45 protein-coding genes and 1 pseudogene (2 of these 46 only partly in view) are annotated in these 57,671 nt (G+C 71.5%); 25 read left to right on the top strand and 21 right to left on the bottom strand.

Annotated elements, in window-relative coordinates:
- Window positions 1-240, top strand: partial view of a hypothetical protein gene (locus AB0D18_RS24770; protein WP_362422433.1) — the 3' portion only. 3 nt of this gene lie to the left of the window's left edge; the window shows 240 of its 243 coding nt (coding positions 4-243); its start codon lies off the left edge, out of view; its stop codon occupies window positions 238-240.
- Between the two features lie 9 nt (window positions 241-249).
- Here the strand turns inward: AB0D18_RS24770 and AB0D18_RS24765 are convergent, their stop codons facing one another.
- Window positions 250-1,617, bottom strand: a complete 1,368-nt coding sequence (locus tag AB0D18_RS24765) for an MFS transporter (RefSeq protein WP_362422430.1) — start codon at window positions 1,615-1,617, stop codon at window positions 250-252.
- A 347-nt stretch (window positions 1,618-1,964) separates the two neighbouring features.
- Entirely contained in the window at window positions 1,965-2,573 is a 609-nt protein-coding gene (locus AB0D18_RS24760; protein WP_362422428.1) for a hypothetical protein, read from the bottom strand.
- A 95-nt stretch (window positions 2,574-2,668) separates the two neighbouring features.
- Between AB0D18_RS24760 and npdG the strand changes: the two genes are divergently transcribed.
- Window positions 2,669-3,439 carry an NADPH-dependent F420 reductase gene (gene npdG, locus AB0D18_RS24755; RefSeq protein WP_362422425.1) on the top strand — a complete coding sequence of 257 codons (771 nt, stop codon included), beginning with the start codon at window positions 2,669-2,671 and terminating at the stop codon, window positions 3,437-3,439.
- A gap of 12 nt (window positions 3,440-3,451) precedes the next feature.
- Window positions 3,452-3,712 carry a hypothetical protein gene (locus AB0D18_RS24750; RefSeq protein ID WP_362422422.1) on the top strand — a complete coding sequence of 87 codons (261 nt, stop codon included), beginning with the start codon at window positions 3,452-3,454 and terminating at the stop codon, window positions 3,710-3,712.
- Here the strand turns inward: AB0D18_RS24750 and AB0D18_RS24745 are convergent.
- Window positions 3,709-4,515 carry a site-2 protease family protein gene (locus AB0D18_RS24745; RefSeq protein WP_362422419.1) on the bottom strand — a complete coding sequence of 269 codons (807 nt, stop codon included), beginning with the start codon at window positions 4,513-4,515 and terminating at the stop codon, window positions 3,709-3,711. The genes AB0D18_RS24750 and AB0D18_RS24745 overlap by 4 nt on opposite strands.
- A gap of 328 nt (window positions 4,516-4,843) precedes the next feature.
- Here AB0D18_RS24745 and AB0D18_RS24740 point away from each other — a divergent pair, with 328 nt between their 5' ends.
- Entirely contained in the window at window positions 4,844-8,290 is a 3,447-nt protein-coding gene (locus AB0D18_RS24740; protein ID WP_362422416.1) for a BTAD domain-containing putative transcriptional regulator, read from the top strand.
- 83 nt (window positions 8,291-8,373) lie between these two features.
- On the opposite strand, the gene AB0D18_RS24735 is transcribed toward AB0D18_RS24740, so the two are convergent.
- The 3 genes from AB0D18_RS24735 to panB form a co-directional block, all read right to left on the bottom strand.
- A complete protein-coding gene (locus tag AB0D18_RS24735) occupies window positions 8,374-9,231 on the bottom strand; it encodes an ABC transporter permease (RefSeq protein WP_362422414.1) in 858 nt (285 codons plus the stop codon).
- Window positions 9,228-10,280 carry an ATP-binding cassette domain-containing protein gene (locus AB0D18_RS24730; protein ID WP_362422411.1) on the bottom strand — a complete coding sequence of 351 codons (1,053 nt, stop codon included), beginning with the start codon at window positions 10,278-10,280 and terminating at the stop codon, window positions 9,228-9,230. Before AB0D18_RS24730 ends, AB0D18_RS24735 begins: the two co-directional genes overlap by 4 nt.
- 190 nt (window positions 10,281-10,470) lie before the next feature.
- Entirely contained in the window at window positions 10,471-11,343 is an 873-nt protein-coding gene (gene panB, locus AB0D18_RS24725) for a 3-methyl-2-oxobutanoate hydroxymethyltransferase (RefSeq protein ID WP_362422408.1), read from the bottom strand.
- Window positions 11,344-11,668: 325 nt separating this feature from the next.
- On the opposite strand from panB, the gene AB0D18_RS24720 reads away from it, so the two are divergent.
- Window positions 11,669-12,823 carry an endonuclease/exonuclease/phosphatase family protein gene (locus AB0D18_RS24720; protein WP_362422405.1) on the top strand — a complete coding sequence of 385 codons (1,155 nt, stop codon included), beginning with the start codon at window positions 11,669-11,671 and terminating at the stop codon, window positions 12,821-12,823.
- Between the two features lie 18 nt (window positions 12,824-12,841).
- On the opposite strand, the gene AB0D18_RS24715 is transcribed toward AB0D18_RS24720, so the two are convergent.
- The 4 genes from AB0D18_RS24715 to AB0D18_RS24700 form a co-directional block, all read right to left on the bottom strand.
- A complete protein-coding gene (locus tag AB0D18_RS24715) occupies window positions 12,842-14,599 on the bottom strand; it encodes an NAD+ synthase (protein ID WP_362422403.1) in 1,758 nt (585 codons plus the stop codon).
- Between the two features lie 101 nt (window positions 14,600-14,700).
- Window positions 14,701-15,687, bottom strand: coding sequence for a DUF4190 domain-containing protein (locus AB0D18_RS24710; RefSeq protein ID WP_362422400.1), 987 nt, complete (start codon window positions 15,685-15,687; stop codon window positions 14,701-14,703).
- Window positions 15,688-15,841: 154 nt separating this feature from the next.
- Window positions 15,842-17,485, bottom strand: coding sequence for a multicopper oxidase family protein (locus AB0D18_RS24705; protein WP_362422397.1), 1,644 nt, complete (start codon window positions 17,483-17,485; stop codon window positions 15,842-15,844).
- A 92-nt stretch (window positions 17,486-17,577) separates the two neighbouring features.
- Window positions 17,578-18,009: a DUF6153 family protein gene (locus tag AB0D18_RS24700; RefSeq protein WP_362422537.1), complete on the bottom strand. Its 432-nt coding sequence runs from the start codon at window positions 18,007-18,009 to the stop codon at window positions 17,578-17,580.
- 87 nt (window positions 18,010-18,096) lie between these two features.
- On the opposite strand from AB0D18_RS24700, the gene AB0D18_RS24695 reads away from it, so the two are divergent.
- The 3 genes from AB0D18_RS24695 to AB0D18_RS24685 are packed head-to-tail and all read left to right on the top strand — an operon-like array spanning window position 18,097 to window position 20,203.
- Entirely contained in the window at window positions 18,097-18,813 is a 717-nt protein-coding gene (locus AB0D18_RS24695; protein ID WP_362422394.1) for a DUF998 domain-containing protein, read from the top strand.
- A 5-nt stretch (window positions 18,814-18,818) separates the two neighbouring features.
- Window positions 18,819-19,745, top strand: a complete 927-nt coding sequence (locus tag AB0D18_RS24690) for an alpha/beta hydrolase (RefSeq protein ID WP_362422534.1) — start codon at window positions 18,819-18,821, stop codon at window positions 19,743-19,745.
- Window positions 19,746-19,783: 38 nt separating this feature from the next.
- On the top strand, window positions 19,784-20,203 hold the full coding sequence (locus tag AB0D18_RS24685; RefSeq protein WP_362422391.1) for a DUF5990 family protein: 420 nt from the start codon (window positions 19,784-19,786) through the stop codon (window positions 20,201-20,203).
- 286 nt (window positions 20,204-20,489) lie between these two features.
- Here AB0D18_RS24685 and AB0D18_RS24680 read toward each other — a convergent pair whose 3' ends face one another.
- From AB0D18_RS24680 to AB0D18_RS24670, 3 genes are all read right to left on the bottom strand, one after another.
- On the bottom strand, window positions 20,490-21,173 hold the full coding sequence (locus AB0D18_RS24680; protein WP_362422389.1) for a DUF305 domain-containing protein: 684 nt from the start codon (window positions 21,171-21,173) through the stop codon (window positions 20,490-20,492).
- The gene (locus tag AB0D18_RS24675; RefSeq protein WP_362422386.1) at window positions 21,170-21,856 is read right to left on the bottom strand and encodes a DUF3105 domain-containing protein; all 687 of its coding nucleotides are present in this window, start codon (window positions 21,854-21,856) and stop codon (window positions 21,170-21,172) included. The genes AB0D18_RS24680 and AB0D18_RS24675 overlap by 4 nt, the downstream gene beginning before the upstream one ends.
- Window positions 21,857-21,935: 79 nt before the next feature.
- Complete coding sequence (locus AB0D18_RS24670; protein WP_362422383.1) at window positions 21,936-22,358, bottom strand: hypothetical protein; 423 nt, start codon at window positions 22,356-22,358, stop codon at window positions 21,936-21,938.
- Between the two features lie 103 nt (window positions 22,359-22,461).
- Between AB0D18_RS24670 and AB0D18_RS24665 the strand changes: the two genes are divergently transcribed.
- The 4 genes from AB0D18_RS24665 to AB0D18_RS24650 all read left to right on the top strand — a co-directional run bounded on the left by AB0D18_RS24665 (window position 22,462) and on the right by AB0D18_RS24650 (window position 25,466).
- The gene (locus tag AB0D18_RS24665) at window positions 22,462-22,611 is read left to right on the top strand and encodes a hypothetical protein (RefSeq protein WP_362422381.1); all 150 of its coding nucleotides are present in this window, start codon (window positions 22,462-22,464) and stop codon (window positions 22,609-22,611) included.
- Window positions 22,612-22,751: 140 nt separating this feature from the next.
- Entirely contained in the window at window positions 22,752-24,113 is a 1,362-nt protein-coding gene (gene glnA / locus AB0D18_RS24660; RefSeq protein ID WP_362422378.1) for a type I glutamate--ammonia ligase, read from the top strand.
- A 93-nt stretch (window positions 24,114-24,206) separates the two neighbouring features.
- On the top strand, window positions 24,207-24,944 hold the full coding sequence (locus tag AB0D18_RS24655) for a class I SAM-dependent methyltransferase (RefSeq protein ID WP_362422375.1): 738 nt from the start codon (window positions 24,207-24,209) through the stop codon (window positions 24,942-24,944).
- A gap of 9 nt (window positions 24,945-24,953) precedes the next feature.
- Window positions 24,954-25,466: a DinB family protein gene (locus tag AB0D18_RS24650; protein WP_362422372.1), complete on the top strand. Its 513-nt coding sequence runs from the start codon at window positions 24,954-24,956 to the stop codon at window positions 25,464-25,466.
- 435 nt (window positions 25,467-25,901) lie between these two features.
- Here the strand turns inward: AB0D18_RS24650 and AB0D18_RS24645 are convergent, their stop codons facing one another.
- The 4 genes from AB0D18_RS24645 to AB0D18_RS24630 form a co-directional block, all read right to left on the bottom strand.
- The gene (locus AB0D18_RS24645; protein ID WP_362422369.1) at window positions 25,902-28,892 is read right to left on the bottom strand and encodes a bifunctional [glutamine synthetase] adenylyltransferase/[glutamine synthetase]-adenylyl-L-tyrosine phosphorylase; all 2,991 of its coding nucleotides are present in this window, start codon (window positions 28,890-28,892) and stop codon (window positions 25,902-25,904) included.
- A gap of 275 nt (window positions 28,893-29,167) precedes the next feature.
- Window positions 29,168-30,064 (bottom strand): phosphatase PAP2 family protein, encoded by an 897-nt coding sequence (locus AB0D18_RS24640; RefSeq protein ID WP_362422366.1) that lies wholly within the window; start codon window positions 30,062-30,064, stop codon window positions 29,168-29,170.
- 74 nt (window positions 30,065-30,138) lie between these two features.
- Window positions 30,139-31,158 (bottom strand): LacI family DNA-binding transcriptional regulator, encoded by a 1,020-nt coding sequence (locus AB0D18_RS24635; protein WP_362422363.1) that lies wholly within the window; start codon window positions 31,156-31,158, stop codon window positions 30,139-30,141.
- 23 nt (window positions 31,159-31,181) lie between these two features.
- Window positions 31,182-32,891 (bottom strand): glycoside hydrolase family 13 protein, encoded by a 1,710-nt coding sequence (locus AB0D18_RS24630; protein WP_362422360.1) that lies wholly within the window; start codon window positions 32,889-32,891, stop codon window positions 31,182-31,184.
- Window positions 32,892-33,203: 312 nt separating this feature from the next.
- Between AB0D18_RS24630 and AB0D18_RS24625 the strand changes: the two genes are divergently transcribed.
- The 5 genes from AB0D18_RS24625 (at window position 33,204) to AB0D18_RS24605 (ending at window position 39,159) form a co-directional block, all read left to right on the top strand.
- Entirely contained in the window at window positions 33,204-34,481 is a 1,278-nt protein-coding gene (locus AB0D18_RS24625) for an extracellular solute-binding protein (RefSeq protein WP_362422357.1), read from the top strand.
- A gap of 6 nt (window positions 34,482-34,487) precedes the next feature.
- The gene (locus tag AB0D18_RS24620; protein ID WP_362422354.1) at window positions 34,488-35,516 is read left to right on the top strand and encodes a sugar ABC transporter permease; all 1,029 of its coding nucleotides are present in this window, start codon (window positions 34,488-34,490) and stop codon (window positions 35,514-35,516) included.
- Window positions 35,510-36,385: a carbohydrate ABC transporter permease gene (locus AB0D18_RS24615; protein ID WP_362422531.1), complete on the top strand. Its 876-nt coding sequence runs from the start codon at window positions 35,510-35,512 to the stop codon at window positions 36,383-36,385. The genes AB0D18_RS24620 and AB0D18_RS24615 overlap by 7 nt, the downstream gene beginning before the upstream one ends.
- A 69-nt stretch (window positions 36,386-36,454) precedes the next feature.
- A complete protein-coding gene (locus AB0D18_RS24610) occupies window positions 36,455-38,122 on the top strand; it encodes a glycoside hydrolase family 13 protein (RefSeq protein WP_362422351.1) in 1,668 nt (555 codons plus the stop codon).
- Window positions 38,107-39,159, top strand: a complete 1,053-nt coding sequence (locus AB0D18_RS24605; protein ID WP_362422528.1) for a LacI family DNA-binding transcriptional regulator — start codon at window positions 38,107-38,109, stop codon at window positions 39,157-39,159. The genes AB0D18_RS24610 and AB0D18_RS24605 overlap by 16 nt, the downstream gene beginning before the upstream one ends.
- Before the next feature lie 348 nt (window positions 39,160-39,507).
- Here the strand turns inward: AB0D18_RS24605 and AB0D18_RS24600 are convergent, their stop codons facing one another.
- Window positions 39,508-40,326 carry a class I SAM-dependent methyltransferase gene (locus AB0D18_RS24600; protein ID WP_362422348.1) on the bottom strand — a complete coding sequence of 273 codons (819 nt, stop codon included), beginning with the start codon at window positions 40,324-40,326 and terminating at the stop codon, window positions 39,508-39,510.
- Between the two features lie 275 nt (window positions 40,327-40,601).
- Here AB0D18_RS24600 and AB0D18_RS24595 point away from each other — a divergent pair.
- From AB0D18_RS24595 to AB0D18_RS24565, 7 genes and pseudogenes are all read left to right on the top strand, one after another.
- A pseudogene (locus AB0D18_RS24595) lies at window positions 40,602-41,993 on the top strand (alpha-amylase family protein); the annotation flags it as partial.
- Window positions 41,994-42,350: 357 nt separating this feature from the next.
- A complete protein-coding gene (pulA, locus tag AB0D18_RS24590; protein WP_362422525.1) occupies window positions 42,351-47,630 on the top strand; it encodes a pullulanase-type alpha-1,6-glucosidase in 5,280 nt (1,759 codons plus the stop codon).
- Window positions 47,631-47,813: 183 nt separating this feature from the next.
- On the top strand, window positions 47,814-49,958 hold the full coding sequence (locus tag AB0D18_RS24585) for an NB-ARC domain-containing protein (protein WP_362422345.1): 2,145 nt from the start codon (window positions 47,814-47,816) through the stop codon (window positions 49,956-49,958).
- Between the two features lie 430 nt (window positions 49,959-50,388).
- Window positions 50,389-52,278, top strand: a complete 1,890-nt coding sequence (locus AB0D18_RS24580; RefSeq protein WP_362422522.1) for a hypothetical protein — start codon at window positions 50,389-50,391, stop codon at window positions 52,276-52,278.
- A gap of 112 nt (window positions 52,279-52,390) precedes the next feature.
- Complete coding sequence (locus AB0D18_RS24575; RefSeq protein ID WP_362422342.1) at window positions 52,391-53,305, top strand: metal-dependent hydrolase; 915 nt, start codon at window positions 52,391-52,393, stop codon at window positions 53,303-53,305.
- A gap of 3 nt (window positions 53,306-53,308) precedes the next feature.
- Entirely contained in the window at window positions 53,309-54,394 is a 1,086-nt protein-coding gene (locus AB0D18_RS24570; protein WP_362422339.1) for a PDR/VanB family oxidoreductase, read from the top strand.
- An 84-nt stretch (window positions 54,395-54,478) separates the two neighbouring features.
- Window positions 54,479-55,207 carry a TetR/AcrR family transcriptional regulator gene (locus AB0D18_RS24565; RefSeq protein WP_362422336.1) on the top strand — a complete coding sequence of 243 codons (729 nt, stop codon included), beginning with the start codon at window positions 54,479-54,481 and terminating at the stop codon, window positions 55,205-55,207.
- 17 nt (window positions 55,208-55,224) lie between these two features.
- On the opposite strand, the gene AB0D18_RS24560 is transcribed toward AB0D18_RS24565, so the two are convergent.
- Window positions 55,225-55,941: a DUF4230 domain-containing protein gene (locus tag AB0D18_RS24560; RefSeq protein WP_362422334.1), complete on the bottom strand. Its 717-nt coding sequence runs from the start codon at window positions 55,939-55,941 to the stop codon at window positions 55,225-55,227.
- A 54-nt stretch (window positions 55,942-55,995) separates the two neighbouring features.
- Here AB0D18_RS24560 and AB0D18_RS24555 point away from each other — a divergent pair, with 54 nt between their 5' ends.
- Window positions 55,996-56,529, top strand: a complete 534-nt coding sequence (locus AB0D18_RS24555; RefSeq protein WP_362422331.1) for a GNAT family N-acetyltransferase — start codon at window positions 55,996-55,998, stop codon at window positions 56,527-56,529.
- Here the strand turns inward: AB0D18_RS24555 and AB0D18_RS24550 are convergent.
- Together AB0D18_RS24550 and AB0D18_RS24545 are read right to left on the bottom strand one after the other, a co-directional pair.
- Complete coding sequence (locus tag AB0D18_RS24550) at window positions 56,516-57,334, bottom strand: tyrosine-protein phosphatase (RefSeq protein WP_362422328.1); 819 nt, start codon at window positions 57,332-57,334, stop codon at window positions 56,516-56,518. The genes AB0D18_RS24555 and AB0D18_RS24550 overlap by 14 nt on opposite strands.
- A 57-nt stretch (window positions 57,335-57,391) precedes the next feature.
- Window positions 57,392-57,671, bottom strand: the end of a protein-coding gene (locus AB0D18_RS24545) for a rhomboid-like protein (RefSeq protein WP_362422325.1). Its footprint extends 311 nt past the window's final position; the window shows 280 of its 591 coding nt (coding positions 312-591); the start codon falls outside the window, past its right edge; it ends in the stop codon at window positions 57,392-57,394.

Below are 57,671 nucleotides of genomic sequence, written 5' to 3'. Positions count from 1 at the left end.
GCCCTGTTCAAACGACGTACCACCGGCAAGCCCGGCGAGTGGTTCTACTGCCTGGAGCACAAAACCGTCGAGGAGGGCCCGCAGTGCCCCTCGAAGGACCGCTTCGGGCCGTACGCCACCCAGCAGGAGGCGCAGCACGCCATGGAGACGGCGCGGGAGCGCAACCTGGAGTGGGAGAACGACCCGAAGTGGCACGACAAGGGGTCCCAGCAGGGCGGACAGGAGGAGGGCGGGGCCTGACCCCGGCCGTTACGCCGCCGTACGGGCAGGCTCTGCGGCTTGCCCCGGGGCCTGCCCTGCGGCCTGCTCAGCGGCCTGTCCTGCGGCCTGTCCGGCGACCGGCTCCGCGTCCCGCTCCCGCTGGGCCCGGCGGCGTACCGCGTCCGCGTCCGTCTCCGAGTCGTACGACATCAGCTTGGGCAGTACGGCGGCCAGCAGGCCCACCGCGACGACGCACGCCGCGCCACCGCTCCACACCGCGCCCCGTACGCCCGTCCAGCCCGCCACCGCACCGGAGCGGACCTGGCCGAGCTGCGGGCCGCAGCTGTAGGACAGGATCTCGATGCCGGCGAGCCGCCCGCGCAGCTCCTCGGGGATGGTCTGGTTCCAGATGGTGGAGCGGCCGAGCCCGCTGAGCATGTCGCCGGCGCCCGCGAAGGCGATGCAGAGCAGCACCAGCCAGATGTTGCTGCTCCAGCCGGCGGCGGTCATGGCAAGACCCCAGCCGGTCGCCCCGAGGACCACCAGCCGCCCGTGCCGCCGCACCTTGGACGCCCAGCCGCTGGTCAGCCCGACCACACACGCGCCGAGCGGCATCGCCGCATACATGAGGCCGAGCGACCACTCGGCGTCCAGGTCCTTCGCGAGGAAGGGGAAGATCGCGTTCGGGAACGCGAAGAACATCGCGGCCAGGTCGATCCCGTACGTACCGAGCAGCACCGGCTTGCTCCACGCGTAACGGGCACCCTCCGCTATGCCGCGCAGCGACGGCTTCTGCGCGTCGCGCGAGGGCGGGGCGGGGGAGAGCCGCAGACACATCACGACGGAGGCGGCGAACCCGGCGACGGTGACGGCGTACGCGGTCGGCGTGCCCGCCGACGCCACGACGAGCCCGGCGAGCGAGGGGCCGGCGATCGCCCCGACCTGCCAGCGCAGCGCGTTCAGGGCAGCGGCGGCGGTCAGCTGGTCGTGCGGCACGATCCGGGCCATGAGGGAGTCCAGAGCCGGGCGCTGGAGCCCGGCGAGGGCGGCCACCCCGGCGGCGACGACGTACAACGGCCAGAGCATGGGCTCCGGGAGGAGCGCGTTGACCAGCAGGACCACGGCCAGCACGCCGAGCCCGGCCTCCGTCAGCAGGATGATCCGCTTCCGGTCGACGGCGTCGGCGAGCGCCCCTCCGTACAGCCCGAACACGATCAGCGGCACCAGCTCCACAGCCCCGATCGCGCCGACGGCCAGCGGGGAATCGGTGAGGTGCGCGATCTGCAGCGGCAGCGCGACGAGAGCCATCGAACTGCCGAAGAACGCGACCAGCCCCTGCACCCACAGCAGCCGGAAGTCGGCGGAGGAGCGCCAGGGGGAGAGATCGGGAAGGAGGGAGGAGAGCTTTCGTGCCACGAGGGGTCATGGTGCGGCGGGATGGGTGGCGCAGGCAACTTGTTTTCGGGGCCCCGCTGCCCAAGAGGGCCGGCGGGCCAAGGGGGCCGGCGGGCCAAGGGGGTTTAGGGGCTAAGGCGGTTTGGGGCGAGGGGCAATCTTTTGGGGGCGCGGGGCCGTGTTGATATGCGGCTCCGCCGCGTGGGCGCGACCAGCCACGACGCACCCGCACGACGACCCTCTCAGCCCGTCGGCAGCCCGTAGGCAGCCCGGCCCGCCCGGCGTTGGAGGGCGCACGGACGCAGTCCGCGGACGGGGCGCAGCCCCGGGCCCCGGGCCCCACCGGCGCCGGCTGCGGCCCCAAACCCCTACCACCGCTCCGGCGGCGGCGCCGTCAGCCGCTCCGCGAGGCGGGACACCCGGTCCCGGAACCGCTTCCCGCCCCGTGGCCCCGGCACCGAATTCTCCCCGGCCGCCGCACTCACCAGGTGCTGGACCGTGTCCAGGTCCACCTCCCCGGCCGGCGGAACCGCGAGCAGCTCATGCGCCAGAGAGGCCAGTTCGGCCCCCTCGCCCTCCCCGGAGAGGGCCAGCACCGTGGCCCCCGCCCGGCGCACCCCGTCCACCCGCTCCAGCAGTCCCGGCTCCGCCGCCCCGGGCGCCACCACCAACAGCGTCTCCCCGCGCCCGGCCGCCTCCAGCCTGCCCAGGCCCACCGAAAGGTGCGCGGGGTCGTGCCGGCCCACCTCGTGCCGTACGAGGGTGGGGGCCAGCGCGGGCAGGCCCGACCACGCCGCCTCGTCCAGCAGGTGGGCGGCGAGGTGCCACGGCTCGTACCGCTCCGTACCGACCAGCAGCAGCCCGCTGCCCTGCGGCACCACCGAGCTGCGCAGCACCCCGGCGAACCGCCGCGTCGCGCCCAGCCACTCCGTACCGGCCAGGACTTCCCGCAGCAGTGCGACCCTCACGGCATCCATGGGCGGGATCCTCCCGTGCGCGGCGCGACGGTGTCCGCGGGTCCGGGTCCGGCTCACCCGGACGGGGCTGGCGTACCTGCAAGTAGGGTCGGGCCATGACTTCCACCACAGACTCCACCTCCCGGCCCGCAGCGGAGAAGAAGCCGGTCAAGGACCCCTGGGACCTGCCCGACGTCTCCGGTCTCGTCGTCGGCGTCCTCGGCGGCACAGGCGACCAGGGCCGCGGACTCGCCTACCGGCTGGCACGGGCCGGCCAGAAGGTGATCATCGGCTCGCGCGCCGCCGAGCGCGCCCAGACCGCCGCAGGCGAGCTGGGCCTCGGCGTCGAGGGCGCGGACAACGCCGAGTGCGCGCGCCGCAGCGACGTCGTGATCGTGGCCGTGCCGTGGGACGGGCACGCCAAGACCCTCGAATCGCTGCGCGAGGACCTCGCGGGCAAGCTCGTGATCGACTGCGTGAACCCGCTCGGCTTTGACAAGAAGGGTGCGTACGCGCTGAAGCCGGAGGAGGGCAGCGCCGCCGAGCAGGCCGCCGCGCTCCTCCCGGACTCGCGCGTCACGGCCGCCTTCCACCACCTCTCCGCGGTCCTGCTCCAGGACCCGGCGATCGAGGAGATCGACACCGACGTGATGGTGCTGGGCGAGGTGCGTGCCGACACCGACCTGGTGCAGGCGCTCGCCGCCCGCATCCCCGGCATGCGCGGCGTCTTCGCGGGCCGGCTGCGCAACGCCCACCAGGTGGAGTCGCTGGTCGCCAACCTGATCTCGGTGAACCGCCGCTACAAGGCGCACGCGGGCCTGCGCGTGACCGACGTACAGGACGAAGCGCGAACCGACGTACAGGACGAAGCGCGAACCGACGTATAAGGCGATCCGGGCATGGGGGACACTGGACGGGCAGCATCCGCAGCACCCGCAGTCCCCCCGTTGATCGGACAGGAGCCGTCCCCCATGCCCCGCCTCGCTCTGTACGCCCTGGTCGTCTGCGTTCTGTCGGTCGCCGCGGCCGTGGTCTCCTTCGCTGCGGGCAACCTGCTTGGCATCGTGTGGATCCTGCTGGCGGGCGTCTCGTCGAACATGACCTGGTACTACCTGCGCAAGGCGAAGGTGGAGAAGGAAGCAGCTGCGGCCTCCGTCTAGGAGGTGGGACAGGCCGGCGTCGCGTCGCCCCAGATCCGCGTCCAGAACTGGAACAGGTCACGCCCGCAGTACGCCTCCACCTCGTTCACACCGAGCCCGCCCGTGAGCGCGTAGATCACGTCAAAGAACACCCGGTTGACCTCCGGCACCCACAGCAGCGCGAAGACGAACAGCAGCCCGAAGGGCGCGAACGGCTCGATCTGCCGCCGGAGTTTGTACGAGAGCCAGGGCTCGATCACGCCGTACCCGTCGAGCCCCGGCACCGGCAGGAAGTTCAGGAGCGCCGCCGACACCTGGAGCAGGGCCAGGAAGGCCAGCGCGAAGCGGAAGGCGAGCGGGACGCCGTCCAGGGCGTCCAGCCAGAACGGCGCCGTGCAGACGACGGCGAACAGTACGTTCGTCAGCGGTCCTGCGGCGGAGATCAGGCTGTGCTTCCAGCGGCCCTGGATACGGCCCCGCTCGATGAAGACGGCGCCGCCGGGCAGGCCGATGCCGCCCAGGATCACGAACACGATCGGCAGCACGATGCTGAGCAGGGCGTGCGTGTACTTGAGCGGATTGAGGGTCAGATAGCCCTTCGCGCCGATGGTGATGTCGCCGCTGTGCAGGGCGGTGCGGGCGTGCGCGTACTCGTGCAGGCAGAGGGAGACGATCCAGGCGGACGTCACGAACAGGAACACGGCGATGCCGGGGGAGGCCGCGAAGCCGGTCCAGACGGCCCATCCCGTGACCGCCATGACGGCGACGATGCCGAGGAAGACCGGGCTGACCCGGCGATCCTTGCGGCTGATGGCGGTGGTCATGGGGGCGGCTCCTGGGAGTGGGCGGACGCGGGGATGCGGGGTACCGGGTGCGGGGTACGGGGTGTGGGCTTCCGGCGGCCTCGACCGTACCGGTGTTACGAGACCAACGTCCGGCACCGGCACAGAGGTTCCGGGGCAGATTGAATGCCTAGCCTCCTTGGGCAGTGGGGCATTGTGCGGGTGCGTCGTGGCTGGTCGCGCAGTTCCCCGCGCCCCTAAAAGACTGCCCCTTACCCGCAAGCCGGCCTTGGGCAGCGGGGCTGCCCCCCACGCGGAGCGCAACCGCTCCCGACCACACACGCTCGTCCCCGCCAGCGACAATGTCTGCGTGCGCTATCAGATCCTCGGCCCCGCCCGAGCCCTCCAGGACGACGGCACTCCCGTGCCCCTCGGCGGTACCCGCCTGCGTGCGACCCTGACCGCGCTCGCGCTGCGACCCGGCCGGCACGTTCCGGTGGCCGTGCTCGTCGGCGACGTGTGGGGTGACGCGGACACCCCGCCCGCCGACGCCCCCGCCGCCGTCCAGGCCCTGATCGCCCGGCTGCGCCGCAGCATCGGCCGGGAAGCGGTCACCTCCGTCGACGGCGGTTACGCACTCGCCGCCGACCCCGACGACGTCGACCTGTACCGGTTCGAACGCCTCACCACCGAAGGCACCCGCGCCCTCGCCGAGGCCGACCCGACGAAGGCCGTCGCCCTCCTCGACGACGCGCTCTCCCTCTGGCAGAGCGGCCCCGCCCTCGCCGACCTGCCGGAGCACGCCGCCGACTCGGCCCGCTGGGCGGCCCGCCGGCTCGACGCCCGGCGCGCCCGCCTCGCGGCCTCCCTCGCGCTGGGCCGCGCACAGGAAGTACTCCCCGAACTGGTCGCACTCTGCGAGGCCCACCCTCTCGACGAACCCCTCCAGGCCCTGCGCCTGCGCGCCCTGCACGCGGCGGGCCGCACGGCGGAGGCACTGGACGCGTACGAGGACGTACGCAAGGACCTCGCCGACCGCCTCGGCGTCGACCCGTCCACCGAACTCCGCACGCTGCACGCGGAGTTGCTGGAACCGGCCGAGGTGCCCGCCGTCAAGAACGCGCCCGTGCGGGCCGAGGGCCCCCGACCGCCCACCCCCTCCGCACCTCCCGCTCCGCCCGGCGGCAACCTCCGCGCCCGCCTCACCTCCTTCGTCGGCCGGGAGGCCGACATCGGCGCGATCCGGGGCGATCTCGCGCGGGCACGCCTGGTGACGCTGCTGGGCCCCGGCGGCGCGGGCAAGACGCGCCTCTCGCAGGAGGCGGCGGAGGCGGCGGAGATGCCAGAGACGCCCAAGACGCCAGAGACTGCCGGTGTACGCACCGTCGCCCCCGGCCCCGCCGCGTCCCCCTGGCCCGACGGCGTCTGGATGGTCGAACTCGCGCCCGTCGACGACCCGGACGCCGTCCCCGACGCCGTCCTCAACGCACTCGGTGCCCGCCAGACCGTCCTGCGCGGCGCCGGCGCCGAAAGCATCCGGGCCGCCGACCGACACGCCGACGACCCCCTCGTGCGGCTCACCGAGCACTGCTCCCGCCGCCGGATGCTGCTCCTGCTGGACAACTGCGAGCACTTGGTGGACGCAGCCGCCCGCCTCGCCGAGCACCTCCTCGCCCACTGTCCGGGCCTGACCGTCCTGGCCACCAGCCGCGAACCCCTCGGCGTGCCGGGGGAGTGGGTCCGCCCGGTCGACCCGCTGCCGCCGCACGTCGCGCTGCGGCTGTTCGGCGACCGCGGGGCCGCCGCCCGGCCCGGGTTCCGTATCGACGACGACCCGGACGCCGCCGCCGAGATCTGCCGCCGCCTCGACGGGCTGCCGCTCGCCATCGAGCTCGCTGCGGCCCGGCTGCGGATGCTCACCCCCCGACAGATCGCCGACCGGCTCGACGACCGGTTCCGGCTGCTCACCGGCGGCGCCAGGACCGTACTGCCGAGGCAGCAGACGCTGCGGGCGGTCGTCGACTGGTCGTGGGAGCTCCTCGACGAGGAAGAGCGGCGCGTGCTGTGCGCGCTGTCGGTCTTCGCGGGCGGCTGCGACCTCGCGGCGGCCGAGGCCGTCTGCGGGCCCGACGCGTTCGACCTGCTGGGCTCGCTCGTCGACAAGTCCCTCGTCGTCGCCGCACCGTCGCAGGGCGACGGCGGGATGCGCTACCACCTGCTGGAGACCGTCGCCGAATACGCCGCCGAGCGGCTGGAAGAGTCCGGGGCGCGGGCCGGGGCCGAGCGCCGCCACCTCGTCCACTACCGCGAACTCGCCCGCACCACCGACCCGTTGCTCCGCAGTCACGCCCAGCAGCGCTCGGTCGCCCTGATCCAGGGCGAGTACGAGAACCTGCGCACCGCGCTGCGGCACGCCGCCGCGACCGACGAGCACGAGGTGCTGTGCCTGGTGCACTCCCTCGCCTGGTACTGGCAGATGCGCGACCTGCGCACGGACTCCCGGCACTGGGCCGGCGCCGCCATGGAGCTGAGCCCCGACCCGTTCGCGGTGGACGCCCCGATCGTCGAGGCCGAACCGCTGTACGAGCGGTGCACGGACGCCCCGCCGCCGATGTCCCCCGCGCTCCTCCAGGAGGCCAGACGCGGTGTCCGGCTGATCCACATGGCCAACATGGACCACGACCACGACGCCTGGGCCACGCCCGAGTCCATCGCCTGGCTGAGCCGCGTCGTCGCCACGTACCGGCCGGGCCTCCCGCAGACCTGCCGCCAGCCGGGGTCGCTGTGGTTCTTCGCCGCCATCCTGACCGGCAGCAGCGTGTCCTTCCTGTACGAAGTACTCAACGTCACCGCGCGGGTCTGCCGCGAGCTGGGGTACGAGTGGGACCTGGCATTCACCCTCCAGCTGCGCGCCAACCTCATGGCCAACCTCAGCGCCCAGGCAAGTGCGGCCCAGCGGGACGCCGAGGAGAGCCTGGAGATCTTCGTCAGGCTCGGCGACGCCTGGGGCTGCGCCGAAGCGCTCTCCGCGCGCGGAGAGGCCTACGAGCGGTGCGGTGAGTACGCGGCCGCCGCCGAGGCCTACCGGGCCGCCACGGAGTACGCCGAGAAGTCCGAGGCCCACTCCCAGACCGCGGTGCTGCGCGCCCGGCTGGCCGGGGTGCTCATCGAGAGGGGGGAGGGGGACGTCGCGGAGGCGATTCTGCGGGACATCCTCGCCGACCGGGACCTGGCGGGGTACGAGGGATATCCGGCGGCCCGCCTGATCCTGTCGACGTGGCTGGGGCGCACCGGCCGCCCTGTCGAGGCGCGGGAGCAACTGGAATTCCTGCGCGGTGAGTTCGCGAGCGGCAACCTGGGGCTCTTCGACGGGATCGCGCTGGGGCTGCTGGCCTGGGTGAGCAACCTGGAGGGCAAGTTCGAGGAGTCCCTCGAACTCACCGTACGAGCCCTGGAGAGGTCCGGGGACGCGGTGGCACGGATGATCGCCCCGCAGACCATCGCCGTGCACCTGATGGGCGGCGCCGCCTCCCTGGTCGGCCTCGCCACCCGCGAGGACGCCGCGGACGGCTCCCTGGCCGTGGACGGTGCCCGGCTGCTCGGGGCGTACGCGGCGCTGCTGCCCGAGGGCCACTACTCGGACCCGCAGGAGGTCGGCATCCGCGATCACACCGAGCGGACGGCTCGCTCCGTGCTCGGCGACGCCGCGTACCGGGCGGCGTACGCCGAGGGCGCCCGCCTCTCCGAGGAGCAGGCGGGCGCCCTCGTACGCACTCGACGCGATCAGTACCGGACGGCAGGGGTGGGCGAGGACTGAACCTCACGCTTTCTTCACCTCAGGCCCTCTCAACCTCAGGCTTTCTCAACCTCAGGCTTTCTCGACCTCGGGCTTTCTCGACCTCAGGTCTTCTTGCGGAACTTGGAGATCGCCAGCGGCGCCGTCACCGCGGTGATCACCACGGCCCAGCCCAGCACCATCCATACGTCGCGCATCTCCAGGTTGCCCAGGAACAGACCGCGCGAGGCGTCCGCCAGGTTGGACAGCGGGTTGTAGTCGGTGAAGGTCTGCAGCCAGCCGGGCATCGTCTCCGGCTTGGCGAAGATCGACGAGCCGAACTGGAGCGGCATCAGCACGATCATCGCGATTCCCTGTACGGCCTGCGCCGTCTTCACGGAGAGCCCGATCAGGATGAAGATCCACATCAGCGAGGCGCCGAAGGCCAGCGACAGGCCGACGGCTGCCAGCACGTGCAGCGGCGAGGTCGCGACCGTCAGGCCGAGGATGAACCCGACGATCAGCAGGATCGTGAAGGCGACCAGCATCCGGCCGATCTCGGTGACGATCTTCGCGATGAGGACCGAGGAACGGGCGATCGGCATCGTCCGGAACCGGTCCATGACCCCCTTCTGGAAGTCCTCGTTGATGCCGGTGCCCACCGCCATCGACACGTTGAGGCCCATCATGGCCATCAGGCCGGGCACCAGATAGCTGACGTAGGCGTCCTGGTTGCCCTTGCCCGCCATCGCGCCGCCGAAGACGAACGTGAACAGCAGGGTGAAGATGATCGGCATGAACAGGACGTCGAACATCGACTCGGGGTCCTGCTTGATCTGGAGCATGTTGCGCCGGGCGAGGGCACCGATGTGCCGCAGGTTGGCGCGCAGGCCGATCCGGCCCTCATTGCCGTCGACGACGACGGCCGGCCGGGGCGGCTGCTGCTGCCCGGGTTCCTGCTTCGTCAGGGTGGCCGTGCTCATGCCGCTACCTCTTCCTTCGCGTCGCTGAGCTCGTCGCTGAGCGCGTCACTCTCGCTGCTCTTCTCGCCCGTGATCGCCAGGAACACCTCGTCCAGGCTGGGCAGGTCCGTGCCGATGCCGGCGATCGCGAAACCGCGCGACCCCAACAGGCCGATCACCGCGGTCAGTTGCTCGTCGCTGAGGATCGGCACGTACAGCAGGCCCTCCTCGGCGACCGTCGTGACGCCCCCGATGCCGTCCAGGCCCGCCTCGCGCAACGTGCCTGCCATGGCCTGGAGCTGGGCCGGGTCGCTGGGGCGGATCTGCAGTGTCCGTCCGCCGACCCTGGCCTTCAGCTCGTCGACCTTGCCCTCCGCGACGACCTTCCCCCGGTCGATGACGGTCAGCTCGCTCGCCAGCTGCTCGGCCTCCTCCATGTACTGCGTGGTGAGCAGGACGGTGACGCCCTCGCCGACCATCCGCTGCACCTCCGCCCACACCTCGTTCCGGGTGCGGGGGTCGAGGCCGGTGGTCGGCTCGTCCAGGTAGAGCACTGCGGGCTGCCCGATCATCGAGGCCGCCAGGTCGAGCCGGCGGCGCATACCGCCGGAGTACTGCGCGGCGGGCTTCTTCGCCGCCTCGGTGAGCGAGAACCGCTCCAGGAGGTCGTCGGAGCGCTTGCGGGCGTCCTTGCGGGACAGGTCGAGCAGCCGCCCGATCATGTAGAGGTTCTCCCAGCCGGAGAGCTTCTCGTCGACCGATGCGTACTGGCCGGTCAGGCCTATCGTGCGGCGCAGCTGGCGGGGCTGGCGGACCACGTCGTACCCGGCGACCGTCGCCGTGCCGGCGTCCGGCTGGACCAGGGTGGACAGGCACCGTACGAGCGTGGTCTTGCCCGCACCGTTGGGCCCGAGGACACCGAGCACGGTGCCCTCGCGGACGTCCAGGTCGATGCCGTCGAGGGCCTTGGTCCCGCCGTAGTGCTTGACCAGGCCGCGTACTTCGATGGCGTGGGTGGTGCTGCCGGTGCGGACGCTGCCGCCGTCCGGTTTCTTGTCGTATCGCGTCATGTCCGCCATTGGAGCAGCCCCCACTGACAATCAGCCGACAGACCCTTCCAGCCACCGACAGATCACCGACACGCGCCCCGCGCCCCCTGCCCCCGAGCCTCCTTGGGCAGCGGGGCCGCCCCCGGGGGCGGAACGGGTGGGCAAGGGGGCGGCCCCCACGCGGAGCCGCACCCCTCCCTACCGCCCACGCCTAGTGGAAGGTGTGCTCCTCCCGCGGGAACGACCCCCCCGCGACCTCGTCCGCGAAGGCCCGCGCCGCGTCCCCCAACGTCTGCCGCACATTCGCATACTGCTTCGTGAACCGCGGCACCTTCCCCCCCGTCAGACCGACCATGTCCGTGTAGACGAGCACCTGCGCATCCGTGTCCGCCCCCGCGCCGATCCCGATCGTCGGGATGGACAGGCTGCGGGTGACCTCCGCGGCCAGCTCCGCCGGCACCAGCTCCAGGACCAGCGCGAACGCACCCGCGTCCTGCGCCGCCTTCGCGTCCCGCAGCAGCCGGTGGGCCGCTTCGTCGCCGCGCCCCTGTACGCGGTAGCCGAGCGTGTTCACCGACTGCGGGGTGAGGCCGAGGTGCGACATCACGGGAATGCCGGAGGCCACCAGGAGTTCGGTCTGCGGCAGCGACCGCTCGCCGCCCTCCAGCTTGACCGCGCCGACGCCCGATTCCTTGATCAGGCGGGTGGCGTTGCGCAGGGCCTGGACGGGGCCCTCCTGGTACGAGCCGAACGGGAGGTCCGCGACGACCATCGCACGCGTGGTGCCCCGTACGACGGCGGCCGACAGGAAGGCCATCTCGTCCATCGTGACCGGCACGGTCGTCTCGTAACCGAGGTGGCAGTTGCCCATCGAGTCGCCGACGAGCAGCACCGGCACCCCGGCCTCGTCGAACACGGACGCCGTCATCGCGTCGTACGCGGTGAGCATGGGCCACTTCTCGCCGCGCTCCTTGGCGGCGGCGATCTGGTGGACGGTGATCCGACGCGTGCCGGTGCCCCCGTAGAGGGCCTTGGGGTCGGCGGTACGAGGGGGTGCAGCGTTTTGGGCAGCCTGAAGCGTCATGGCTGGTACAGCTCCTTCGTCATCTCGAAGCGCCCTTACGGCGTCTCCGGACCGCATCCATCGTAGGCACCCCTGGCCCCCGTCCGGAAGTGGGCCGCGTCGACACCCTTCCCACCTGCGTCTTTGTGCGCGTTTCGTCACAGTGGGCGAGTGCGGCCGCCGGACCGGAACCCCCGGCGGGTGCCCGGTCGTCCTCCTCGCCGTACGACCGCCCCGGATGGCGGCGGAGATGCGTACCGGTCATCGCCTAGGGTCAAGGGCGGGTCGGGGGCCGTACGGGCAAGGCAGCAGCAAGGCAGCAGCAAAGGCAAGTGAGGACAGCTCAATGGCGCAGGCGTACAGGCCGGACACCGGAAACGACGGCCCGGAGGCCGAGCCCTCCAGGACCGGTTCCGGGGCCACTGCCAGAGCCGCCGGCACCGTCGGTGGAGCCGATGCCGCGGGTGGTGCCGATGCCGCGGCCGGTACCGACACCCGCACCGACACCGGCACCGGCACCCGCACCCGCACCGGCTCCCGCTGGCGCGGGGCGGCCGGCGGCAGCTGGCGCGGCGACCGTCGCATCTGGCGCCGGGGCATCTTCCTCGCGGTCCTCGCCGTCCTGGTCGCCCTCGTGATGATCTTCCACGCGGAGATCCCCAACACCGTCGGCAACCTCGGCAGCCTCACCGAGACGTTCCTGCCCTGGCTCGGCCTCGCGGTTCCGCTGCTGCTGGTCCTGGCCCTGCTGCGCCGCTCGGCGCTCGCCCTGGTCGCGCTGATCCTCCCGGCAGCCGTGTGGCTCAACCTCTTCGGCGGGCTCTACACCGACAAGTCGACACCCGGCGGAGATCTCACCGTCGCCACCCACAACGTCAACGCCGAGAACAGCGACCCCGAGGGCACCGTCCGCGTCCTCGCCGCATCCGGTGCGGACGTCGTCGCCCTGGAGGAGATCGCGGGCGACAACCTCGCCGGCTACGAGAAGGCCATGCGCGGCACGTACAAGTACCACACCGTGCAGGGCACCGTCGGGCTGTGGAGCAAGTACCCGATGACCGACACCCGCAAGGTCGACATCAAGCTCGGCTGGGCGCGCGCGCTGCGCGCCACGGTGGCCGCGCCGAAGGGCGACGTCGCGGTGTACGTGGCCCACATGCCGTCCGTACGGGTCAAGCTCAATGCGGGCTTCACCGCAGGTCAGCGCGATGACAGCGCCGACGCGCTGGGCGAGGCCATCGCCCGCGAGCCGGTGCGCCGGGTGGTCCTGCTCGGTGACCTCAACGGCACCATGAACGACCGCGCCCTCAACGGCATCACCGCCCAGATGCGCTCCACGCAGGGCGCGGCGGGCGACGGGTTCGGCTTCAGCTGGCCGGCCGCGTTCCCGATGGCGCGCATCGACCAGATCATGGTCAGGGGCGTGGAACCGGTGTCCTCGTGGACGCTGCCGCAGACGGCGAGCGACCATCTGCCGATCGCGGCACGGGTCAAGTTCTAGCCGTACGAACTCAACGGATCAACCCGCCGACTCCCGCCACCTGTTGGTGATCGGCAGCCTGCGGTCCTTGCCGAAGCCCTTCGGGGAGATCTTGGTGCCCGGCGGGTACTGGCGGCGCTTGTACTCCGCCGTGTCCACCATCCGCAGCGTCTTCGCGACCAGCGCGCGGTCGAAGCCCTCGGCCACGATCGCCTCCAGCCCCTGGTCCCGGTCGACGTACAGCTCCAGGATCCGGTCGAGGACGTCGTAGTCGGGGAGCGAATCGGTGTCGACCTGGCCGGGGCGCAACTCGGCGCTCGGCGGCTTGGCGATCGAGTTCTCCGGGATCGGCGGGGTCTGGCCGCGTTCCTCGGCGGCCTTGTTGCGCCAGCGGGCGAGCTCGAAGATCCACGTCTTGTAGACGTCCTTGATGGGGCCGTACGCGCCGACGGAGTCGCCGTAGAGCGTTGAGTAGCCCACCGCCAGCTCGGACTTGTTGCCCGGGGCGAGGACGATGTGGCCCTCCTGGTTGGAGAGCGCCATCAGGGTGGTGCCGCGCAACCGGGACTGGAGGTTCTCCTCGGCGAGACCGGTCAGGCCGAGGGCCTCCATGTACGCGTCGAACATCGGGCCGATGGCGACGGTCCGGTAGTTCAGTCCGGTACGGCGGGCCAGTTCGGCGGCGTCGTCCTTGGAGTGGTCCGAGCTGTACTTGGACGGCATGGACACGCCGTACACGTTCTGCGCGCCGACCGCGTCGCAGGCGATGGCGGCGACGAGGGCGGAGTCGATGCCGCCGGACAGCCCGATCAGGACCGAGCGGAAACCGTTCTTCGCGGCGTACGCGCGCAGCCCGACGACCAGCGCGGTGTAGATCTCCTCGGTGTCCTCCAGGCGCGCCGAGTAGCCGCCGGTCAGCTCGGCGTCGTACGCCGGGAGCGGTTCGGCGCTCAGCACCACGCGGTCGACGTGCAGGCCGTCGTCGACCATTCCGGTGACCGGGTCGTCGCTCGCGGCGGGCAGCTCCAGATCGAGCAGCATGCTGCCCTCGCTGAACTGCGGGGCGCGCGCGATGACTTCGCCGTCCTTGTCGCAGACGATCGAGTCGCCGTCGTAGACGAGCTCGTCCTGGCCGCCGGTCATCGCGACGTACGCGGTCGTGCAGCCGGCCTCCCGGGCGCGCGAGCGCACCAGGTCGAGGCGGGTGTCGTCCTTGTGCACCTCGTACGGGGAGGCGTTGACGGACAGCAGCAGCCCGGCCCCGGCGGTACGGGCGGCGGGGACGCGGCCGCCGTCCTGCCAGAGGTCCTCGCAGATGGCGAGCGCGACGTCCACGCCGTGCACCCGGATCACGGGCAGCGAGTCGCCCGGCACGAAGTACCGGAACTCGTCGAAGACGCCGTAGTTGGGCAGATGGTGCTTGGCGAAGGAGAGCGCCACCCGGCCGCCGTACAGTACGGCGGCGGCGTCCTGCGGGGCGCCCGCGGGCTGGCCGTAGCGGGTCTTGGCCTTCGCCGCCCGGTCGAGGTAACCGACGACGACCGGGATGTCCCCGAAACCCTCCTCGCCGAGCCGCACGGCGAGCGCGCGCAAGGCGTCACGGGAGGCGTCGACGAAGGACGACCGCAGCGCCAGGTCCTCGACGGGGTAGCCGGTCAGCGCCATCTCGGGGAACGCGATCAGATGCGCCCCCTGCTCGGCGGCGTGCCGGGTCCAGTGGACAATCGCCTCGGCGTTCCCGGCGAGATCGCCGACCGTCGAGTCGATCTGATTCAGAGCGAGACGTAGTTGAGGCACGCCCGCCAGTCTAATCGTCTACTTGACGCGATGCCCTGGCGGACGGCTCGTGCTGCGTGGGGCTACTTGGTGGGGCTGCCTGGTGCGGCTGCCTGGTGGGGCTACTTGGTGGGGCCGGACCAGGTCAGGTCTTCGAAGTGGGCGACGTCCGGGGTGAAGATGACCTCCAGCGAGCCGGTCGCCCCGGCCGGCATGGCGTAGGCGGTCTTGCCCACCTTCGTCTTGCCCGGTCCGACCTTGCCGCTGATGATCTGCTGCCGGCTGCTCGCGTCGATCACGAGTTCCGCGTCGTTGCCCTCCGCGTCGGTCGCCTGGGGGAGGGCCGTCTTGAAGTCGACCGGCGCGGAGCTGCCGTTGACCACCGTCACGACGACCTGGAGTGCCTTCTTGCCCTTGGTCTCGACCGAGACGGTGTAGTCGTCGAAGGCGTACGGGAGCGGCTTCGCGACGGTGACCTTGAGCCCGTTCGGGTAGGTGTACGTCTCGCCGAACTTCAGGTGCCTGGCCTTCTCCGCCGCTGCCTCGTCGGCCGCCTTCCGCGACTGGGCGTCGTCGGCCTTGCGGCTCTCCGACGCCTCCACCTGGAGTATGCGGTCGTACTCGTCGACACCGGTCTTGAACAAAGTAACGGTGAGGACGCCTCCGAGGATCGTCAGCACCATGCCGACCGCGCCCAGGGCCAGGCCGCTCCAGGCCAGGCCCTGGTTGTTGGCGACGCCCTTCTTGATGTGTCCGAGGGCGACGAAGCCGAAGATCACGGCCAGCAGGCACGGCAGCCAGCTCAGCCAGAACAGGAAGACCGTGAAGCTGAGCAGGAGGCCGAAGATGCCGAGCACCAGGGCGGCGATGCCCATGCCGTTGCGCGGGGCCTCGGGCTGCGGGCCGTAGCCGTACGGGGGCGTCGGGCCGTATCCGTAACCCTGTCCGGGCGCGTACGGAGCGGCCGGCGGGCCGTCGATCATGGTCTGCTGCCCGGGCTGTCCGGGCTGCCCGAACTGCTCGGACTGCCCAGGTGCGGCCGGTTCCTGGGCGTCCCTCTGGGGCGGGGCCCACGGGTTCGGCTCGTGCGGAGAGGGCGGCTGGGTCATGCGGGGGTCCTCGGAGTCCGGTGGGCGAGTGCGAATACGGGTTCGACTTCGCGGGCTCCGAGGACCCTAACAGCGCCTTCACCCTTTGCTTACATCTCTTCGCGGGCCGCCGGGGCGGGGCGCTCGGCCCCGCCCCGGCGGCGTTCGCGCCCGGTCAGCGCCGGTAGCCCAGGACCGTCATCATTCCGGCCTCCGAGTGGTAGACGTTGTGGCAGTGGATCATCCACAGGCCCGGGTTGTCGGCGTCGAAGTCCACCGTCAGCCGCCCGTTGGGCAGGACGACCGCGGTGTCCTTGCGGGCGCCTCCCGCGGAGTTCGCCAGGGCGAAGGTGTGGCCGTGCAGGTGCAGCGGGTGCCACATCGCCGTCGCGTTGGTGAAGTCGAGACGGACCCGCTCGCCCGCCTTCACCGCGTGCCGCTGGTCGGGGGTGTACGGCTTCCCGTCGAAGGCCCAGTCGTACTTCGCCATCCCGCCGGTGAGCCGGATCCGGATCGTACGGTCCGGCTTCCGGGACGGCAGTGCCACGGACCCGGCCGCCGCCAGCTTGTCGGCCGTCAGCAGCTTTCCGGTCAGTTCCCTCGGCCGTACGGAGGCGGAGGGCGCGCCGCCGCCCCCGGTGCGCAGCAGTGCGAGGGCCGCGGCCTTCTTGCCCTCGGCGACCGCCGTCAGCGGGAACACCCCGTCCCCTGCGGTGACCAGCACGTCGTACCGCTCGCCCATGCCCAGCAGCAGCGCGTCCGTCGTGGCGTGCTCGACCGGGAAGCCGTCCGTGTGCGTGACCGTCATCCGGTGGCCGCCGAGCGCGACCCGGAAGGCGGTGTCCCCGCCCGCGTTGATCAGGCGGATCCGGATGCGGTCGCCCGGCTTCGCGCGGTACGTCGAAGGGGCCGCCGGCGTACGGCCGTTGACCAGGTAGTGCGGGTACGCCACATCACCCGCGTCGGCGCCCAGGAGGTCGCTGGTGGCGCCCATCAGCATGCGGGAGGGACCGCCGCCGGCGGGCGGAGTCGTCGCGGCAGGCTTGTCCGGTGCGGGCATCGAGTGCCCCTCGTGGCCACCTCCGCCACCGCCACTGCCGTGGTCCATGGCGCCCATGCCCTTGCTGAGTTCGGCGAGCACCGCGTCCGGGGTGGAGCCGTCCACGCCGTCCACCCAGTCGTCCAGGACGACGACCCATTCCTTGTCGTACTTCAGCGGCTCCTTCGGGTCCTCCACGATCAGCGGCGCGTACAGCCCGCGGTCCTGCTGCACGCCCGAGTGCGGGTGGAACCAGTACGTCCCCGGGTGGGGCACCGCGAAGCGGTAGGCGAAGTCGGCGCCGGGCCTGATCTCCTGCTGGGTGAGACCGGGGACGCCGTCCATGTCGTTGCGCAGGGCGAGGCCGTGCCAGTGCAGGGAGGTGGGGGCCGGGAGGTGGTTGGCGAGGGTCAGGGCGAGGGTGTCGCCCGCGGTGACCCGCACCTCCTTGCCGGGCAGGGCGTCGCCGTACGCCCACGACTTGACCGTCGTACCGCCCCCGAGGTCGAGGGTGGTGGGCGTGGCGGTGAGCTTCACGGAGCGGACCGGGCCGCGGGCCCCACGGGCGGCCTCGGCGGTGGCGACCTCCCTGTCGTACGGAGCGACGAAGCCCTTGGGGGCGGCGGGGGAGGGCGACGGCGCGGAGCCGCCGTGGTCCATTCCCGCGTGACCGGACGAGCCGGCACTGGAGTCGGAACCGGAGCAGGCGGCCAGGAGCCCGGTGGAGGCGGCGGCGATTCCCGCGCCGAGGAGGGTGCGGCGCGTGTGGTGCGTACGCATGACGGAGTACCTCGTGTGTCTGTCGGTGTTCTCTGCGTTCTCTGGGTCGAAGGCGGAGCCGTTTCCGGTACGGGGAAACGGCGGGCCCGCTCCTAGATCCGCAGAACCGACAACCTGGCGAGAACAGCCTTGCGTGGCGGCGGCCGGGGCCACAGCGCACGCAGCAGCACACCGCCCCCGGGCGGAGCGGCCCACGCGAACGGACGGCTCGTCAGCAACCGGGCCCCGAGCAGGGCGACGCCCCAGGCGGTGAGCACGGCGAGACAGACCGACATCGGGTCCATGCCGTGCAGGGGGCCTTGGGGGGAGGAGAGGGCGGGGGTGGGGTCGGAAGCCGTCGTTCCGGGGGCGGTGTGCAGTGCGTGAGGTGCCGTCATCGGCGCGCTGATGCTGACGGATCCGGTGTCGCGCCCGCCGTGCTCCCCGGAGGGATGGCCGAGCGTGTGCATCGTGACGATGCCGAGCAGGAGCGCCGCGAACAGCAGCAGCCGGCCGCCCCACGCACCCCCCACGCTCGTCGACATCATGCCCGCACCCTACCCCCGCCGGGTATCCCCCTCGGGGAGGGGTGGGGTTCCGAATGAGCACTTCGAACTAGCATCTATCCCACTATGTCCACATTCGATGTGCCGACTGGTCCTGACCGTGGCCCCGACCGTTCCGACTCCTCCCGCCCCGTCTCCCTCCTCCTCGGGCTCGGCGCCGCCGCGTACACCGCGTGGGTGCTCGAAGTGCTCGTATGGACGGGCCTGGACCCCATCAATACGTACGTGAGCGAACTGGCCGCCGCCGACCAGCCGTTGGGCGGCGTCTTCCGCGCCACCGACCTGGCGGCGGGCACCCTGCTTCTCCTGGGCGCGCTGTGGGCCCTGGTCCGTACTCCGCGCCGCCCCTGGCTGCTGGCCGGCTGGGCGGGGCTCGTCCTGTTCGGCGGGGCGACCGTCGCGGACTCGCGGCTGCCGCTGAGCTGTGCGCCCACCGTCGACCCGGAGTGCGCCGCGCGGGAGACCGCGGGGCTCGTCCCCGCCACCCACACGGCACACGCGTGGAGCAGCAGCCTCGCCGTACTGGGCGCGCTCACCGGCATCGTCGCGCTGACCGTCGCCGCCCACCGGTACCGGCAGTGGTCCCCGCTCTCCCGCAGGGGGCCGGTGCTGGTCTGGCTCGAACTGGCCGCCACCACCTGGACGCTGGCGTCCGTCGCCGCGTTCGAGGCCGGACGGGGCACCTGGGCGCTCGGCATCGGGCAGCGGCTCCAGGTGCTGCTGGTCGCGATGTGGCTGGCGGTGCTCGCGTACTCGGTGCGGCGCGAGAGGCTGTCCCCGTGACAGACATGGATGAGTTCTTCTGGGAGATCGGCGGGGTTGCGCACCATGTGCTCGTCGAGGGCAGCGGGCCGGTGTGTGTGCTGAGCGCGGGGCTCGCGATGAGCTGGTTCGACTGGGAACCGGTGGCCGCACTGCTCGCGCCGTACCGCACCGTGGTGCGTTTCGACCGGCCGGGACACGGGCTCTCGGGCGCGGCACGGGTGCCGCCGACGGCGGCGGGGGAGGCGCAGCGGATCGCGGCGGTGGTGGATGCGGTTGCGGATTTGGGTGCGGTTGCGGATTTGGGTGCGGGTGCGGGTGCGGGTGTGGGTGCGCGTGTGGGTGCGCGTGCGGGTGTGGACGTGGCCGGGCCTGTGACCGTCGTCGGGCATTCCATTGCCGGATTCCATGCCGAGGCGTTCGCCCGGCTGTATCCCGAACGCACCGCGTCGGTCGTCCTCGTGGACTCCAGTGTCGAGCCCCACGCGCGCGTCCCCGCGGCGCCCGCCGTCCGGACGGCGGCGGCGGGGGCCCTCGGGGCGGCCCTCGTCGCCGCGGGGATCCCGGCGGCCCTGGGGCCGGCCGTGCGCCGTGCCGCCGTACGGGGTTCACGGGCGCGCGGCGCGCACGACCCGGCGCCCACCCCTCTCGTACGCCGCACCTACCGCACCGCGCGCGTGCTGCAGGGCGCGCTCCTGGAGAACACCCACTACCTGGCGGTCGCCGCCGAACTCCTCGCCCTGCGCGCATCCCGCCCGCTCCCCGGGCACGTGCCGGTCACGGTCCTCGCCGCGTACGACGGCAGGCCGAGGCGCTCCGCGCTGCGCTGGCTGGACCGGCAACGCGACCTGGCCGACACGCTCGCCGCCCGCTTCGAAATCGCCTCACCCGCCGGCCACCTGCTGATGCTGGACCGGCCGGAGCGGGTGGCGGAGGCGGTACTGAGGGGCTGAACGGGCCGGGTGTCAGACCCCTGTGCTGGTATGGAGGCATGACCGAACTGAAGTTGCGGATCGTGGGCCATGCGCTGCCCGGGAGCGAGTGCGGTGAGTTCAGGGACGTGCATGTCGCCGTGCAGCGAAAGAAGGAGCCCGAGGGGCTGGTGCGGGGGGACGCGGCCGAGGCGGTGTGGGAGTTTCCGGTGGAGGTGGTGCAGGGGCGTGACGGGGGAGCGGACTTCAAGGGTCCGCATGTGCAGGGGCGGCCGGGGGAGCGGTTCGTGTATCTGACGTGGGGGGAGCGGCCGGAGGGCGGGGAGTTCGAGATGTTCCGCCGAGCGAAGATCTTCCTGGCGGACGTACCGGGACCGCTGGTCGCCGCGGGGGCGGCGGAGGGGCGGGTGGGTCTGACGGACTCGGCGGGAATGCCGTTGTGTGCGGGGGTGCGGCCGCCGAGGATTGTGTGGGGGTAGGGGCGGCTCGGGCGGCCAGCCGCCGGCCGCTGGGCGCGGGGCGGGGGCGGTGTGCGGGTGCGTCGGGGCTGGCCGGGGGCATTGTGCGGGTGCGTCCGGGCTGACCGGGGGCATTGTGCGGGTGCGTCGTGGCTGGTCGCGCAGTTCCCCGCGCCCCTAAATGCCTGCCCCTACCTCCCCGAGCCTCCTTGGGCAGCGGGGCCGCCCCCCGGGGGCGGGACGGGTGGGCAAGGGGGCGGCACCCACGCGGAGCACGCCCCCCCGACCGCACGCCCTCGCGACGGCGCTACTGCCCCGCCCCCCGCTCCCTCAGCATCCCCTCCATCAGCTCCAGTTCCGCCTCCTGCGCATCCACCATCCCCTGCGCCAGCTCCCGCTCCACCCCCACCGTGCACAGCCTCGCGCAACCCCGGGCCATCGTGACGCCGCCCTTGTGGTGGGCGGTCATCAGCCGCAGGTAGCTGACCTCCGCCGCCTTGCCGTCCGCCTCGCCCAGTGCCTTCAGCTCGGCCCGGGTGGCCATGCCCGGCATCAGTCCGTCCGGACGGACCGCGTGGCCGACGTGCCCGGATGGGCCGGGCTGCCCGGAGGGTTCGCCCAGCCACGCCATCGGCGGCGCGTCCGGCGACGCGATCTTCGGCAGGTCCCACAGGTCCAGCCAGCCCAGCAGCATGCCCCGCTGGTTGGCCTGCGTATTGGCGATGTCGTACGCGAGGCGCCGTACGTCCGCATCCTTCGTCCGGTCCCGTACGACGAACGACATCTCCACCGCCTGCTGATGATGCGCCGCCATGTCCCGCGCGAACCCGGCGTCCGCCGAATTCCCCGCAGGAGCCGCCGACTCGGCGGCGGCGGAAGTCCCAGAATCCCCAGAAGCCCCCGATGCCACCCGGGTCACCGTCACCGCCCCCACCACCACCGCCAGCGCGAACACCACCGTCCCCACCGCACGCCACCACGAGCGCGTCACTCCCGCATGCCCCCGCCCATCACCGGAGCGCCGGAGGCGTCCAGCGTCACCCCGTTCGAGCAGGCCGCGCCCGGCTCCGGGGTCTGCGGGCCCATCACGTACCGCGTGAAGAACCGGTTGACCCGCGGGTCGTCCGCCCCGTCCACCGTGACCTGCTTGCCCCACGCGCTCAGCATGATCGGCCCGGCCTGCTCCTGCAGCGGGCTCATCAGCGAGTACTGCGTCTTCTTGACCTTCGCGGCCAGCTTGTCGAGGTCGGCCTTCGGGGCCTTGTCGTTGTACGTGACCCAGACCGCGCCGTGCTCCAGCGAGTGCACGGCGTTCATGGCGGGGACCGGCTTCTTGTAGACGTCGCCCTGGCAGTTCATCCACGCCTGATGGTGGTCGCCGCCGACCGGCGGGGTCATCGGGTAGGTGACCTGCTTGGTGACATGGGTGCGGCCCAGCTTCTTCGCGTCCCAGACCTTCTCGCCCTTGATCGGGCCCTTGGCGTCGGCGACCTCGGAATTCTTCCTGTCCGACTCCTTGGTGAAGACGTACGCACCGAAGCCGATCAGACCGGCCAGGACCGCTCCGCCGACGCTGAACGCGACGATCCTGTTGCGGCGCTCGCGCGACTTGTCGGCGCGCCGCATCTCTTCTATTCGGGCCTTGCGTGAGGTGTCGACAGACATGCTGAACATCCTTGTCGGAGAGGGGAGTTGCCGGATTCCATGCGCTCGGCGCGCCAGTGCGGCGCCCGTACCGCGCCCGTACTCGCTCCTACCTCCGCAGCACCATCAGCACATGCGCTCCCGGGGCCCGCGCCCACGCCCCGTCCCCGCGCGTGATCCCCACGACCCCGCCGTCGCCCCCGTGCCGCACCTGCGGAGCCACGGTGCCCGGCAGCGGCTCCAGCGGCGGGGCGGTCAGCACTGCGGGCGAGGCGTGCGGGAAGACCCCGCAATCACCTTGGCCGTAGGGGCAGTTGTACGCGGGCGACGCCGGGAAGACGGGAGTGAACGCGGCGGCTTCGGCGGCGGAGCCCGCATGCACCTCACCGCCCCCGGCCCCCGCCGCAGGGCCCAGACAGACCAGCAGCGCGCCGAAAAGGGCCGCGACGGCGCACAGGAGGGACACGCCGCGCCTGATGCGCGCGACGTGTGCGCTGGTGCCCCTGTTGCGGAAGTGCCGTAAACCCCCCATGAGGCGCGATCGTAACGGCCACCTCGCCGTACGTCACCAGTAGGCGTCACCGGCTGATGCACAGTCCCGCGTCGTCCTCGCCGCCGTCGGCGTCTTCCTCGGCGTGATCGGACTGCAGATCGTCGACATGAAGGGCGGCCCGAGGATCGGTGAGACGCTGAGCCTGTACGGACTCGCCGGCTTCCACCTCCTGGCGATCTCGGCGGCGGTGCTGTTGCGCACGGTGTACGTGGTCAGCCGTCCGCCGCAGTGATCCCGCGCAGTGATCCCGCCACGGTGATCAGGGGCCGGTCCGCAATCTGCCGGAAACCGTGTGGTGGGATGCTGGGGTGCCCCCAGTGTGTCCCGAGGCGTGGGAGCAGGCGGCCTGACCAGCAAGGAATGGAAGTGAAAATGGACAAGCAGCAGGAATTCGTGCTCCGTACGTTGGAGGAGCGGGACATCCGCTTCGTACGCCTGTGGTTCACCGATGTGCTCGGCTTCCTGAAGTCGGTCGCGGTGGCCCCCGCCGAGCTGGAGCAGGCCTTCGACGAGGGCATCGGTTTCGACGGCTCCGCCATTGAGGGCTTCGCCCGGGTCTACGAGTCCGACATGATCGCCAAGCCGGACCCCGGCACCTTCCAGATCCTGCCCTGGCGGGCGGAGGCTCCCGGCACGGCGCGGATGTTCTGCGACATCCTCATGCCGGACGGCTCGCCGTCCTTCGCGGACCCCCGCTACGTCCTCAAGCGGATCCTCAACAAGACCTCGGACCTGGGTTTCACCTTCTACACCCACCCCGAGATCGAGTTCTTCCTCCTGAAGAACAAGCCCCTGGACGGCTCCAGCCCCACCCCCGCCGACAACTCCGGCTACTTCGACCACACCCCGCAGAACGTCGGCATGGACTTCCGCCGCCAGGCGATCACCATGCTCGAATCCATGGGCATCTCCGTGGAGTTCAGCCACCACGAGGGCGCCCCCGGCCAGCAGGAGATCGACCTGCGCTACGCCGACGCGCTCTCCACGGCCGACAACATCATGACCTTCCGCCTGGTCATGAAGCAGGTCGCGCTCGAACAGGGCGTGCAGGCCACCTTCATGCCGAAGCCGTTCTCCGAATTCCCCGGCTCGGGCATGCACACCCACCTGTCGCTGTTCGAGGGCGACCGGAACGCCTTCTACGAGTCGGGCGCGGAGTACCAACTCTCCAAGGTGGGCCGCTCGTTCATCGCCGGTCTGCTCAAGCACGCCGCAGAGATCTCCGCCGTCACCAACCAGTGGGTCAACTCCTACAAGCGCATCTGGGGCGGCTCGTCCCGCGCGGCGGGCGCGGGCGGCGAAGCCCCCTCGTACATCTGCTGGGGCCACAACAACCGCTCCGCCCTGATCCGCGTCCCGATGTACAAGCCGGGCAAGACGGGCTCGGCCCGGGTCGAGGTCCGCTCGATCGACTCCGGCGCCAACCCGTACCTCACCTACGCGGTGCTGCTCGCCGCGGGCCTCAAGGGCATCGAGGAGGGTTACGAACTCCCGGCGGGCGCCGACGACGACGTCTGGGCCCTCTCGGACGCGGAGCGCCGCGCCATGGGCATCGAGCCGCTCCCGCAGAACCTCGGCGAAGCCATCGCCCTGATGGAACGCAGCGAACTCGTCGCCGAAACCCTCGGCGAGCACGTCTTCGACTTCTTTCTGCGCAACAAGAAGCAGGAGTGGGAGGAGTACCGCTCCGAGGTCACCGCCTTCGAGCTGCGGAAGAACCTGCCGGTGCTGTAGCAACTGCTCCTCCTGTCGCACCCGTTGAGTCTGTTTGGCACTGTGAGCCGAATTACGGGTGCGACAGGGGCACGTTGCTGAGACGCTGCCCGGATGGAACGATCACGCAGGTCCCAACTGGCCCACGCGCACCACCCGATCGCGGCCCCGCTCGACGACGAATCCGTACGGCGGCTCATCGACCGGGCCGTCACCCGGGACGGCGCACGGCTCCTCGATCTCGGCTGCGGCCAGGCGGAATGGCTGATCCGGGCGCTGGAGGCGCACCCCGCCGCGACCGCGGTCGGTGTCGACATCGCGGCGAACGCCCTTGAAGAGGCACGTGCGCAAGCAGCCGCGCGAGGCGTCGGCGACCGGCTCGAACTGCATGCCGCGGACGCCGCCACCGCCACCCTCCAGGGCCCCTTCGACGTCGTCCTCAGCGTCGGCGCCACGCACGCCTTCGGCGGGATCCTCGGTACCCTCGCCGCCGCGCGCAAGCACCTCGCACCCGGCGGGACCGTGCTGGTCGGCGACGCGTACTGGCTCACCGACCCCAGCCCCGAGGCCGTCGAGATGCTCGGCGAGTACGAGGACCTGGCGACGACCGTGGAGAACATCGCCGCCGACGGCTGGGTCCCGGTCTACGGCCACCTCAGCACCCGCCACGAACTCGACGACTACGAGTGGCACTGGACCGGGTCGCTCGCCGAATGGGCCGTGGACCACCCCGAGGACCCCGACAGCGCGGCCGCCCTCGAAACCTCCGCCGTCCACCGCACCGAATGGCTGCGCGGCTACCGCGACAGCTTCGGCTTCCACACCCTGCTGCTCCGCTCGACGAAAGGCTGACCGGATCCCATGACCACCGTCGACAATCGCCCCGAACCCCCCAAGCGCGGCACCGAACGCGAAATGCTGCGCGCCTACCTCGACTTCCACCGCGCCACCCTCGCCATGAAGTGCGAGGGGCTGAACGACGAGGAACTGCGGCAGAAGTCGATGCCGCCGTCGACGCTTTCGCTGCTGGGGCTCGTACGGCACATGGGGGAGGTCGAGAGGACCTGGTTCCGGCGTGTCGTCAACCAGGAGAACCTCCCGCACCTCTGGTCCGACAAGAGCGACTACCAGGAGGCGTACGACGCGAGCACGTCCACGCGCGGCGAGGCGTTCTCCGCCTGGGAGGCGGAGGTGGAGCACGCCCGCCGCATCGAGCGGGAGGCGGAGTCGCTGGACGTGTACAGCCACTTCGCGCGGTGGGGCGAGGACGTGTCGTTGAGGTGGGTGATGCTGCACATGATCCACGAGTACGCGCGGCACAACGGGCATGCGGACTTTCTGCGGGAAGGGGTGGACGGGGTGGTGGGGGCGTAGAACGGCCCGCCGGCCACCTTCAGCCCGGCCGAACCCCTTCAGCCCTGGCCGGCCACTTCAGCCCTGTGCGGCCACTTCAGTCCTGTCCGGGCATCTTCAGCCTGGTCCAGCCACTCCAGCCCGTCCGGCGTTTGAGGACGCGCGGCGCAGCCGTGCACCGGGCGCAGCCCGGGACGCTCGCCCCCACCGGCGCCAGCCGTGATGCTTTCCCCGCCCCCGCCCCGCGGCGAGCGGTTTAGGTGGAGGGGTGGGGCGGGGCCGAATCCGCGAAGCGGCCCACCGGGCCGCACGGGGGTGCGGTGGCGGAGCGGGTGCGGTGGTGGAGGGGCGTGCTCCGCGTGGGGGCCGCGCCCTTGCCCACCCGTCCCGCCCCCGGGGGGCGGCCCCGCTGCCCAAGAGGGCTAGGGGCTCGGGGCTCGGGGCCAGGGGGCAGGGTTATGCCCCGTAGAAGCGGTCCTCCATGACTGCACGTGCCCGTCGCGTGATGCGGCGGTAGTCGTCCAGCATGTCGCCCACGTGCCCCGTCTCGTAGCCCAAGTAGCGGCCCATGGCGGCCAGTTCGCGGCCGTCCGAGGGGAAGGTGTCGCCGGCGCGGCCGCGTACCAGCATGACGCCGTTGCGTACCCGGGAGGCCAGGACCCAGGCCTCGTCGAGGATCTGGGCCTCCTCGGTCGGGATCAGGCCGGCCGCGTGGGCGGCGGCCAGGGCATCCCGTGTGCGGGGGGTGCGCAGGCCCGGTTCGGCCCAGCCGTGCTGCATCTGGAGGAGCTGGACCGTCCACTCGACGTCGCTCAGGCCGCCGCGCCCCAGCTTCGTGTGGAGCGTCGGGTCGGCGCCGCGCGGCATCCGTTCCGACTCCATGCGGGCCTTCAGGCGGCGGATTTCGCGGACCGCGTCCTCGCCGAGGCCCTCCGCCGGGTAGCGCAGCGGGTCGATCAGCTCGATGAAGCGGCCGCCCAGCTCCAGGTCGCCGGCCATCGGTTCGGCGCGCAGCAGGGCCTGGCTCTCCCAGACCAGGGACCACCGCCGGTAGTACGCCTCGTACGACTTCAGGGAGCGGACCATCGGGCCGCTCTTGCCCTCCGGGCGCAGGTCGGCGTCGATCATCAACGGTGGGTCGGCGGTGGGGAGTTGGAGGAGTCGTCGCATCTCCGTGACGACCTTGTTGGCGGCCTGTGCGGCCTCCTGCTCGTCGACGCCCTCGCGCGGCTCGTGGACGAACAGGACGTCGGCGTCGGATCCGTAACCCAGCTCCTGGCCGCCGAAGCGGCCCATGCCGATGACGGCGAAACGGGTGGGGAGTTCGTCGCCCCACTGGGCGCGGACCGCCGCCCGCAGGGCGCCTGCGAGGGTTGCCGCGTTGAGGGCGGTCAGGGCGCAGCCCACCCGGTCGACGAGAGCGCCGGGGTCGGATTCGGCGGGGCTGTCCTCCGTACCGTACGAGCCGATGATGTCTGCGGCGGTGGTACGGAACAGCTCGCGGCGGCGCACCCCGCGTGCCGCGGCGACCGCCGCCTCGGCGCCGTTGGCGCGGCCCACCGCGGCCAGCACCTCCTGCTCCAGGTGCTCGCGGGTGCGCGGGGTGAGCCCCAGCGGGTCGCCGAGGATGGCGACCGCCTCGGGGGCGCGCAGGAGGAGGTCGGGGGCGAGGCGGCCGGCGGAGAGGACCCGGGCGAGGTTCTCGGCCGCCGCGCCCTCGTCCCGCAGCAGCCGCAGGTACCAGGGGGTCTTGCCCAGTGCGTCCGACACCTTGCGGAAGCCGAGCAGCCCGGCGTCCGGGTCGGCCGAGTCCGCGAACCAGCCGAGCAGTACGGGCAGCAGGGTGCGCTGGATGGCGGCCTTGCGGGTCACGCCGGACGACAGGGCCTCCAGGTGGCGCAGGGCGCCGACCGGGTCCGCGTACCCGAGCGCCTGGAGCCGCTGGCCGGCGGCCCGCGGGCTCAGCCGGGTCTCGCCGGGGGCGAGCCCGGCGACGGCGTCGAGCAGCGGCCGGTAGAACAGCTTCTCGTGCAGCCGGCGCACGACGCCCCCGTGCCGCCGCCACACCTGCTGGAGCTCGGTGACGGGCTCCCCGCGCAGCCCCAGCGACCGCCCGAGGCGCCGCAGGTCCGCCTCCTCCTCGGGTACCAGGTGGGTGCGCCGCAGCCGGTACAGCTGGATCCGGTGCTCCAGCTGCCGCAGGAACCGGTACGCCTCGTCGAGCTGCGCGGCGTCCGCCCGCCCCACGTACCCTCCGGCGGCGAGCGCCTGCAGCGCTTCCAGTGTCGAGCCGCTGTGCAGCGACGCGTCGCTCCTGCCGTGCACCAGCTGGAGCAGCTGCACGGCGAACTCGACGTCGCGCAGCCCGCCGGGCCCGAGCTTCAGCTCCCGATCGACCTGCCCGGGTGGGATGTTGTCGACGACCCTGCGGCGCATCTTCTGTACGTCGGGGACGAAGTTCTCGCGCTCGGCGGCCTGCCACACCATGGGGGAGAGGGCCGCGACGTACTCCTCGCCGAGGGCGGGGTCCCCGGCCACCGGGCGGGCCTTGAGCAGCGCCTGGAACTCCCAGGTCTTCGCCCACCGCTGGTAGTACGCGACATGGCTGGAGAGGGTACGGACGAGGGGGCCGTTGCGGCCCTCGGGGCGGAGGTTGGCGTCCACCGGCCAGATGGTGCCCTCGACGGTGGTCTCCGAACAGATCCGCATGAGGTGTGAGGCGAGCCGGGTCGCGGCCCGCATCGCCTGGGCCTCGTCCACGCCGTCCAGCGCTTCCCCGACGAAGATCACGTCCACGTCGGAGACATAGTTCAGCTCGTGACCTCCGCATTTGCCCATCGCGATCACCGCGAGACGGCACATCGCGGCGTCCTCAGGCGCGGCGCTGCGGGCGAGTCCGAGAGCGGCCCTGAGCGTGGCCGTCGCGAGGTCCGCGAGTTCGGCGGCGGTCTCCGCGACGTCCGTCGTCCCGCACACGTCACGCGCCGCTATCGTCAGCAGGCACCGCCGGTAGGCCACCCGTAGCGCGTCCTGGTCGTCGGCGGCGGCGAGCCCGTGCTCGAACTCCGCCACCCCGGGGTGCAGGTCCGTCGCCTCGTACGTGAGCAGGGCGTGCCAGTCGGAGGGGTGCCGGGCCAAGTGGTCGGCGAGGGCCTCGGAGGTGCCGAGAACCCCGAGCAGCCGGTCCCGCAGGGGCTTCGCGGCGACGAGGGTACGGAGGAACTCCTGCCGCTCGTCGTCCCCCGGCTGGGCCTCCGCGAGCCGTACGAGGCTGCGCAGGGCGAGGTCGGGATCGGCGCTCGCACCGAGGGCGTCGAGCAGGACGGGGTCGTGGCGCACGAGGGCGAGGGCGTCGTCGTCGAGGAGCCGCTCGGCGGCGGCGGGGTCGGTGAAACCGTGCCGGATCAGGCGCGTGAAGGTGCTGCTGCGACGCCCGGGGGCGGCCATCGGGGTCCCTGCCTTTTGCTCGGCGCTGGCGGTGTGGCTCCGAGCCTATGGGGTGGGGTCGTGCTCCGCGTGGGGCCGCCCCCTTGCCCACCAGTCCCGCCCCCGGGGGGCGGTCCCGCTGCCCAAGAGGGCTAGCGGATATGGGGCAGGCAGTTAGGGGCGCGGGGAACTGCGCGATCAGCCACGACGCACCCGCACGACGCCCACCGGCCCCGGGCCCCCGCCCCGCGCCCTGCGGCCCCGTGCCCGCCCCACCCCGCGGCCAGCGCTAAGCGTTACGCCCGCGCCGGCAGCAGCCGACCCCGTCCGCCCCCGGATACCACCTTCGGCAGCCGGTGCGGCAGCGACCCGTACCAGGCGTAGGCCACCGCGTACCCGAAGGAGAGGCAGAGCAGTCCGCCCACCGCGTCCAGCCAGAAGTGGTTGGCGGTGGCGACGATCACGACCAGCGTCAGGGTCGGATACAGCAGCCCCAGGATCCGCGCCCACGGCGCCGAAGCCAGGAAGAAGATCGTCAGCCCGCACCACGTCGACCACCCGATGTGCATCGAAGGCATCGCCGCGTACTGGTTCGACATGTTCTTGAGGTCGCCCGACGCCATTGATCCCCAGGTGTGGTGGACCAGCACGGTGTCGACGAAGCCGCCGCCGTTCATCAGCCGGGGCGGCGCCAGCGGGTACAGGTAGTAGCCGACCAGTGCGACACCGGTCGTGGCGAACAGGATCGTCCGCGCCGCCGCGTACCGCCCTGGCTGCCACCGGTACAGCCACACCAGCACGCCGATCGTCACGATGAAGTGCAACGTCGCGTAGTAGTAATTCATCGACACGATCAGCCAGGTCACCGAGTCGATGGCATGGTTGACGGACTTCTCGACGGCGATCCCGAGGTCGTTCTCGACCTTCCAGATCCAGTCGGCGTTGGCGAGCGCCTTCGCCTTCTGCTCCGGGACGGCGTTGCGGATCATCGAGTAGATCCAGTAGCTGACCACGATCAGCAGGAGCTCGAACCAGATGCGTGGGCGGCGCGGCGACCGGATGCGTTCGACCACGGAGCCGGCCTTGCGGCGGGCCCCTGGTGTCCCGTCGTCGTCCGCATCGGGTGACGGGATGGTGGTGGCCCTCCGGCCGGCCGCCCGGCCCGCCTCGGTTCTCGTGGTCGCTTCACCCATGGAAGACGAGTCTGCCAGATCGTTGTCCGGTACCGATCATCCTCCGGTGGGTTCTGGCCCGTCCCCCGTACGACTCAAGGACGAGGCCCTGAGGCGGTTGACCCCCGTACGACGAGCTCCGGCATGAAGACGAATTCGCTGTGCGGGGCGGGGGTCCCACCGACCTCTTCCAGCAGTGCGCGGACGGCCGCCTGGCCCATCGCGGTCACCGGTTTACGGATGGTCGTCAGCGGTGGATCGGTGAACGCTATGAGCGGCGAGTCGTCGAACCCGACGACCGACACGTCACGCGGTACGTCAAGTCCCAGCCGCCGTACCGCCCGTATCGCGCCGAGCGCCATCATGTCGCTGGCGCAGACGACCGCGGTGCAGCCCCGCTCGATGAGCGCGGAGGCCGCCGCCTGCCCGCCCTCCAGCGTGTAGAGGGAGTGCTGGATCAGCTCCTCCGCCTCTTCGGCGCTCAGGCCGAGCCGCTCCTGCATGCTGCTGCGGAAGCCCTCGATCTTGCGCAGTACGGGCACGAACCGCTTCGGCCCGACGGCCAGGCCGATCCGGGTGTGCCCCAGTGCCGCCAAATGGGTGACCGCGAGACGCATCGCCGCCCGGTCGTCCGGCGAGATGAACGGGGCCTGCACCTTCGGCGAGAAACCGTCGACGAGTACGAAGGGGACGCCCTGGGCGCGCAGCTGCTCGTAGCGCTGCATGTCGGCCGTGGTGTCGGCGTGCAGCCCGGAGACGAAGATGATGCCCGAGACGCCGCGCGCGACGAGCATTTCCGTCAGCTCGTCCTCGGTGGAGCCGCCGGGGGTCTGGGTGGCGAGCACCGGCGTGTAGCCCTGGCGGGTCAGCGCCTGCCCTATGACCTGGGCGAGCGCGGGGAAGATCGGGTTCTCCAGCTCGGGGGTTATGAGACCGACGAGGCCCGCGCTGAGCCGGCGCAGCCGGACGGGGCGCTCGTACCCGAGGACGTCGAGTGCGGCGAGTACGGATTCGCGGGTGGCCGAGGCAACACCCGGCTTGCCGTTCAGTACCCGGCTGACCGTCGCTTCGCTGACCCCCGCCTGGGCTGCGATGTCGGCTAGCCGTGCGGTCATGGAAGGGGACCTTACCGGGCGGCTCATCGGATTGCCCACCAAGTGCAGGTATCGGCCGCAAGGGTGACGCTTCCACCGTCGTCGGCGAGGGCGGCCGAGGTGACCAGCAGCCTTCCGGGGGTGGGGAGTTCGACGGGTTCGGCGCCCGTGTTGAGGAGGCAGCGGAAGCCTGGGCGTACGAAATCGAGCACCCCGTCCGCCGGTGACGGCAGCCACTCCATCCCGCCGTCGCCGAGACCCGGCAGCTCCCTGCGCACCGCGAGCGCCCTGCGGTACAGCTCCAGCGTCGAGCCCTCGACACCGGTCTGCGCCGCCACGCTCAGCAGCTTCCAGCCGTCCGGCTGCGGAAGCCAGCTGCCGGTGCCAGTGCCAGTGCCAGTGCCGGTGCCGGTGCCGGTGCCGGTGCCTGCGCCTGTGTCGCCGCTGCCGAAGCCGTACGGTGCCCGGTCGCCGTCCCACGGGATCGGTACGCGGCACCCGTCGCGCAGCCCGTCCTGCCCGTCGGTGCGGAAGAAGGAGGGGTCCTGGCGGGCCTCGTCGGGCAGGTCGGTCACCTCGGGCAGGCCGAGCTCCTCGCCCTGGTAGAGGTACGCGGAGCCCGGCAGCGCCAGCATCAGCAGGGCCGCGGCGCGGGCCCGCCGCAGTCCCTTCCGGTAGTCGTCGGCCCCGTACCGGGTGAGGTGGCGCACCACGTCGTGGTTGGACAGCACCCAGGTCGTGGGAGCCCCGACCGAACCGGTGGCGGCGAGCGACGCGTCGACGACCGCCCGCATCGCCGTCGCGTCCCAAGGGCAGTTGAGGAACTGGAAGTTGAAGGCCTGGTGCAGCTCGTCGGGGCGCACGTACAGCGCGAGCCGCTCGGGGGACGGCGCCCACGCCTCGGCGACACCGATCCGCTCCCCTTCGTAGGAGTCGAGCAGCCGCCGCCAGCCGCGGTGGATGGCGTGCACCCCGTCCTGGTCGAAGAAGGGGAGGACCTGTGAGCCGATCATCTTCGCCTGCTCGCGGGCCCCGATGTCCGGCATCCCGGCGGCTTTGACCATGCCGTGCGCGACGTCGATGCGGAAGCCGTCGACGCCCCGGTCCAGCCAGAACCGCAGGATCGAGTCGAACTCGGCGTGCACGGCCGGGTTCTCCCAGTTGAGGTCGGGCTGCTGCGGGGCGAAGAGGTGCAGGTACCAGGAGCCGTCCGCGACGCGGGTCCAGGCAGGGCCGCCGAACACCGACTCCCAGTCGTTGGGCGGGAGTTCACCGTCCGCGCCCCGCCCCTGCCGGAAGTGGTAGAGGTCGCGCTCCGGGCCGTTGGCCAGCGCCGCCCGGAACCACTCGTGCTGGTCGGAGGTGTGGTTGGGGACCACGTCCACGATGACGCGCAGTCCCACATCGTGTGCGCTGTCGACGAGTTGGACCGCGTCGTCCAGTGTCCCGAAGAGCGGGTCGACCCTGCGGTAGTCCGCGACGTCGTAGCCGCCGTCCGCCTGCGGCGAGGCGTAGAAGGGGGTCAGCCACACGGCGTCCACACCGAGCCGGGCCAGCTGCGGCAGGCGCGCGCGGATGCCGGGCAGATCTCCGATGCCGTCCCCGTCGCCGTCGGCGAAGGACCGGACGTACACCTGATAGATGACGGCGTCGCGCCACCACCGCGAGGCGAAGGAGCGGGGCTCGGCGCCGGGCGCCGTGAGGTTCTCGGGGTGCACGGTGTTCTCGGGGTGCACAGTGCGCAGGAGGCTCATGGGCTGCTCGCTCTCGTACGGGCTCCGGTGTCGGCAACTGCTCGGCCACTACGGGATCAACGCCGGTGCCCTCCGAAAGTAACAGCCTTGCAAGTTCTTGCGAATACCGTGACGGGCCCCTCAATCCGGCCTCCCCACCCCTCCGGCCTGCCCTGCAAGGGGTCCGGCGGCAATCCCCAGGACACGCCGATGTAACGATCCACCCCCCTTGCAGAAATTTCCCGCAAACTCTTTCGGACTTCTTTCAGGCTTGTTACGTTCCTCCACGACCCGGCGCCGCGACGGAGCGGTACGGCAGTTGAAGGAGTTCAGATGCGACGTGGCATAGCAGCCACCGCCCTGGTCGCGACCCTGGCGCTCGCGGCGACGGCTTGCGGCGGCGACAGTGACGGCGGCTCGGGCAAGAGCTCGGGCGGCGGCGAACTGGCCGGCGAGGTCACCTGGTGGGACACCTCCACGGTCGGCAGCGAGGACAAGGTCTTCAAGAAGATCGCCACCGACTTCACCAAGAAGCACCCCAAGGTCACCGTCAAGTACGTCAACGTGCCCTTCGGCGACGCGCAGAACAAGTTCAAGAACGCCGCGCAGGCGGGCTCCGGCGCCCCCGACGTGATCCGCTCCGAGGTCGCCTGGACCCCCGACTTCGCGGACCTCGGCTACCTGGCCCCGCTGGACGGCACCACCGCCCTGAAGAACGCGGGCGACTTCCTCCCGCAGGCGGCGGCCTCCACGAAGTACAAGGACAAGACGTACGCCGTCCCGCAGGTCATCGACTCGATGGGCATCTTCTACAACAAGAAGATGCTGAAGGACGCGGGCGTCGAGGTCCCCAAGACCATCGCCGACCTGAAGACCGCCTCGAAGAAGATCAAGGAGAAGACCGGCAAGACCGGCATGTACCTGCGCGGCGACGACGCGTACTGGTTCCTCTCCTTCCTCTACGGTGAGGGCGGCGACCTGGTCGACGCCAAGACCAAGACCGTCACGATCGACAACCCGGCCGGCGTCAAGGCCATGAACGTCGTCAAGGACCTGGTCACCTCGGGTGCCGCCAAGACCGACGCCACCGACGGCTTCGACAACATGCAGAAGGCGTTCAAGTCGGGCGACGTCGCCATGATGATCAACGGCCCGTGGGCGATCGCCGACACCTACGCCGGTGACCAGTTCAAGGACAAGGCCAACCTGGGCATCGCCCCGGTCCCGGCCGGTTCCGCCAAGCAGGGCGCCCCGCAGGGCGGCCACAACCTCGGCGTGTACGCGGGCTCCAAGAACCTCGACGCCTCGTACGCCTTCGTCGACTACATGTCCTCGCCCGAGGTCCAGGCGCAGGTCACCAAGGAGCTCAACCTCCTGCCGACCCGCACCTCGGTCTACGCCCAGCCGGACGTCGCCAAGAACGAGATCGTGGGCTTCTTCAAGCCGGTCGTCGAGAAGGCCGTCGAGCGCCCCTGGATCCCGGAGACCGGCAGCCTGTTCGCCCCGCTGGTCACCGAGTACACCAAGGTCCTCACCGGTCAGGCCGCCCCGGAAGCGGGCGTGAAGACCACCGCTGAGGCGTACCGCAAGCTCCTCAAGGGTTGGAAGTAGCAACTGATGGCTGCCGCTGACACCGGCCGGCCTCTGGTGAAGGCCGCGGGCGAGGACCTCGCCCGCGGCCGGAGCCGTGGCACCGGCCCGCACGAGACGGGCAGGCCGCCGGGCAGGTTCCGCCGGTCGTTCTCCACCCACTGGTACGCCTGGACGATGGTCGCCCCCGTGGTGGTCGTCATCGGCGTCATCATCGGATACCCGCTGGTCCGCGGCATCTACCTGTCGCTGACCAACGCCAACGAGCGCAACGTCGAGCGGTCCATCGGCGTCAACCACCTGCCCGCGACGTACAAGTTCGTCGGTCTCGACAACTACGTCGACGCGATCACCGGCAGCCAGTTCCTCGCCACCCTCGGCTGGACGGTCCTGTGGACCGTCGCCTGCGTCTCGATCACCTTCGCGCTCGGCATGGGCCTCGCCAACATGCTGAACCGCCAGATCGCGGGACGCGGCCTCTACCGCATGCTGCTGGTCCTGCCCTGGGCGGTCCCCGGCTTCGTGTCCGTCTTCGCCTGGCGGTTCCTCTACAACCAGGACAACGGACTCCTCAACAAGCTCCTCGCGGGCGGCGGCATCGACGCCGTGCCGTGGCTGAACGACCCGACCTGGGCGAAGTTCGCCGTGATCAGCGTCAACGTCTGGCTCGGCGTTCCGTTCATGATGGTCGCCCTCCTCGGCGGGCTGCAGTCCATCCCCGGCGAGCTGTACGAGGCCGCGGAGATGGACGGCGCCACCGCCTGGCAGCGCTTCCGGCACATCACGATGCCGGGCCTGCGCCCGGTGAGCACGACGGTGATCCTGCTCTCCACCATCTGGACCTTCAACATGTTCCCGGTGATCTTCCTGCTGACCCGGGGCGGACCCGGCGAGGCGACGCAGATCCTCGTCACCCAGGCGTACAAGTTCTCCTTTGAGATCAGCCCGCGCGACTTCGCGCAGTCCTCCACGTGGGGCGTGCTGATCCTCGTACTCCTGATGCTCTTCGCCGCGGTCTACCGGCGAGTCCTCCGCAAGCAGGGAGAAGTCTGGTGACCACCCCCACCCTGGTGACGGGCCAGAGCGCCAACGTCCAGATCCGCGAACGCCGTTCGCCGCTCGCCTCGTTCGGCCTGCACGCCACGCTCGTCGTCGCCTCCGTCGTCGCCGTCTTCCCGGTGCTGTGGGTCCTGCTGACCTCGCTCAAGCCGGCGAAGCACGCGACCACCACCGACTTCGTCCGTGAGACGACGCTGGAGAACTACACCGGCCTGATCAACGACACCCCGTTCCTGACGTGGTTCGGCAACTCGCTGCTGATCGCCGGACTCTCGACCGTCATCGGCGTCTTCGTGTCGGCGACGACGGGCTACGCGGTGAGCCGCTTCCGGTTCCCCGGCAAGCGCGGCCTGATGTGGACGCTGCTGATCACCCAGATGTTCCCGGTCGCCGTCCTGATCGTGCCGATCTACAACACCATGGCGAAGCTGGGCCTGCTCAACCAGCCGATCGGCCTGGTCATCACGTACCTCACCATCTCGGTGCCGTTCTGCGCCTGGATGATGAAGGGCTTCTTCGACGGCATCCCGCGCGAACTCGACGAGTCGGGCCAGGTCGACGGCCTGACCCCGTTCGGCACCTTCTGGCGGCTCATCCTGCCGCTCGCCAAGCCGGGCCTGGCGGTCACCGCCTTCTACTCCTTCATCACCGCGTGGGGCGAAGTCGCCTACGCCTCGGCCTTCCTGGTCGGCGACGAGAACATGACCCTCGCGGGCGGACTCCAGAAGTTCGTCAACCAGTACAGCAGCCAGTGGGGCCCGATGGCCGCCGCTTCCGTGCTGATCGCCATCCCGGCCGCACTCGTCTTCGTCTTCGTGCAGCGCCACCTGGTCGCCGGCATGACGGCGGGCGCGACCAAGGGCTGACCACCCCTCTTGCGCACCACGTACGTACGTCCTGACCCGGACGCCCACCCCACACCCCCCAGGGACGACATGACCCAGCACCTCGCTGCCCCTGCCCCCGCCACGGCTGCCACCGCCACCCAATGGTGGCGGAACGCGGTGATCTACCAGGTCTACCCGCGCAGCTTCGCCGACGGCAACGGCGACGGCATGGGCGACCTGGCAGGCGTCCGCAGCCGCCTCCCGTACCTGCGCGACCTGGGTGTGGACGCCGTCTGGCTGAGCCCGTTCTACGCGTCCCCGCAGGCCGACGCCGGGTACGACGTCGCCGACTACCGGGCCATCGACCCCATGTTCGGTACGTTGCTGGACGCCGACGGTCTGATCCGCGACGCGCACGCGCTGGGCCTGCGCGTCATCACGGACCTGGTCCCCAACCACTCATCCGACCAGCACGAGTGGTTCAAGCGGGCACTCGCCGAGGGCCCGGGATCCGCACTGCGCGACCGCTACCACTTCCTCCCCGGCAAGGGCGCGAGCGGCGAACTCCCCCCGAACGACTGGGAGTCGCTCTTCGGCGGCCCCGCCTGGACCCGTACCACCAACCCCGACGGCACGGACGGCGACTGGTACCTGCACATTTTCGCCCCCGAGCAGCCCGACTTCAACTGGGAGCACCCGGCCGTCGCCGACGAGTTCCGCTCGATCCTGCGGTTCTGGCTGGACCTGGGCGTCGACGGCTTCCGCATCGACGTCGCGCACGGCCTGGTCAAGGCGGAGGGCCTGCCCGACCTCGGCGCGCACGACCAGCTCAAGCTCCTCGGCAACGACGTCATGCCGTTCTTCGACCAGGACGGGGTGCACGCCATCTACCGCTCCTGGCGGAAGATCCTCGACGAGTACCCGGGGGAGAGGATCGGCGTCGCCGAGGCCTGGACCCCGACCCTGGAGCGCACCGCGAACTACGTCCGCCCCGACGAACTGCACCAGGCCTTCAACTTCCAGTACCTGGGCACCCATTGGGACGCCGAAGCCCTCCGCGAGGTCATCGACAGCTCCCTCGCCGCGATGCGCCCGGTCGACGCCCCCGCGACCTGGGTGCTCTCCAACCACGACGTCACCCGCCACACCACCCGCTTCGCCAACCCGGCGGGCCTCGGCACCCAGATCCGCACCGCGGGCGACGGCGAACTCGGCCTGCGCCGGGCCCGCGCCGCCACCCTCCTCATGCTCGCCCTCCCCGGCTCGGCGTACGTCTACCAGGGCGAGGAGCTCGGCCTCCCCGACGTCACGGACCTCCCGGACGAGGCCCGCCAGGACCCGTCCTTCTTCCGCGCGGACGGCCAGGACGGCTACCGCGACGGGTGCCGGGTGCCGATCCCGTGGACGATCGAGGGTTCCTCGTACGGATTCGGCTCGGGCGGCAGCTGGCTCCCGCAGCCCGCTTCCTGGGCGGGCCTGTCGGTCGAGGCCCAGACCGGCGACCCGCACTCCACCCTGGAGCTGTACCGCTCCGCACTCACCGTCCGCCGCGACCACGCGGGCCTCGGCGCGGGCACGGACGTGACGTGGCTGCCCGACGCCCCGGCCGGTGTCCTCGCCTTCGCCCGCGACGGCTTCGTCTGCACCGCGAACACCACGGGCACGCCGGTACGCATGGCCGTCCCCGGCCGCGTACTCCTCGCCAGCGCCGAAGTGACGTGCGACGAGGACGAGTTCGACCTGCCCGCCGACACCACCGTCTGGTGGGCCGTGTGAGTGTTCCCGCACCTCGGGGCGGCGGGAACGCAACCGCTCCCGCCGCCCCGAGGCTGGCCCACATCGCCGCGCAGGCCAAGGTCAGCGAGGCGACGGCCAGCCGTGTCCTGAACGGGAAGGCGGGTGTCGCGGCCGGCACCCGCCAACGGGTGCTGGCCGCGCTCGACGTCCTCGGCTACGAACGCCCGGTACGCCTCAAGCAGCGCAGCGCGGGCCTCATCGGCCTGCTCACCCCGGAACTGACCAACCCGATCTTCCCGGCCTTCGCCCAGGTCATCGAGCAGACCCTGGCCGGCCACGGCTACACCCCGCTGCTCTGCACCCAGATCCCCGGCGGAGCGACGGAGGACGAGCTCGTCGAGCAACTCGTCGAACGAGGAGTCGACGGCATCGTCTTCCTCTCCGGCCTGCACTCCGACCTCTCCAGCGACCCGGCCCGCTACGAGGCGCTGACCGCGCGCTCAGTCCCGTACGTCCTGGTCAACGGCTACAACGAGGCGGTCACGGCCCCCTTCGTGTCGACGGACGACCGCGCCGCCGCACAGATGGCCGTGACGCATCTGCGCGAACTGGGCCACATCCGGGTCGGGCTGGCGGTCGGCCCGGTCCGCTACGTCCCCTCGCACCGCAAACGCGAGGGCTTCATCGAGGCGACGGGCTCGGCGGACTTGATCCAGCACACCCTGTTCAGCGTGGAGGGCGGCCAGGCGGCGGCGGGCTCGCTGCTCGACGCGGGGTGCACGGGAGTGGTGTGCGGCAGCGACATGATGGCGCTCGGTGTGATCCGGGCGGCACGGGACCGGGGCCTGCGCGTCCCCGAGGACGTGTCGGTCGTCGGCTACGACGACTCCCCGCTGACCCCCTTCACCGACCCGCCGCTCACCACCGTCCGCCAGCCGGTGCAGGCGATGGCGACGGCGGCGGTCGGCGCGCTGCTTGAGGAGATCAGGGGCAGTGCGGTAGCGGTGGGCCGGACGGAATTCGTGTTCCAGCCGGAGCTGGTGGTGCGGGGCTCGACGGGGCAGGTGAGGGCCTGACGTCGTCGGCGGTGTGCAGGGCTGCCGACCCCGGTGTCGTGACGCACCAGCTCGTCCGTCCGGCGCTGGGCGATCTCCACGCGCTTGTTGGGGTTCAGGGCGGCGGCCAGCTCGTCGGCGACGGCCGCCCCGGCGCCGTTCCCGCCACCGCCCGTCGTCGTACGCGCCACGAGCCTCCGCAGCCACACGGGACGCCCGGTACGCAGCACCAGCCGCCGGGCACCGGCCAGCAGGAGTGGCACGACGATCACGCACGCCATGAGCAGAGGGACTGTCAGCATCAGGACCATGCCGGGCCAACGGCCGCCCGTACCCGCATGGTTCCCGGCGACTGGCTCCTCGCGCGCCTCACCGCAAACGTGCCGTCGCGACATGGACCTTCATCCCGCAAGGGATGCGCCCGTCCGGCAGCGCAAGCTCCTTCGCCCCGGCGAGGAACGTCTCTCGCAAGGACGCGACGGTGGGCGGGTCGAGGGGCCCGACGTCGTAGACGCCCGACACGGCCGACCACACCTGCTCGGCGGGACCACTCAGGTCGATGGGGACGGTCTCCCAGTCGACCGGCGTGAATCCGGCCGGTCCGAGGATGCTGTCGAGCCCGTCACGGCTCCGTGTCCTCTTGTCTCCCAGCGCCGGGATGCGCTGCGCGGCAGGAGTCCCGTCCAGCACCGGCCTCAGCAGCCCGAGAAACAGCCCGTAGGCTTCGCCGCCCACGGCGCCACCGCCCATCACGCAGGCCAGCGTGGATCCGGGAGCCAGCACCCGGGCCACTTCCGCGACGACCTGATCGACGTCTCCCATCAGCATCAACGCCATGTGGGAGACGCAGGCGTCGAAGCTGTCGTCGGCAAAGGGGAGGTCCTGGGCGCGGCTCTCCCGCAGCGTCGCCCCGGCCAGCGCCGGCCGGCACCGTGCCAGCGCCAGCGCCTCGGGGGACAGGTCCACCCCGGTGATCCGCCGCCCGTCGGTCCGCGCGAGCAGCTCCATCAGCAGGCCGTCCCCGCAACCGAGGTCCAGCACCCGCCTGCTCCCGGCGACCCGCTCACACAGAATCTCGTAACTGGACCGGCCGTCCGCAGCCCGTCCGCCCCCGAACGCGTCGGCCGTCACGGCGGGTTGCTCGGCGTGGAAGGCCCGCAGGAATGCTTCTTGCGCTGTCGTCGTCATGCCCCGAACCTATGCGCTCCCCTGCGCCTGCGCCCGTGGGTTGCGAAGGGGGCGATGGTTCCGTACGGCCCGGCCCTGACCTGCCTCTTTGTGGAATCGTTCGAACTTTCACGGCTTTCAAGTTCTTGTCGTGCGCAAGGGGTTGACCACTCCTGAGGCCCCTCGTACCGTCACCCTGCAAGAAGTTGCTGCTGTCTTTCAGCAAGAACATGCAGCGTGAACTTCCCGATGAACATTCAGAGCCGCGCACCTCCCCCCACGCAGGAGGAATCCCCATGCCCCGCAGACTCCCGTCTGCCATATCCGCAGCGTTCGCCGCCGTGCTGGCGGGCACTGCTCTCGTCGGTGTGCCCGCCGCCCCCGCCGAAGCCGCACCCCCCGGTGACCGGGACGTCACCGCCGTGCTCTTCGAGTGGAAGTTCGCGTCCGTCGCCCGTGCCTGCACCGACAGCCTCGGTCCTGCCGGGTACGGCTTCGTCCAGGTCTCCCCTCCCCAGGAGCACATCCAGGGCGGCCAGTGGTGGACCTCCTACCAGCCCGTCAGCTACAAGATCGCGGGACGGCTCGGGGACCGGGCCGCCTTCAAAAGCATGGTCGACACCTGCCACGCGGCGGGCGTCAAGGTCGTCGCCGACGCCGTCATCAACCACCTTGCGGCGGGCGACGGTACGGGCACGGGCGGCACCGCGTACCGCAAGTACGACTACCCGGGCCTTTACTCGGGCGCCGACCTGGACGACTGCCGCGCCCCGATCAGCAACTACCAGGACCGGTTCAACATCCAGAGCTGCGAACTCGTCGGGCTCGCCGACCTCGACACCGGCGAGGAGTACGTCCGTACGAAGATCGCCGGGTTCCTGAGCGATCTGCTCTCGCTGGGCGTCGACGGCTTCCGCATCGACGCCGCCAAGCACATGCCGGCCGCCGATCTCGCCGCGATCAAGGGGAAGCTGAGCAACCCCGGGGTGTACTGGAAGCAGGAGGCGATCTACGGGGGCGGCGAGGCCGTCTCACCGAGCGAGTACCTCGGCACGGGCGACGTGCAGGAGTTCCGGTACGCGCGCGGGCTCAAGCAGGTCTTCACCGGGGGCGAGAAGCTCGCCTACCTCAAGAACTACGGTGCCGGGTGGGGCTTCATGGAGTCGGGCAAGTCCGCCGTCTTCGTCGACAACCACGACACCGAGCGCGGCGGCGACACCCTCAACTACAAGGCGGGCAGCGCCTACACGCTCGCCAACGTCTTCATGCTGGCGTGGCCGTACGGGGCGCCGGACGTGCACTCCGGGTACGAGTGGAGCGACAAGGACGCAGGTCCGCCGAACGGCGGTCAGGTCAACGCCTGTTACGCGGACGGCTGGAAGTGCCAGCACAACTGGCGCGAGATCTCCTCGATGGTCGGCTTCCGCAATGCGGCGAAGGGTCAGCAGGTGACTCAGTGGTGGGACAACGGCGGCAGTCAGATCGGCTTCGGGCGCGGTGACAAGGCGTACGTGGTGATCAATCACGAGGGCGCGACCCTGGCCCGGACCTTCCAGACCGGGCTGCCCGGTGGGAACTACTGCGACGTGCAGAGCGGTCGGGCGGTCACGGTGGACGGGTCGGGACGCTTTGCCGCGAGCGTGGCGCCGGGGACGGCGGTGGCGCTGCACGTGGGCGCACGTAGCTGCTGATCCGTGGGGAGGTGGGTTCGCATCTGCGGAGGCGTGGCCGGCGGGGCGGGGTGGGGTGGGGTGGGTCGTCGTGCGGGCGCGTCGTGGCTGATCGCGCAGTTCCCCGCGCCCCCAACTGCCGCCCCTTACCTCCCAGCCCCCTTGAAGCCTCCTAGCCTCCTAGCCTCCTAGCCTCCTTGGGCAGCGGGGCCGCCCCCGGGGGCGGGACGGGTGGGCAAGGGGGCGGCCCCCACGCGGAGCACGCCCCTCCGCGACCGCACGACCCCGACATCCCCAACCCCCTACTAGAGGAGACCTCGTCCCGTGACAGCCCGCCCCCTCCCAAGAGCCGCCACCCTCGCCGTGGTCATAGCGATGTGTGCCGCCCTCGCCCCCACCGCCCCCGCCTTCGCCGCTCCGAAGCCGCCCCCGCCCCCCGCGGACGCGAAACTCGCTGCCACGCCCGCCCGCCACGACCTCACCCGGGACCAGTTCTACTTCGTCCTCCCGGACCGGTTCGCGAACGGGGATGCGAAGAACGACCGCGGAGGGCTGACCGGCTCGCGGCTCGACCACGGCTTCGACCCCACCGACAAGGGCTTCTACCAGGGCGGCGACCTCAAGGGGCTGACCAGCAAGCTCGACTACATCAAGGGGCTCGGGACCACCGCCATCTGGATGGCGCCGATCTTCAAGAACAAGCCCGTGCAGGGGGCGGGGAAAGACGCCTCCGCCGGATATCACGGGTACTGGATCACCGACTTCACCCAGGTCGATCCCCACTTCGGGACCAACGCCGACCTGGAGACCCTCATAGACAAGGCCCATGCCAAAGGCATGAAGGTCTTCTTCGACGTCATCACCAACCACACCGCCGACACCGTCGACCACGCGGAGAAGAAGTACGGCTACCGGCCGAAGGGCGCCTACCCCTACCTCGACAAGTCGGGCCGCCCCTTCGACGACCGCGCGGGCGTGAAGAGCGGCCAGGTCGACGGCGACTCCTTCCCGTACACCCCGGTGCCCCGAGCCGGTGAGCGCAAGACCCCCGCCTGGCTCAACAACCCCCTCATGTACCACAACCGCGGCGACTCCACCTTCGCCGGCGAGAGCGCCGAGTACGGCGACTTCAGCGGCCTCGACGACCTGTGGACCGAGCGTCCCGAGGTCGTCGACGGGATGGCGAAGATCTACCAGAAGTGGGTCCGCGACTTCGACATCGACGGTTTCCGCATCGACACCGTCAAGCACGTCGACATGGACTTCTGGACCCAATGGGCGACCGCTCTCGACGCGTACGCGAAGAAGCAGGGCCGCGACGACTTCTTCATGTTCGGCGAGATCTACGACTCCAACCCGGCCGCCACCGCCCCGTACGTCACCCGCGGCCGCCTCGACGCCACCCTCGACTTCCCCGTCCAGGACGCCCTGCGCGGGTACGCCTCCCAGAGCGGCGGCGCCGACAAGCTCGCCAAGGCGTACGGAGCCGACTACCGCTACACCACCGACAAGGCCAACGCGTACGAGCAGGTGACCTTCACCGGCAACCACGACATGGGCCGCATCGGCACCTTCCTCAAGCAGGACAACCCGAAGGCGAGTGATGCCGAGCTCGTCCAACGGGCGCGTCTCGCCAATGAGTTGATGTTCTTCGGGCGCGGCAACCCCGTCATCTACTACGGCGACGAGCAGGGCTTCACCGGCGCGGGCGGCGACAAGGACTCCCGTCAGACCCTCTTCGCCTCGAAGACCGCCGACTACCTCGACGACGACCAGCTCGGCACCGACCGCACCCACGCCTTGGACGCGTACGACACCACGCACCCCGTCTACCGGTCGATCGCCGCCCTGTCGAAGCTGACGAAGGCGCACCCCGCCCTGCGCGACGGCGTACAGGAGGAGCGTTACGCGGAGGGCTCCGTCTACGCCTTCTCCCGTACGGACACCAAGCGCAAGGCCGAGTACGTGGTGGCCACCAACAACGCCGCCGAGCCGAAGACCGTCGAGATTCCGACCGGGTCGGCGAACGCCAACTTCCGTACCATCTACGGAGGTTCAGAGGCCGTACGCAGCACCGCCGACCGCAAGGTCAAGGTCACCGTCCCCGCCCTCTCCAGCCTCGTGCTCCAGGCCGAGCGGCCCCTCCCGGCCCCGGCCACCGCCCCCGCCCTCACTCTGAAGGCCCCGGCCGCCGGAGCCACCGGCACCGTCGAGATCGAGGCCGCGCCCACCGGCGGGCAGCTCAACCGGGTCGTCTTCGCCGCCCAGGTCGGTAACGGCCCCTGGCGCACGCTCGGCTCCGCCGACCACGCCCCGTACAAGGTCACCCAGTACCTTGACGCAGAAGAGGCGCATGCCGAAACCGCCCTGCGGTACAAGGCAGTTGTGGTGGACAGTGCAGGACGCACGGCCAGTGCCCTCGCCTCGACGACGGCGGGGCAGCCGACGCCGCCCGAGAAGCCGCGCGCCGGGGACCGTACGTACGCGGTCGTCCACTACAGGCGCGCCGACGGCGACTATGACGGCTGGCAGCTCAAGTCCCCTGCCGGTACTGGTGTGTTCAGCGGTCGTGACGCCTACGGTGCCTTCGCGTGGGTGAAGCTCGCAGAGGGCGCGACCTCGTTCCCGTACACCGTCGAGAAGAACGGCACCGCCGACGGTCCTGCCCGCAGTATCGACCTCGCCGCGACCGGTGAGGTCTGGGTCGAGCAGGGCAAGGACGGCCAGCGCACCAAGGTCCCGGAGGGGACGTATCCGCCGCAGGACAAGACCAAGGCGGTCCTGCACCTCCAGCGTGCGGACGGAAACTACGACGGCTGGGGCCTGCACGTCTGGACCGGCGCCAAGGACCCGACCGACTGGGCCAAGCCGCTCCAGCCGGTGAAGAAGGACGCGTACGGAGTGACGTACGAGGTCCCGCTCGTCGCGGGGGCCACCTCGCTCAGCTACATCCTGCACAAGGGCGACGAGAAGGACCTCCCCACCGACCAGTCGCTGGACCTCGCGACGTACGGACACGAAGTGTGGGCGCTGGCGGGGGAGCCGAAGTACGTGCTGCCGCAGGCCGGGGGAGCGGGCTCGCTCGACCTCGCCAAGGCCGAGGCGCAGTGGATCGACCGGGACACGGTGGTGTGGAAGGTCAGAGCGACCGGGGCGACCAGCCAGCAGCTCGTGTACGCACGCGACGGCGGCATCAAGGTCGTCGACGGCGCGCTGAACGACGAGGGCCGCTGGCTGCGGCTCGCACCGGGCACGCTGAGCGACGCCCAGAAGGCCAGGTACCCGCACCTCAAGGACTACCCGGCGTTCACGGTGGACGTACGTGACCGCGACCGTGTCGACGAGGCGCTGCGCGGGCAGCTCATCGCCACCCAACGGGCCGCGAACGGCGCCCTGTTGGCTGCCACCGGAGTCCAGATACCCGGCGTCCTCGACGCCACGTACGGTGCCCGCGCCACCCGGGCGTCGCTCGGTCCCGTCTTCCGGGACGGCAGGCCGACCCTGTCGCTCTGGGCGCCGACCGCACAGCAGGTCGTCCTCGACCTGGGCGGAAAGAAGGTCCCGATGCGGCGCGACGACCGCAGCGGCGTCTGGTCGGCGACCGGGGACCGGAGCTGGACGGGCAAGCCGTACCGCTACGAGATCAAGGTGTGGGCGCCGAGCGTCCAGAAGGTCGTGACCAACCAGGTCACCGACCCGTACTCGACCGCCCTCACCACCGACTCCGCCCGCAGCCTGGTCGTGGACCTGGCCGACCCGTCGCTCGCCCCCAAGGGGTGGGGCACGCTGAAGAAGCCCGCGGCCGTTCCGCTGCGCACCGCGCAGATCCAGGAACTGCACGTCAGGGACTTCTCGATCGGGGACAGGACCTCAAAGCACCCGGGCCAGTACCTGGCCTTCACCGACCGCGAATCGAAGGGCTCGCAGCACCTGAGGAAGCTCGCCGGGGCGGGGACCTCGTACGTGCATCTGCTGCCCGTCTTCGACATCGGCACCATCCCCGAGAAGAAGTCCGAACAGGCCACCCCCGCATGCGACTTGGCCTCGTACGCACCGGACTCGGAGGAGCAGCAGGCGTGCGTGGGGAAGGCCGCGGGGAAGGACGCGTACAACTGGGGGTACGACCCGCTGCACTACACCGTCCCCGAGGGGTCGTACGCGAGTGACCCGGAAGGGACGAAGCGCACCGTCGAGTTCCGGCAGATGGTGCAGTCCCTCAACGGCGCCGGACTGCGCACCGTCATGGACGTCGTCTACAACCACACCGTCGCCGCCGGCCAGTCCGACAAGTCGGTGCTCGACCGGATCGTGCCCGGCTACTACCAGCGGCTGACGGCGGACGGCTCCGTCGCCACGTCGACGTGCTGCGCCAACACCGCGCCCGAGAACGCCATGATGGGCAAGCTGGTGGTGGATTCGCTGGTCACCTGGGCGAAGGAGTACAAGGTCGACGGCTTCCGCTTCGACCTGATGGGCCACCACCCCAAGGCCAACATCCTCGCGGTACGAAAGGCGCTGGACGCGCTGACCGTGGCGAAGGACGGCGTCGACGGCAAGAGCATCGTGCTGTACGGGGAGGGCTGGAACTTCGGCGAGATCGCCGACGACGCACGCTTCGTACAGGCCACGCAGAAGAACATGGCGGGGACGGGAATCGCCACCTTCTCGGACCGGTCGCGGGACGCGGTGCGGGGCGGCGGGCCCTTCGACGAGGACCCGGGCGTGCAGGGGTTCGGGAGCGGGCTGTTCACCGATCCCAATGGGTCCAGGGCGAACGGGACTTCGCAGGAGCAGCGGGCCCGGTTGCTGCACTACCAGGACTTGGTGAAGGTGGGGCTGACCGGGAACCTCGCCGACTTCTCCTTCACCGACAGCGGCGGCCGTACGGTCAAGGGGTCCGAGGTCGACTACAACGGGGCTCCGGCGGGGTACGCGGCGGCGCCCGGTGACGCGCTCGCCTACGCGGACGCGCACGACAACGAGTCGCTGTACGACGCACTCGCCTTCAAGCTGCCGGCGAGGACGGCGGCGGCGGACCGGGCCCGGATGCAGGTGCTCTCCATGGCGACGGCGGCCCTCTCGCAGGGACCGGCGCTGTCCCAGGCGGGGACGGACTTGCTGCGGTCCAAGTCGCTGGACCGGAACTCCTACGACAGCGGGGACTGGTTCAACGCGATCCACTGGGACTGCCGGGACGGGAACGGGTTCGGGCGCGGGCTGCCGATGGCGGCGGACAACCGATCAAAGTGGGCCTTCGGGAAGCCGCTGCTTTCGACGCAGACGCTGAAGGTGGGGTGTGCGGAGATCGAGGGCACCTCGGCCGCCTATCGGGATCTGCTGAAGATCCGCACCACGGAGCCGGACTTCAGCCTGGCGACGGCGGGGCAGGTGCAGACGGCCCTCTCCTTCCCGCTGTCCGGGAAGAGTGAGACACCGGGGGTCGTGACGATGCGGCTCGGGAAGCTGGTGGTGGTCTTCAACGCGACTCCGGATACGCAGAGGCAGGTGGTGCCGGGGGCGGCGGGGGTGGCTTACGGGCTGCATCCGGTGCAGGCGGGGGGTGCGGATGCGGTGGTGAAGCAGTCGTCCTACGAGGTCGGTTCGGGCACGTTTGCCGTGCCGGGGCGGACGGTGGGGGTCTTCAGTGTGAGGTGAGGTCTGGGGGCGGGGTGGGGCGGGATTGCATCGTGCGGGTGCGTCGTGGCTGGTCGCGCAGTTCCCCGCGCCCCTAAATGCCTGCCCCTTACCCCGCTAGCCCCCTGGGCGGCTGACGCCGCCGCCCCCTAGCCCCCACGCGGAGCCAGCTCCGCCCGCCCCCAAGTAGTTCAGAATGACCCCGTGTTGGGAAACCTTCCCGAGGAGTCGACCAGCTTCGTGGGCCGCCAGGCCGACCTGCGCCGCGTCGCCCACGCCCTCGGCACGCACCGCCTCGTCACCCTCACCGGCCCCGGCGGCGTCGGCAAGACCCGCCTTGCCCTGCGCGCCGCGCAACAGGTCAACGCGCGCTACCCCGACGGCGTGTGGTGGGTGGATCTCGCCCCCCTCCGCGACGAAGCGCTCCTCGTCGCCGCAGTCTCCGACGCCGTCGACCTCGCCGACCACACCCTCCGCATGCCCGCCGAAGCCCTCTGCGAGTGGCTCCAGGGCAAGCGCCTCCTCGTCGTCCTCGACTCCTGCGAACACTTCACCGCCCCCACCGCCCACCTCGTCGCCGAACTCCTCACCACTGTCCCGGAGTTGAACGTCCTCGCCACCAGCCGCCAGCCCCTCGGCTCACGCGGCGAGTTCCTGGTCGACGTACCTCCGCTGCCCCTGCACGGGGCGGACGGCGCGGCGGCGCTCTTCCTCGACCGGGCGCGCGAGGCCCTCCCCGGACTCGTCCTCGACGACCCGGCCGCGGACGAGGCCGTCGCCGCGGTCTGCGCCCACCTCGAAGGCATCCCGCTCGCCCTGGAGCTGGCCTGTGCGCAGTTGGAGGACGGCGGCCGGGACGCGGGCCGGGACGCGGCGCGGACGGTGCAGGACGTCGCCGACCGGCTGACCGCCGGTCCCTCCGCCCGGCTCGACGTCCTCGCCCAGGACGGCATTTGGCCACCGCGCCACCGGGCCCTGCGTACCGCAATCGGCTGGAGCCACGAACTGTGCACCCCGCAGGAGCGGCTGTTGTGGGCCCGCCTCTCCGTTTTCCGGGGCGGCTTCGCGGAGGCCGGGGCCCGCGAGATCTGTGCGGGCGGCCCCCTCGACTGCGACGGCGTGGCCCGCGCCCTGCAAGGGCTGACCCGCAAGTCCGTCGTACGGCAGCAGTCCGACGGCACGTACCGGATGCTCGACACCCTGCGCGAGTACGGCGCGATGTGGCTCGGCGAGCTGGGGGAGACGGGTGGGGTGGCAGGCCGGCACGCCGCGTACTACGCCGACCTGGTCCGCCGCGCCGACGAGGGCTGGCTCGGTGCGCAGCAGACCGTCTGGTACCAGCGGATCGGCGCCGCACACGCCGACCTGTGCGCCGCCCTCGACCACCTCCTGGAGAACGACCCCGGGGCGGCCCTCGAAATGGCCGGCCGGATCGGCTTCTTCTGGAGCTGCTGCGGCCGCCTCCACGAGGCCCGCACCTACCTGACCCGGGCCCTGGAAAGACACACCCCGGAGCCACGGACCACGCCGGGCCGGCCAGGCCCGCCGGACCCGCAAGGCCCGCCGGACCCGCAAGGCCCGCCGGACCCGCACCGCTCCCGCGTCCTCTGGGCGCTCGGCATCACCCACGTGCTCCAGGGCGACCACGAAACCGCGCGCCGGCTCGGCGAACAGTGTGCGCTCGCCGCCTGGCAGGCCAAGGACCCCGAGGACATGCTCTCGGCGGCGTACCTCCTGGGCCTCACGTACCTCATGATGGGCCGCCCCCGCGCCGCCCACACGGTCACCGACCGCTGCCTCACCGCCCGCCCCGGCGAACCCTTCTCCTCGCCGTCGCAGCTGCGCTGCCGTCTCGTACGGCTCTTCGCCCTCACCGGGATGGGGCAGCTCGCGGACGCGGAGGTCGCGGCCACCGAGCTCCGGCGGATCTGTACCGAACGGGGCGAGAGCTGGGCCCGCTCCTACGCCGACTACCAGCTCTCCCTCATCGCCCTCCTCCAGGGCCGCCCCGCCGAGTCGGCGGCGTACGCGCGCGCGACGGTCGACGCCAAGTACCGGCTCGACGACAGCTTCGGCATCGCACTCGGCCTCGACCTGCTCGCCGCCGCACTCGCAGCCCAGGGCGACGGCGAACGGGCCGCCCGTGTCTACGGCACCGGCCACACCTACTGGAGCCAGATCGGCCACCCCCAGCGCGGCACCCCCGAACTGGCCCCGATCCGCGCACAGTGCGAGGACCAGGCCCGCACCGCGATAGGCAGCGCCGCCTACGAGCGCGCCTACGCGGAAGGAGCCACCGCCAACCAGGAATCCGCCCTGGCGCGGGCGCTCCTGGGGCCACATTCCTGACCTCGCCACCGGGCGCCCGGCCGCCGGAGCGGAGTTCCGTGATGCGTGGAGCCATTGACCGGAAGCATGCAGAACGTCCACCACCGCCCGCCGGCTGTTCAGCACCCGCACCGACCCCGCCGCCTGCCCGCAGGCCCGCTTTCCCGTGACCTTCGGAGCGGGGCTGGAGACCTTCCGCGCACCGGCCCCCGCCCTCGGCCGGCACACCCGGGAACTGCTCGGCGAAACTCATGGGTGACCATCGGATGAATCGCTCGTTCTGCGTAATGTGCGACGCCCACAGGATGTCATCAGCCGCCCCCGCAAGCCCACCGACGCCACCGTCACGGACAAGGCCCCGCCCGCAGCGGCTCCGACGGTTGCCGCCCCGACGGTCGCCGTCGGCGTCGAGCAGGCCGAGGCCGCGCTCGTCGAGCACTATCCGCGTCTCGTGCGCCTCGCCTACCTCGTGCTGCCCCCGCACCTCGGCCGCAACCGGCGCGTCCTGACCGCGCACTCCCTCGTACAGCGCGCCCTGCCGCGCGGCCGGACCGGGCAGGTCCCGCAGACGTCACAGACCTCACAGGTTTCACAGACCGCAGCGGGAATCCCGGTGCCGCGCGGCACCGAGGAGCAGGCCCGCCCCGGCGAGTCCTCCGCGCGCGAGCGCGGCCACGCCTTCGTACGGCAGCAGGTACTGCGCCAGGCCCTCGAAGCCGAGCCGCCGCTGCTGCGCAAGGCGTGGCCCAAGCGCGCCCAGCTGCCGCCGCTGCTGCCGCAGGTGTGGGGGCTGCGACTGTTCCCCAAGTCGGGCGGCGCCGACGAACTCGCCCTGGACCAGAGGCTCGCCGCCCTGAGCGGTGCGGGCCGCGCCGCGTACGTACTGCGCGGTCTGGAACGGCTGGACGACGATGCGGTACGAGGCGTGCTGAGGGCCGCCAAGGTCGCCGAGCCGGACGCCGCGCTCGCCGAAGCCGACACCGTCGAGCCGTCCGCGCTTCTTGAGTCCGCCGAGTTCGACCCGTGCTCGCTGCAGGCCCGCCCCACCGACCTGATGCGCCGCCGCCAGCACACCCGGGCCTCCCTCGCCGTGCTCGCCGCCCTCGTGGTGTGCGCGGTGGTGCTCACCGCGACGGCCGAGAACAGGCCGGGCGCGTCCAACCCGGCCGGTGAACTGGCCCTGGATCCCAGCCAGTTGACCCGCACCGAGCCCGCCGCCTGGAAGAGCGCCGACCGCACCGACTTCTCCGCGTGGCCCGCCCGTGGCCCCCTCGCCGACGACGCCGGACTCCTGCGCCGCGCCCTCGCCGAGTGGGCGGCCCCCAGCAGCACCACCCATGTCTCCGCCACCCCCGGCACCCCCACCGGCCCCGCGATGGGGCCGCCGCAGCTGCTGTACGCGGGCGAGCTGGACGGCGTCAGGGTCGTCCTGCTCCACGACGGCCTGCGCCTTGTCCGGTACGCGGAACCCGCCAACGGCGCCGGCGACGGGGCCGACAGCGACAGGGCAGGAACCGGCGTGGACTTCGCCCGGGTCGACGGCGCCACCGAAGCCACCGCGAACGCGATCGTCGTCACCCGCACCGCCACCACGGTCCGCTACCTCACCGCCCCCTGGGCCGACCAGGTCTCCGTGCGCGACCTCCTCGCCCCGACCGCCGCGCCCCGCGCCCTGAGGCGCACCTCCGACGGCGTCACCGCCCCGGTCGCCGCCTCCTCGATGGCCCGCGACTGCCGCACCTGGGACGCCATGGAGGTACGCGACAGCTCCGGCACACGTACCCTCACCGACCTTGGCGAACTCCTCCCGGCCCGGCTCACCGCAGGCCCCGCCGCAGCCCCCGCCGACCTCAAGTCGGTGTCGGACAGGGCGAGTTGGGCGCACACCGCCTGCCTGCTCCCCACGCTGCGCTCGCACGGCGTCCGCAGCGTCAACTCCTGGGCGTACGCCAGTCAGACCCTGCCCGAATCGAACGGTACCGCGCGCTGGCTGTGCACCCGCGCCGAGACCTGGCAGGGACCGGGCAGCCAGGTGCTCGCCCAGTTCCAGCAGCCCGGCACCAGCCGGAGCGCACCGGGCGCGATCGTCGCGCGGGCCGAGAACACGGCGGCGTGCGGGGCGAAGGGCCCCGAAGTCCTGGCCGGTGTGATGTGGAAGTCGAAGGCCGGGAAGTGGTACCTCCTCGCCGCCGGCAACGACAAGGTCGCCTCGGTGTCCGTGCGCGGGGGAGTACGGGGCTCCTCGGACGGCAACGTCCTCGCCGTACCCGCCGGGGGAGGCGCCCAGGCGAACCTGACCGGGAAGCTCAAGGACGGGACGAAGGTGAACGCCCTCCGGTAGCTCCCATCGCCCTGCGGCTCCCGGTAGCTCCCATCACCCTGCGGCTCCCGCTCTCAAAGTTCTGGCCGCACACACCTGTTGCCAAGGTCGTACCCGTCAGTACATTGACGCCATGTCTAATACGCAGCAGGGGTCGGTCCCGGTGGCGTCGGAGTGGACGCCGCTCAAGGCCCGCCGGGTGGCCTTCGACTGGGCGGACACCCCGCTCCACTGGCTCCCCGGCCAGCCCTTCGCCACCCACACCATCAACGTCCTGCACCTGCTGCTCCCGGCCGGGGAGCGCTGGTTCGTGCACGTCTACAAGCAGGCACTGCCACTGATCACCGACGACCGACTGCGCGAGGACGTCATCGGGTTCATCGGGCAGGAGGCCATGCACTCGCAGGCCCACGACGACGTCCTGCCGCACCTCAAGGCGCAGGGACTCGACCCCACCCCCTACACCGCCCAGGTCGACTGGCTCTTCGAGAAGCTCCTCGGCGACCGCACCCTGCCCCCGGGCGGACCGCGCCGGTGGTGGCTGCTCGAACGCATCGCGATCATCGCGGCCATCGAGCACTACACCGCCTTCCTCGGCGACTGGGTGCTCAACGCCGACGAGCTGGACCGGCGCGGCGCCGACCCCACCATGCTCGACCTGCTGCGCTGGCACGGCGCCGAGGAGGTCGAACACCGCTCCGTGGCCTTCGAGTTGTTCCAGCACGTCGACGGCAGCTACCGGCGCAGGGCCCGCACCTGGGCGACCGCGTTCACCGCGCTCGTCTTCCTCTGGCAGCGCGGCGCCCGCTTCTTCATGGAGAACGATCCGACGCTGGGCGGCACCGGAAAGGCCACCCTGAAGGAGCTCGTGCGCGGCGGCCGACAGGGCGTGCTGCCGACGCCCGGCGCCATGCTGAAGTCCATCCCCCGCTACCTGAGCCGCAGTTACCACCCCTCCCAGGAGGGCAGCACCGCCCAGGCCGTCGCCTACCTCGCCTCTTCCCCCGCCGCGCTGGCCGCCGACGCCCGCACCTCCGGAGGTTCCTGACCCATGCCCCGCGCCCGTACGTACCTGATCGCGGCAGGAGCCGCCTCGCTCGCCGTCGTCACCCGCCGCGCTCTGCGCGCCCGCATCCGGCGCGCCCCGCTGTGGCCCCTGCCCGCCCTGGAAGAGCCCATATCCGGGACCCGTGGCCGCCCCGGCGGAGCCCGCGTCCTGGTCAGCGGACGCACCGAACCCGCCGAAGGTGTCGTCCAGCTGCACCTGGAGGCCATGGACGCGGGCGACCTGCCCGGCTGGGAGCCGGGCGCGCACCTGGACCTGGTCCTTCCGTCGGGTCTTGTCCGCCAGTACTCGCTGTGCGGCGACCCCGCCGACCGTGCCTCGTACACCGTCGCCACCCGCGTCATCACCGAGGAGCAGGGCGGCCGGGGCGGCTCGCGCGAGGTGCACGAGCAGCTCCACGAGGGCTCCGAGATCGAGGTCCGCGGGCCGCGCAACCGCTTCGCCCTCATCGATTCCCCGTCGTACGTCTTCGTCGCGGGCGGCATCGGCATCACCCCCGTACTGCCCATGCTGCGTGCGGCACAGGCGGCGGGAGCGGAATGGAAGCTGCTGTACGGGGGCCGCAGCCGGGCGTCGATGCCCTTCCTGGAGGAGGTCGAGAAGCTCGGCGGGCCCGAGCGGGTCACCGTCGTCGCCGAGGACGAGGACGGACTCCCGGACCTGGCAGCCCTGGTGGCCTCAGTGCCCAAGGGGACGGCTGTCTACTGCTGTGGCCCGGAGGGTCTGCTGGGGGCGGTGGAGGGATCACTGCCGGAACACTGCTCGTTGCACGTCGAAAGGTTCGCGCCGGGCGCGCACGCCGGTGGCTCCGGAACCTTCGAGGTGGAACTGCGACGCACCGGCGCCGCCGTCACCGTGCCCGCCGACTCCTCGATCCTGGCCGCCGTGAAACCGCTGGTCCCGAACGTCTCGTACTCCTGTGAGCAGGGCTTTTGCGGTACCTGCCAGCAGCGCGTCATCGAGGGCGAGATCGACCACCGCGACGAGCTGCTGACCGACTCCGAGCGGGCCGACTCACTGCTCATCTGCGTCTCGCGGGCGCGCGGAGAACGCCTGGTCCTCGACCTCTAGGCAGAGCAGGCGGAGGGGGCCGGGGAAGATCCGGACCGGCCCCCGGGGGTCCCTCAACGGGGGCCCGCCGGTTAGGCTGGTGCGATGACGACCGGGGTGCGCCGCAGGATGGGCGTCGAAGAGCGCAGGCAGCAACTGATCGGTGTGGCGCTGGAGTTGTTCAGCCATCGCTCTCCCGACGAAGTCTCCATCGACGAGATAGCCGCCGCCGCGGGCATCTCGCGCCCGCTCGTCTATCACTACTTCCCCGGCAAGCAGAGCCTGTACGAAGCGGCCCTGCGGCGGGCCGCCGACGAGCTCGCCGCCCGCTTCCAGGAGCCGCACGAGGGCCCGCTCGGCGGACGTCTGCTGCGGGTGATGGGCCGCTTTTTCGGCTTCGTCGACGAGCACGGCCCCGGTTTCTCCGCCCTGATGCGGGGCGGCCCCGCCGTCGGCTCCTCCACGACGAACGCGATGATCGACGAGGTGCGGCAGGCCGCGTACGAGCAGATCCTCGCCCACCTCGGCATCGGCGAGCCGCCCGCCCGGCTCGCACTCGTCGTCCGCTCGTGGGTCTCGCTCGCCGAGTCGACGGCGCTGATCTGGCTCGACGGGCGCCACATCCCGCGCGGCGAGCTGGAGTTGCAGCTCGTCCATGACTTCGCGGCGCTGATGGCGGTGAGCGCGGCGTACGACGCGGAGATGGCGGAGATCGTGCTGCGGATACTGGCCGAGGAGCCCGCGGACGGCCCCTTCGGCGAACTCCTCGCCCGGATCACGGCGCTGGCGCCGCTCCTGCCTGTGGTGCCGGAGCAGCGAGGTCCTTCCGAGTAACTCCGTTGTGGCCACGGCTACTTGTAGGTGACCGTCACGTTCTTGAAGCCCAGGGAGTGCAGCAGGCCCTGGAGCATGCTCGTGGTGTTCTTCTCGGCGCGGGCGGTCAGTCCGCTGTCCTTCGCCGCCTCGCCGATGCGCTTGGCGGCCAGTTGCTGGACGGCCCTCTCGTCGTTCGGGTTGTCGGAGAAGAAGTCGCCGAGCCGGTCGAGGAGGCCGCGCTGCTTGGACACGGCGTACGAGCGGTCCGGGTCCAGGGCCGGCCTGCCGAGCGTGGCGTGCGGGAGACGGAGGGTGGCGGTGGTGCGGTCCTTGTCGACCGTCACGTCGTCCTTGCCGAGCCCGCCCAGCGCCACGGATCCGCCGACGGTGCCCGCGCCGACGTACAGGGTGCGGGTGCCGCGGATCGCGTCGGGCAGGAACGCGGCGTCCTTCTCCAGGTCCACCACCACCTGGAAGTTTCCCACCGCGGCCTCGTAACTGCTCATGTCCTGAAGGGACTTGAGGACGGCCGGCCCGGTGCGGTCCTTGGTCTCGGTGCCGAAGAGAGTGCTGAGACCGGGGATCAGGAACAGCCGGGTGCCGAGGAGGAGGACGGCGGCCAGGGCGAGCAGCACAGCGGGGATCTTGACCCAGAGGGAGATGCGGCGGCGGGGCGGCTGGGCGGGGGCGGGCCGAGGCTCGGCCCCCGGCTCTTCTTCCGAACGGTCCGTGCGCGCGTCGGTGCGTTCCATGGGGGACGGGTGCCCTCTGCGGGGCCCGCTCACGCGGCGGTTACCGTACTCCGCATGATCGACACGACCGCGCCCCTCACCTTCCGCCCCGCCGACGACACGGACCTCACCACACTCGTCCGTCTCCACGACGGGGCGGCGCGCTGGATGCAGCAGCACGGGATCGACCAGTGGAAGCCCGGCCAGAAGGACGGCGCCCACTTCGCACGGCGGATACGCGAGGGAGAGGTGTGGCTGGCGGAGCTGGAGGGGCGTGCGGTGGGTGCGTACGAACTCTGGTGGGAGGACGAGGGGGCCTGGGGCGTGCAGCCGCCGGTCGCGGGCTACGTCCACCGGCTGATGACCGACAGGCAGAACGCTCCGGCGGGGCTCGGACGGGCGCTGCTGGCCGCCGCCGAGTCCCGGATCGCGGAGTCGGGCCGCGGGCTGGCCCGGCTGGACTGCGTGTCCCACAACCCGCGGCTGCGTACGTACTACGAGGCGGCGGGCTACCGGGTCACCGGTGAGAACGCGGCGAAGGAGGCCCCGGGCGGGGCTCCCTCCTACGCGGTGACCCTGCTGGAGAAGGAGTTGCTCAGGCCTGTGTGAGGCGTTCGCGGATGCGGGTCACGGCCTCGTCCGACATGCCGAGTCCGTCCCGTACGTACGCCTCCATCGAGCCGAACTTCTCGTCCACCTCGGCCAGCGCCGTCTTCAGGTACTCCGGTACGACACCGATGACCGCCTGCGCGATCTCCGGGTCGCCGCCCTTCGCGACGAAGCCCTCGATCAGCGGCTCGAAGGCGGCGCGCACCGCCGGGTTGACCGACAGGTACTCGGTCTCGATGGTCTGCGCGTCGGCCCCCAGCAGGGTCAGTACGATCGTCGCTGCCCACCCGGTGCGGTCCTTGCCCGCCGTGCAGTGGAACAGCAGTGGGCCGGCGTCCGGCGCCGCCAGCTCGGTCAGGAAGCTGCGGTACGCGGCGACCGCCGAGCCGGACGACACCAGCGCCCGGTAGGTCTCCGCGAACAGGGCCTGGGCCCGGCCGCCGCCCAGGTGCTCCTCGGCCAGCTCCGGGTCGGACATGATGTGCTTCAGCTGGGCCGCGGCCGGCTTGTCGTCGGAGTCGCCGCGCGCGACGGCGGAGCGGATCGTGTCGGCGAGCGCGTCCGCGACGACCAGGCGGGCCCCGGCCGGCACCCGGTCCGGGTAGTCGGCCCGCTCGGCGTCGCTGCGGAAGTCCACGATCGTACGTATCCCCAGGCCGGCCAGTACCGGGTCGGTGGCCGGGTCCATCCGGTCCAGCTGCCCGGCCCGCAGGACGAGGCCGGGGCGGACGGTGCGCCCGCCGGACAGCGGGAGGCCGCCGAGGTCGCGGAGATTGGCGACGGAGGTGGACGCGAGTGCGGTCATGGCGGCGGGGCTCCTGCTGCTGACGAGGGGTTTCCCGCCACCGTACGTGGCCCGCGGTCAGGCGGCCCGGCGGGGCCCGGCGACCGCGGATCCGAGCCCGACACCGAGGGCGAGCGCCGCGAAGTGGCCCACGTCCGTGAAGGTCGGGCGGTCGCGGTTGAGGAGCGGGCGGGCCCCGAGTACGAGCAGTCCGGCGCGGGCGGCGAACCGCAGCGGGCCGGACGGCACGGCCGCGGTGAGCGCGCCGAGGACCGCGTTGAAGCCGTAGCTGGTGCCGACGTCCACGGCGGAGCGGGTCGCCGGGTCGGCGCCGGTGGCGCACAGTCCGCCGTACACG

This window comes from Streptomyces sp. NPDC048442 (assembly GCF_040651475.1).
Lineage (GTDB): Bacteria > Actinomycetota > Actinomycetes > Streptomycetales > Streptomycetaceae > Streptomyces.
This window is presented reverse-complemented; position numbering and strand designations above follow the sequence as displayed.

What these genes read in the sequence shown, in the direction of transcription:
- AB0D18_RS24760 (WP_362422428.1), bottom strand. Translation starts at nt 2,573, where the DNA reads ATGGATGCCGTGAGGGTCGCACTGCTGCGGGAAGTCCTGGCCGGTACG.
- npdG (WP_362422425.1), top strand. Translation starts at nt 2,669, where the DNA reads ATGACTTCCACCACAGACTCCACCTCCCGGCCCGCAGCGGAGAAGAAG.
- AB0D18_RS24750 (WP_362422422.1), top strand. Translation starts at nt 3,452, where the DNA reads ATGGGGGACACTGGACGGGCAGCATCCGCAGCACCCGCAGTCCCCCCG.
- AB0D18_RS24745 (WP_362422419.1), bottom strand. Translation starts at nt 4,515, where the DNA reads ATGACCACCGCCATCAGCCGCAAGGATCGCCGGGTCAGCCCGGTCTTC.
- AB0D18_RS24735 (WP_362422414.1), bottom strand. Translation starts at nt 9,231, where the DNA reads ATGAGCACGGCCACCCTGACGAAGCAGGAACCCGGGCAGCAGCAGCCG.
- AB0D18_RS24730 (WP_362422411.1), bottom strand. Translation starts at nt 10,280, where the DNA reads ATGACGCGATACGACAAGAAACCGGACGGCGGCAGCGTCCGCACCGGC.
- panB (WP_362422408.1), bottom strand. Translation starts at nt 11,343, where the DNA reads ATGACGCTTCAGGCTGCCCAAAACGCTGCACCCCCTCGTACCGCCGAC.
- AB0D18_RS24720 (WP_362422405.1), top strand. Translation starts at nt 11,669, where the DNA reads ATGGCGCAGGCGTACAGGCCGGACACCGGAAACGACGGCCCGGAGGCC.
- AB0D18_RS24710 (WP_362422400.1), bottom strand. Translation starts at nt 15,687, where the DNA reads ATGACCCAGCCGCCCTCTCCGCACGAGCCGAACCCGTGGGCCCCGCCC.
- AB0D18_RS24705 (WP_362422397.1), bottom strand. Translation starts at nt 17,485, where the DNA reads ATGCGTACGCACCACACGCGCCGCACCCTCCTCGGCGCGGGAATCGCC.
- AB0D18_RS24700 (WP_362422537.1), bottom strand. Translation starts at nt 18,009, where the DNA reads ATGTCGACGAGCGTGGGGGGTGCGTGGGGCGGCCGGCTGCTGCTGTTC.
- AB0D18_RS24695 (WP_362422394.1), top strand. Translation starts at nt 18,097, where the DNA reads ATGTCCACATTCGATGTGCCGACTGGTCCTGACCGTGGCCCCGACCGT.
- AB0D18_RS24690 (WP_362422534.1), top strand. Translation starts at nt 18,819, where the DNA reads ATGGATGAGTTCTTCTGGGAGATCGGCGGGGTTGCGCACCATGTGCTC.
- AB0D18_RS24685 (WP_362422391.1), top strand. Translation starts at nt 19,784, where the DNA reads ATGACCGAACTGAAGTTGCGGATCGTGGGCCATGCGCTGCCCGGGAGC.
- AB0D18_RS24675 (WP_362422386.1), bottom strand. Translation starts at nt 21,856, where the DNA reads ATGTTCAGCATGTCTGTCGACACCTCACGCAAGGCCCGAATAGAAGAG.
- AB0D18_RS24670 (WP_362422383.1), bottom strand. Translation starts at nt 22,358, where the DNA reads ATGGGGGGTTTACGGCACTTCCGCAACAGGGGCACCAGCGCACACGTC.
- glnA (WP_362422378.1), top strand. Translation starts at nt 22,752, where the DNA reads ATGGACAAGCAGCAGGAATTCGTGCTCCGTACGTTGGAGGAGCGGGAC.
- AB0D18_RS24655 (WP_362422375.1), top strand. Translation starts at nt 24,207, where the DNA reads ATGGAACGATCACGCAGGTCCCAACTGGCCCACGCGCACCACCCGATC.
- AB0D18_RS24650 (WP_362422372.1), top strand. Translation starts at nt 24,954, where the DNA reads ATGACCACCGTCGACAATCGCCCCGAACCCCCCAAGCGCGGCACCGAA.
- AB0D18_RS24645 (WP_362422369.1), bottom strand. Translation starts at nt 28,892, where the DNA reads ATGGCCGCCCCCGGGCGTCGCAGCAGCACCTTCACGCGCCTGATCCGG.
- AB0D18_RS24640 (WP_362422366.1), bottom strand. Translation starts at nt 30,064, where the DNA reads ATGGGTGAAGCGACCACGAGAACCGAGGCGGGCCGGGCGGCCGGCCGG.
- AB0D18_RS24635 (WP_362422363.1), bottom strand. Translation starts at nt 31,158, where the DNA reads ATGACCGCACGGCTAGCCGACATCGCAGCCCAGGCGGGGGTCAGCGAA.
- AB0D18_RS24630 (WP_362422360.1), bottom strand. Translation starts at nt 32,891, where the DNA reads ATGAGCCTCCTGCGCACTGTGCACCCCGAGAACACCGTGCACCCCGAG.
- AB0D18_RS24625 (WP_362422357.1), top strand. Translation starts at nt 33,204, where the DNA reads ATGCGACGTGGCATAGCAGCCACCGCCCTGGTCGCGACCCTGGCGCTC.
- AB0D18_RS24620 (WP_362422354.1), top strand. Translation starts at nt 34,488, where the DNA reads ATGGCTGCCGCTGACACCGGCCGGCCTCTGGTGAAGGCCGCGGGCGAG.
- AB0D18_RS24610 (WP_362422351.1), top strand. Translation starts at nt 36,455, where the DNA reads ATGACCCAGCACCTCGCTGCCCCTGCCCCCGCCACGGCTGCCACCGCC.
- AB0D18_RS24600 (WP_362422348.1), bottom strand. Translation starts at nt 40,326, where the DNA reads ATGACGACGACAGCGCAAGAAGCATTCCTGCGGGCCTTCCACGCCGAG.
- pulA (WP_362422525.1), top strand. Translation starts at nt 42,351, where the DNA reads ATGTGTGCCGCCCTCGCCCCCACCGCCCCCGCCTTCGCCGCTCCGAAG.
- AB0D18_RS24575 (WP_362422342.1), top strand. Translation starts at nt 52,391, where the DNA reads ATGTCTAATACGCAGCAGGGGTCGGTCCCGGTGGCGTCGGAGTGGACG.
- AB0D18_RS24570 (WP_362422339.1), top strand. Translation starts at nt 53,309, where the DNA reads ATGCCCCGCGCCCGTACGTACCTGATCGCGGCAGGAGCCGCCTCGCTC.
- AB0D18_RS24565 (WP_362422336.1), top strand. Translation starts at nt 54,479, where the DNA reads ATGACGACCGGGGTGCGCCGCAGGATGGGCGTCGAAGAGCGCAGGCAG.
- AB0D18_RS24560 (WP_362422334.1), bottom strand. Translation starts at nt 55,941, where the DNA reads ATGGAACGCACCGACGCGCGCACGGACCGTTCGGAAGAAGAGCCGGGG.
- AB0D18_RS24555 (WP_362422331.1), top strand. Translation starts at nt 55,996, where the DNA reads ATGATCGACACGACCGCGCCCCTCACCTTCCGCCCCGCCGACGACACG.
- AB0D18_RS24550 (WP_362422328.1), bottom strand. Translation starts at nt 57,334, where the DNA reads ATGACCGCACTCGCGTCCACCTCCGTCGCCAATCTCCGCGACCTCGGC.